Annotated in this window: 56 protein-coding genes and 5 tRNA genes (1 of these 61 running past the window's edge); 46 read left to right on the top strand and 15 right to left on the bottom strand. The window is 50.0% G+C overall.

Going from position 1 to position 57,671, the window contains the following annotated elements:
• The 5 genes from A3849_RS07420 to A3849_RS07400 form a co-directional block, all read left to right on the top strand.
• Positions 1-2,965: the 3' portion of a chitobiase/beta-hexosaminidase C-terminal domain-containing protein gene (locus A3849_RS07420; protein WP_074110832.1), read on the top strand. 2,903 nt of this gene lie to the left of the window's left edge; 2,965 of the gene's 5,868 nt are visible here — the last part of the coding sequence; its start codon lies beyond the left edge, outside the window; the stop codon is at positions 2,963-2,965.
• A gap of 215 nt (positions 2,966-3,180) precedes the next feature.
• Positions 3,181-3,867 (top strand): YjgB family protein, encoded by a 687-nt coding sequence (locus A3849_RS07415; protein ID WP_074110831.1) that lies wholly within the window; start codon positions 3,181-3,183, stop codon positions 3,865-3,867.
• Between the two features lie 45 nt (positions 3,868-3,912).
• Positions 3,913-5,067, top strand: coding sequence for a winged helix-turn-helix domain-containing protein (locus A3849_RS07410; protein WP_074110830.1), 1,155 nt, complete (start codon positions 3,913-3,915; stop codon positions 5,065-5,067).
• An 83-nt stretch (positions 5,068-5,150) separates the two neighbouring features.
• Positions 5,151-6,428 (top strand): MFS transporter, encoded by a 1,278-nt coding sequence (locus A3849_RS07405; protein WP_074110829.1) that lies wholly within the window; start codon positions 5,151-5,153, stop codon positions 6,426-6,428.
• 22 nt (positions 6,429-6,450) lie between these two features.
• On the top strand, positions 6,451-7,029 hold the full coding sequence (locus A3849_RS07400; RefSeq protein WP_074110828.1) for a histidine phosphatase family protein: 579 nt from the start codon (positions 6,451-6,453) through the stop codon (positions 7,027-7,029).
• Between the two features lie 49 nt (positions 7,030-7,078).
• Here the strand turns inward: A3849_RS07400 and A3849_RS07395 are convergent, their stop codons facing one another.
• From A3849_RS07395 to A3849_RS07385, 3 genes are all read right to left on the bottom strand, one after another.
• Complete coding sequence (locus A3849_RS07395; RefSeq protein WP_083613392.1) at positions 7,079-7,858, bottom strand: TatD family hydrolase; 780 nt, start codon at positions 7,856-7,858, stop codon at positions 7,079-7,081.
• A 4-nt stretch (positions 7,859-7,862) separates the two neighbouring features.
• Positions 7,863-8,996, bottom strand: a complete 1,134-nt coding sequence (locus A3849_RS07390) for a stalk domain-containing protein (RefSeq protein ID WP_074110826.1) — start codon at positions 8,994-8,996, stop codon at positions 7,863-7,865.
• Between the two features lie 130 nt (positions 8,997-9,126).
• Positions 9,127-10,023 (bottom strand): LysR family transcriptional regulator, encoded by an 897-nt coding sequence (locus tag A3849_RS07385; protein WP_074110825.1) that lies wholly within the window; start codon positions 10,021-10,023, stop codon positions 9,127-9,129.
• A 185-nt stretch (positions 10,024-10,208) separates the two neighbouring features.
• Between A3849_RS07385 and A3849_RS07380 the strand changes: the two genes are divergently transcribed.
• A complete protein-coding gene (locus tag A3849_RS07380; protein ID WP_074110824.1) occupies positions 10,209-10,880 on the top strand; it encodes an O-methyltransferase in 672 nt (223 codons plus the stop codon).
• A gap of 68 nt (positions 10,881-10,948) precedes the next feature.
• Here the strand turns inward: A3849_RS07380 and A3849_RS07375 are convergent, their stop codons facing one another.
• Positions 10,949-11,485, bottom strand: coding sequence for a DoxX family protein (locus A3849_RS07375; protein WP_074110823.1), 537 nt, complete (start codon positions 11,483-11,485; stop codon positions 10,949-10,951).
• Positions 11,486-11,948: 463 nt separating this feature from the next.
• Here A3849_RS07375 and A3849_RS07370 point away from each other — a divergent pair, with 463 nt between their 5' ends.
• The 4 genes from A3849_RS07370 to A3849_RS07355 all read left to right on the top strand — a co-directional run bounded on the left by A3849_RS07370 (position 11,949) and on the right by A3849_RS07355 (position 14,229).
• The gene (locus A3849_RS07370; RefSeq protein WP_074110822.1) at positions 11,949-12,365 is read left to right on the top strand and encodes a MarR family winged helix-turn-helix transcriptional regulator; all 417 of its coding nucleotides are present in this window, start codon (positions 11,949-11,951) and stop codon (positions 12,363-12,365) included.
• A 176-nt stretch (positions 12,366-12,541) separates the two neighbouring features.
• Entirely contained in the window at positions 12,542-13,126 is a 585-nt protein-coding gene (locus A3849_RS07365; protein WP_074110821.1) for a sigma-70 family RNA polymerase sigma factor, read from the top strand.
• Positions 13,116-13,874, top strand: a complete 759-nt coding sequence (locus A3849_RS07360) for a DUF3600 domain-containing protein (RefSeq protein WP_074110820.1) — start codon at positions 13,116-13,118, stop codon at positions 13,872-13,874. The genes A3849_RS07365 and A3849_RS07360 overlap by 11 nt, the downstream gene beginning before the upstream one ends.
• Positions 13,875-14,049: 175 nt before the next feature.
• On the top strand, positions 14,050-14,229 hold the full coding sequence (locus A3849_RS07355) for an aspartyl-phosphate phosphatase Spo0E family protein (RefSeq protein ID WP_074110819.1): 180 nt from the start codon (positions 14,050-14,052) through the stop codon (positions 14,227-14,229).
• Here the strand turns inward: A3849_RS07355 and A3849_RS07350 are convergent.
• Positions 14,203-14,778, bottom strand: coding sequence for a TetR/AcrR family transcriptional regulator (locus A3849_RS07350; protein WP_074110818.1), 576 nt, complete (start codon positions 14,776-14,778; stop codon positions 14,203-14,205). The two genes, A3849_RS07355 and A3849_RS07350, sit on opposite strands and share 27 nt — an antisense overlap.
• A gap of 238 nt (positions 14,779-15,016) precedes the next feature.
• On the opposite strand from A3849_RS07350, the gene A3849_RS07345 reads away from it, so the two are divergent.
• The 3 genes from A3849_RS07345 (at position 15,017) to A3849_RS07335 (ending at position 19,508) form a co-directional block, all read left to right on the top strand.
• The gene (locus tag A3849_RS07345) at positions 15,017-16,249 is read left to right on the top strand and encodes an MFS transporter (protein WP_256700687.1); all 1,233 of its coding nucleotides are present in this window, start codon (positions 15,017-15,019) and stop codon (positions 16,247-16,249) included.
• Between the two features lie 356 nt (positions 16,250-16,605).
• Positions 16,606-17,808 carry an ABC transporter substrate-binding protein gene (locus tag A3849_RS07340; protein ID WP_256700686.1) on the top strand — a complete coding sequence of 401 codons (1,203 nt, stop codon included), beginning with the start codon at positions 16,606-16,608 and terminating at the stop codon, positions 17,806-17,808.
• Positions 17,805-19,508, top strand: a complete 1,704-nt coding sequence (locus A3849_RS07335; protein ID WP_074110816.1) for a methyl-accepting chemotaxis protein — start codon at positions 17,805-17,807, stop codon at positions 19,506-19,508. Before A3849_RS07340 ends, A3849_RS07335 begins: the two co-directional genes overlap by 4 nt.
• A 175-nt stretch (positions 19,509-19,683) precedes the next feature.
• Here A3849_RS07335 and A3849_RS07330 read toward each other — a convergent pair whose 3' ends face one another.
• On the bottom strand, positions 19,684-21,744 hold the full coding sequence (locus A3849_RS07330; RefSeq protein WP_074110815.1) for a methyl-accepting chemotaxis protein: 2,061 nt from the start codon (positions 21,742-21,744) through the stop codon (positions 19,684-19,686).
• A gap of 312 nt (positions 21,745-22,056) precedes the next feature.
• Here A3849_RS07330 and A3849_RS07325 point away from each other — a divergent pair, with 312 nt between their 5' ends.
• From A3849_RS07325 to A3849_RS07270, 12 genes are all read left to right on the top strand, one after another.
• Positions 22,057-22,899, top strand: coding sequence for a methyl-accepting chemotaxis protein (locus A3849_RS07325; protein ID WP_074110814.1), 843 nt, complete (start codon positions 22,057-22,059; stop codon positions 22,897-22,899).
• A gap of 14 nt (positions 22,900-22,913) precedes the next feature.
• The gene (locus A3849_RS07320) at positions 22,914-24,122 is read left to right on the top strand and encodes a hypothetical protein (RefSeq protein WP_074110813.1); all 1,209 of its coding nucleotides are present in this window, start codon (positions 22,914-22,916) and stop codon (positions 24,120-24,122) included.
• A 165-nt stretch (positions 24,123-24,287) separates the two neighbouring features.
• A complete protein-coding gene (locus tag A3849_RS07315) occupies positions 24,288-25,373 on the top strand; it encodes a LolA family protein (RefSeq protein WP_074110812.1) in 1,086 nt (361 codons plus the stop codon).
• Positions 25,374-25,597: 224 nt separating this feature from the next.
• A complete protein-coding gene (gene alr, locus A3849_RS07310) occupies positions 25,598-26,779 on the top strand; it encodes an alanine racemase (RefSeq protein WP_074110907.1) in 1,182 nt (393 codons plus the stop codon).
• A gap of 212 nt (positions 26,780-26,991) precedes the next feature.
• Positions 26,992-27,273, top strand: coding sequence for a CopG family ribbon-helix-helix protein (locus A3849_RS07305; RefSeq protein ID WP_025708964.1), 282 nt, complete (start codon positions 26,992-26,994; stop codon positions 27,271-27,273).
• Between the two features lie 3 nt (positions 27,274-27,276).
• Positions 27,277-27,627: a type II toxin-antitoxin system PemK/MazF family toxin gene (locus A3849_RS07300; protein WP_036697332.1), complete on the top strand. Its 351-nt coding sequence runs from the start codon at positions 27,277-27,279 to the stop codon at positions 27,625-27,627.
• A gap of 166 nt (positions 27,628-27,793) precedes the next feature.
• Complete coding sequence (locus tag A3849_RS07295; protein WP_074110811.1) at positions 27,794-28,402, top strand: TetR/AcrR family transcriptional regulator; 609 nt, start codon at positions 27,794-27,796, stop codon at positions 28,400-28,402.
• Positions 28,403-28,637: 235 nt separating this feature from the next.
• Positions 28,638-29,846: an MFS transporter gene (locus A3849_RS07290; RefSeq protein ID WP_074110810.1), complete on the top strand. Its 1,209-nt coding sequence runs from the start codon at positions 28,638-28,640 to the stop codon at positions 29,844-29,846.
• A 147-nt stretch (positions 29,847-29,993) separates the two neighbouring features.
• A complete protein-coding gene (locus tag A3849_RS07285) occupies positions 29,994-32,177 on the top strand; it encodes a Tex family protein (protein ID WP_178382635.1) in 2,184 nt (727 codons plus the stop codon).
• A gap of 217 nt (positions 32,178-32,394) precedes the next feature.
• Complete coding sequence (locus tag A3849_RS07280; protein WP_256700685.1) at positions 32,395-33,306, top strand: GNAT family N-acetyltransferase; 912 nt, start codon at positions 32,395-32,397, stop codon at positions 33,304-33,306.
• Between the two features lie 208 nt (positions 33,307-33,514).
• Complete coding sequence (locus tag A3849_RS07275) at positions 33,515-34,810, top strand: GntP family permease (protein WP_074110808.1); 1,296 nt, start codon at positions 33,515-33,517, stop codon at positions 34,808-34,810.
• A gap of 35 nt (positions 34,811-34,845) precedes the next feature.
• Positions 34,846-36,024 (top strand): glycerate kinase, encoded by a 1,179-nt coding sequence (locus A3849_RS07270; protein ID WP_074110807.1) that lies wholly within the window; start codon positions 34,846-34,848, stop codon positions 36,022-36,024.
• 97 nt (positions 36,025-36,121) lie between these two features.
• Here A3849_RS07270 and A3849_RS07265 read toward each other — a convergent pair whose 3' ends face one another.
• Positions 36,122-37,147 carry a CdaR family transcriptional regulator gene (locus A3849_RS07265; protein ID WP_074110806.1) on the bottom strand — a complete coding sequence of 342 codons (1,026 nt, stop codon included), beginning with the start codon at positions 37,145-37,147 and terminating at the stop codon, positions 36,122-36,124.
• Between the two features lie 213 nt (positions 37,148-37,360).
• Between A3849_RS07265 and A3849_RS07260 the strand changes: the two genes are divergently transcribed.
• On the top strand, positions 37,361-38,125 hold the full coding sequence (locus tag A3849_RS07260; protein ID WP_074110805.1) for a hypothetical protein: 765 nt from the start codon (positions 37,361-37,363) through the stop codon (positions 38,123-38,125).
• A gap of 196 nt (positions 38,126-38,321) precedes the next feature.
• On the opposite strand, the gene A3849_RS07255 is transcribed toward A3849_RS07260, so the two are convergent.
• Positions 38,322-39,296 (bottom strand): S-layer homology domain-containing protein, encoded by a 975-nt coding sequence (locus tag A3849_RS07255; RefSeq protein WP_074110804.1) that lies wholly within the window; start codon positions 39,294-39,296, stop codon positions 38,322-38,324.
• Positions 39,297-39,555: 259 nt separating this feature from the next.
• Here A3849_RS07255 and A3849_RS07250 point away from each other — a divergent pair, with 259 nt between their 5' ends.
• The 4 genes from A3849_RS07250 to A3849_RS07235 all read left to right on the top strand — a co-directional run bounded on the left by A3849_RS07250 (position 39,556) and on the right by A3849_RS07235 (position 43,783).
• Positions 39,556-41,535, top strand: a complete 1,980-nt coding sequence (locus A3849_RS07250) for a GTP-binding protein (protein ID WP_074110803.1) — start codon at positions 39,556-39,558, stop codon at positions 41,533-41,535.
• Between the two features lie 151 nt (positions 41,536-41,686).
• Positions 41,687-41,953 carry a hypothetical protein gene (locus A3849_RS07245; protein ID WP_074110802.1) on the top strand — a complete coding sequence of 89 codons (267 nt, stop codon included), beginning with the start codon at positions 41,687-41,689 and terminating at the stop codon, positions 41,951-41,953.
• 36 nt (positions 41,954-41,989) lie between these two features.
• Positions 41,990-42,550 carry a histidine phosphatase family protein gene (locus tag A3849_RS07240; protein ID WP_074110801.1) on the top strand — a complete coding sequence of 187 codons (561 nt, stop codon included), beginning with the start codon at positions 41,990-41,992 and terminating at the stop codon, positions 42,548-42,550.
• Positions 42,551-42,658: 108 nt separating this feature from the next.
• A complete protein-coding gene (locus A3849_RS07235) occupies positions 42,659-43,783 on the top strand; it encodes a GGDEF domain-containing protein (RefSeq protein ID WP_256700684.1) in 1,125 nt (374 codons plus the stop codon).
• Between the two features lie 58 nt (positions 43,784-43,841).
• Here A3849_RS07235 and A3849_RS07230 read toward each other — a convergent pair whose 3' ends face one another.
• A complete protein-coding gene (locus A3849_RS07230) occupies positions 43,842-44,417 on the bottom strand; it encodes a CGNR zinc finger domain-containing protein (RefSeq protein ID WP_074110799.1) in 576 nt (191 codons plus the stop codon).
• 307 nt (positions 44,418-44,724) lie between these two features.
• On the opposite strand from A3849_RS07230, the gene A3849_RS07225 reads away from it, so the two are divergent.
• Both A3849_RS07225 and A3849_RS32785 read left to right on the top strand, forming a co-directional pair.
• Positions 44,725-45,219, top strand: a complete 495-nt coding sequence (locus A3849_RS07225; protein WP_074110798.1) for a DinB family protein — start codon at positions 44,725-44,727, stop codon at positions 45,217-45,219.
• A 141-nt stretch (positions 45,220-45,360) separates the two neighbouring features.
• Positions 45,361-45,528 carry a hypothetical protein gene (locus A3849_RS32785; RefSeq protein WP_178382630.1) on the top strand — a complete coding sequence of 56 codons (168 nt, stop codon included), beginning with the start codon at positions 45,361-45,363 and terminating at the stop codon, positions 45,526-45,528.
• 104 nt (positions 45,529-45,632) lie between these two features.
• Here the strand turns inward: A3849_RS32785 and cmpA are convergent, their stop codons facing one another.
• Complete coding sequence (gene cmpA / locus A3849_RS32325) at positions 45,633-45,770, bottom strand: cortex morphogenetic protein CmpA (protein ID WP_143191759.1); 138 nt, start codon at positions 45,768-45,770, stop codon at positions 45,633-45,635.
• Positions 45,771-45,857: 87 nt separating this feature from the next.
• On the bottom strand, positions 45,858-46,217 hold the full coding sequence (locus A3849_RS07220) for a hydrolase/acyltransferase (RefSeq protein ID WP_074110797.1): 360 nt from the start codon (positions 46,215-46,217) through the stop codon (positions 45,858-45,860).
• 121 nt (positions 46,218-46,338) lie between these two features.
• Between A3849_RS07220 and A3849_RS07215 the strand changes: the two genes are divergently transcribed.
• Complete coding sequence (locus A3849_RS07215; protein ID WP_074110796.1) at positions 46,339-46,824, top strand: SprT family protein; 486 nt, start codon at positions 46,339-46,341, stop codon at positions 46,822-46,824.
• 7 nt (positions 46,825-46,831) lie between these two features.
• Here A3849_RS07215 and A3849_RS07210 read toward each other — a convergent pair whose 3' ends face one another.
• Positions 46,832-47,485, bottom strand: a complete 654-nt coding sequence (locus A3849_RS07210; protein WP_074110795.1) for a pentapeptide repeat-containing protein — start codon at positions 47,483-47,485, stop codon at positions 46,832-46,834.
• Positions 47,486-47,516: 31 nt separating this feature from the next.
• Positions 47,517-47,945, bottom strand: coding sequence for an Lrp/AsnC family transcriptional regulator (locus A3849_RS07205; RefSeq protein WP_074110794.1), 429 nt, complete (start codon positions 47,943-47,945; stop codon positions 47,517-47,519).
• A 130-nt stretch (positions 47,946-48,075) separates the two neighbouring features.
• Between A3849_RS07205 and A3849_RS07200 the strand changes: the two genes are divergently transcribed.
• The 11 genes from A3849_RS07200 to A3849_RS07150 all read left to right on the top strand — a co-directional run bounded on the left by A3849_RS07200 (position 48,076) and on the right by A3849_RS07150 (position 55,783).
• Positions 48,076-48,828: an MBL fold metallo-hydrolase gene (locus A3849_RS07200; RefSeq protein ID WP_074110905.1), complete on the top strand. Its 753-nt coding sequence runs from the start codon at positions 48,076-48,078 to the stop codon at positions 48,826-48,828.
• Positions 48,829-48,917: 89 nt separating this feature from the next.
• Positions 48,918-48,993, top strand: a tRNA-Asn gene (locus A3849_RS07195).
• Positions 48,994-49,000: 7 nt separating this feature from the next.
• Positions 49,001-49,089 (top strand) — tRNA-Ser (locus tag A3849_RS07190).
• Positions 49,090-49,571: 482 nt separating this feature from the next.
• Positions 49,572-50,477: a branched-chain amino acid ABC transporter permease gene (locus A3849_RS07185; RefSeq protein ID WP_074110904.1), complete on the top strand. Its 906-nt coding sequence runs from the start codon at positions 49,572-49,574 to the stop codon at positions 50,475-50,477.
• 12 nt (positions 50,478-50,489) lie between these two features.
• Positions 50,490-51,458 (top strand): branched-chain amino acid ABC transporter permease, encoded by a 969-nt coding sequence (locus tag A3849_RS07180; RefSeq protein ID WP_074110793.1) that lies wholly within the window; start codon positions 50,490-50,492, stop codon positions 51,456-51,458.
• On the top strand, positions 51,427-52,209 hold the full coding sequence (locus tag A3849_RS07175; RefSeq protein ID WP_074110792.1) for an ABC transporter ATP-binding protein: 783 nt from the start codon (positions 51,427-51,429) through the stop codon (positions 52,207-52,209). The genes A3849_RS07180 and A3849_RS07175 overlap by 32 nt, the downstream gene beginning before the upstream one ends.
• Before the next feature lie 5 nt (positions 52,210-52,214).
• Positions 52,215-52,916 carry an ABC transporter ATP-binding protein gene (locus tag A3849_RS07170; RefSeq protein WP_074110791.1) on the top strand — a complete coding sequence of 234 codons (702 nt, stop codon included), beginning with the start codon at positions 52,215-52,217 and terminating at the stop codon, positions 52,914-52,916.
• A gap of 75 nt (positions 52,917-52,991) precedes the next feature.
• Positions 52,992-54,191: an ABC transporter substrate-binding protein gene (locus A3849_RS07165; protein ID WP_074110790.1), complete on the top strand. Its 1,200-nt coding sequence runs from the start codon at positions 52,992-52,994 to the stop codon at positions 54,189-54,191.
• Between the two features lie 126 nt (positions 54,192-54,317).
• Positions 54,318-55,454, top strand: coding sequence for an alanine dehydrogenase (gene ald / locus A3849_RS07160; protein ID WP_074110789.1), 1,137 nt, complete (start codon positions 54,318-54,320; stop codon positions 55,452-55,454).
• Between the two features lie 168 nt (positions 55,455-55,622).
• Positions 55,623-55,697 (top strand) — tRNA-Glu (locus A3849_RS07155).
• A gap of 3 nt (positions 55,698-55,700) precedes the next feature.
• A tRNA-Leu gene (locus tag A3849_RS07150) sits at positions 55,701-55,783 on the top strand.
• 95 nt (positions 55,784-55,878) lie between these two features.
• On the opposite strand, the gene A3849_RS07145 is transcribed toward A3849_RS07150, so the two are convergent.
• The gene (locus A3849_RS07145) at positions 55,879-56,076 is read right to left on the bottom strand and encodes a Rha family transcriptional regulator (RefSeq protein ID WP_074083250.1); all 198 of its coding nucleotides are present in this window, start codon (positions 56,074-56,076) and stop codon (positions 55,879-55,881) included.
• Between the two features lie 146 nt (positions 56,077-56,222).
• Between A3849_RS07145 and A3849_RS07140 the strand changes: the two genes are divergently transcribed.
• Positions 56,223-56,588: a helix-turn-helix domain-containing protein gene (locus tag A3849_RS07140; protein ID WP_074110788.1), complete on the top strand. Its 366-nt coding sequence runs from the start codon at positions 56,223-56,225 to the stop codon at positions 56,586-56,588.
• An 85-nt stretch (positions 56,589-56,673) separates the two neighbouring features.
• A tRNA-Leu gene (locus A3849_RS07135) sits at positions 56,674-56,756 on the top strand.
• A 151-nt stretch (positions 56,757-56,907) separates the two neighbouring features.
• On the opposite strand, the gene A3849_RS07130 is transcribed toward A3849_RS07135, so the two are convergent.
• The coding region (locus A3849_RS07130; protein WP_143191758.1) for a sensor histidine kinase at positions 56,908-57,671 on the bottom strand (764 nt) is incomplete at its 5' end.

The raw sequence follows: 57,671 nt of genomic DNA, 5'->3' as shown, positions 1-57,671 counted from the left end.
TAAGGCCATCGCCGTGAAAGCGGGGATGACAGACAGTACGGTCATGAGCGAAGCGTATACGATTATGGCACAAGCGGTTGCACCATCCGCCAATCCGGCGGGAGGGGCAGTAGCGTCAGGAACGACAGTGGCGCTGAGCACCACAACGAGTGGAGCGGCAATCCACTACACGCTGGACGGCAGCACGCCGACGAGCGGCAGCGCGGTATATAGCGGCACGATCCCGGTGACGGGCGCGGTGACGATTAAGGCCATCGCCGTGAAATCGGGGATGACGGACAGTGCGGTCATGAGCGAAGCGTATACGATCATGGGGCAAGCGGCTGCACCATCCGCCAGTCCGGCGGGAGGCGCAGTAGCGTCAGGAACGACAGTGGCGCTGAGCACAACTACAAGTGGAGCAGCGATCCACTACACGCTGGACGGCAGCACGCCGACGAGCGGCAGCGCGGTATATAGCGGCGCGATCCCGGTGACGGGTGCGGTGACGATTAAGGCCATCGCCGTGAAGGCGGGGATGACGGACAGTACGGTCATGAGCGAAGCGTACACGATTATGGCACAAGCGGCTGCACCATCCGCCAGTCCGGCGGGAGGCGCAGTAGCGTCAGGAACGACAGTGGCGCTGAGCACCACAACGAGTGGAGCGGCGATCCACTACACGCTGGACGGCAGCACGCCGACGAGCGGCAGCGCGGTATATAGCGGCGCAATCCCGGTGACGGGTGCGGTGACGATTAAGGCCATCGCCGTGAAAGCGGGGATGACAGACAGTACGGTCATGAGCGAAGCGTATACGATTTCGGCAGCACCGAATAGCATGATTAGTCCGGTCAGTGCCGCTTTTGACAAAAAACAGACCCAACAGGCCGATCTGGCCGTTGAACTGACTCTGAATGGCAATACGTTCACCGGAATCTCCAACGGGATAGCCAATCTTACTTTGGGAACGGATTACAGACTATCCGGCACTACGGTAACGATTGCCAAGGAATACCTTGCTGCTATGGCTACAGGAACAACGAACTTAACCTTCAGATTTAGCGCAGGCGCAGTTCAGAATTTAGAAATTACAGTAACCGATACAACGGTGCCTGTTCCCGGTGTACCTTTACTGCAATCCGCAGTTTTCGGCAATGCTCAGGTCCAATTGATCTGGACGCCGGTAGAGGGTGCAACAGGGTACAAGATTTTCCGGAGACTGGCTGATTCGGCATATGGCAGTGAGGTCGGTACCGTCAGCGGTTCAGTCTACAGCTATAATGCGGTGAATCTATTAAATGGAACGACCTATTATTTTGTGGTCAAAGCAACCAATGCGGAAGGAGACAGTGCAGCCTCCAACGAACGGAGCGCCACTCCAAAGACCGTTCCGGGAGCTCCGGACAAGGTAACAGCGGTTTCCGGTAATGGTCAAGCGGTCATTTCCTTCACGGCTCCTGAGACAAACGGAGGCAGCCCGATTACAGGGTATGAGATTACCTCCTCGCCGGGGAATATTGTAGCTAATGGAACTGCAAGTCCCATTACAGTCACAGGACTCACTAATGGAACGACTTATACTTTTACGGTAAAAGCGGTCAATAGCGCAGGCAGCAGCACGGCCTCAGCCTTATCGAATGCCGTAACGCCAATTGCTCCATCCAGCGGAGGGGGAGACCCTTCTCCTGCAGTACCAACACCAACACCAACACCAACAACGACACCAGCTCCCACCGGTTTTGACATTCTTGTAAATGGCAAGGTGGAGAGCGCCGGAGCAGTATCCACTGCCACGGTAAATGGACAGACGGCGGTGACCGTAGCCATTGATCAGGTCAAGCTGGAAGAGAAACTCGCGGTGGAAGGGCAGGGTGCTGTAATTACAATTCCGGTAAGCCAGAAATCGGATATTGTTATTGGCGAGTTGAATGGTCAAATGATTAAGAACATGGAGAATAAGCAGGCAGTATTAGAGTTGAAGAGTGGAGCGGCAACCTATACCCTGCCTGCACGGCAAATCAATATTGATTCGATCTCAAGTCAGCTCGGAACCACAGTTGCTCTTGACGATATTAAAATCAAAATTGAAATTGCTACTCCTGCAGCAGATACATTAAGAATAGTGGGGAATTCGGCTGTTCAAGGTGGATTCACGTTAGTTGCACCTCCGCTCAATTTTGTGGTGCGGGCAGAGTATGACGGGAAAACCATTGAAATCTCCAAATTTAACGCCTACGTAGAACGGGAGATGGCTCTTCCAGAGGGTGTGGATCCGAAGAAGATTACAACTGCCATCGTGGTTGAGCCGGATGGATCGGTGAGACACGTACCTACTAAGGTGACTACAATTGACCAAAAATATTTTGCCAAGGTGAACAGCTTAACTAACAGCACCTACTCCATTATTTGGAATCCGCTAGAATTCAAGGATATGGCCGGACACTGGGCTAAAGATATCGTCAATAACATGGGCTCACGGAAGATCATTGACGGTACAGGAGAGGGGATATTTACTCCCGATGCGGATATCACACGCGCTGAATTCGCTGCAATCATCGTACGTGGACTTGGACTGAAGCTGGAGAACAGCACAGTTCCATTTACGGATATAAAGGCAGGGGCTTGGTACAACAGCGCGGTTCAAACCGCCTATGCATACAATCTGATCACTGGCTTCGAAGACGGCAGCTTCCGTCCGGCAGACAAGATCAACCGGGAGCAGGCGATGACTATCATAGCTAAGGCGATGAAGATCACCGCATTGAAAGACAAGCTTCCGGCTCAAGCCGCAACTAAGCTGTTAAGCCCGTTCAAGGATGCCGGCATTGTCTCGCAGTGGGCAGTGAACAGTGCTGCGGATAGTATTCAGGCAGGTATCGTCTCCGGACGCAGTGCCACCCAGTTGTCTCCTCAGGCATATGTTACAAGAGCCGAGGTTGCTGCTATGATCCAAAGATTGCTGCAGAAGTCCAATTTGATCTAGATAAAGTCAACTTGCGCCTCCCGGGCTGCCTACAGCAGCCGGGGGGGCGCTTTTTTTTCGTGAATATATGTTTCTCGCTATAAATCAAGGACGGCGAAGCTATTTCCACTGGATTATCCGGCCATGTCCACTGCTGCAACCTTTACGGATTGTCACCCGTCTGAATGAACAGATTGATCTCAGAAAGAATAGACAACCCAAGGAGATGACACTGCATGAATACTTCATTCAGAGCAACAGCCGGAATCCTAATACTTGCTGGTATATTGGGGCTTTCCGCCTGCAGCTCTTCCAATAATGACGCAGCTAATGCTACCCCGGAAGCTGCACCTACAGCGGAAGCTACGGCAATTTCACAACCGGAGGCAAGCAGTTCGCCTGCGCCTTCCGTAGAACCGTCGGAAGTACCGTCCGCCGCTTCGCCAAACGCTGCAGGCGGAGGCAGCGAATCGGCCTCTTCACCAGAGGATAGCAGCAAGCTGCTTGAAGAGCTTTTACAGCTGGCACAGCAAGGTAAAGTACCAGGTGTGGAATATGCTGCACACACCGGCTTGATGGATGAGGTAGAAGCGGCCTGGGGTCAGCCGGACACCAAAGAGTCGGCGGGTAAAGGCATCTATGCAACGTACAGTAAGAAGCATGTAGTCTTCGGCTTCAATAAGGGCAGCAAGATCTTTGACGTCCGTTCCAGTGCTGCCAATCTGCAGAAGCTGACCCTGAAGCAGATTGAATCGGTGCTTGGCACACCGGACCGCACCACGGTCAATGGCAGTGATACAATCTATATTTACCAGGCAGGCAAGAGATACGATCTCAAGTTCATCATTCCGGACGCTTCCAGCACGGTGGATCATATTTCTGTATTTTCTGAACAGGATTCGATTAACAATATGGCCGGATAAGCTATAATACCTCCATGGACTTATCCTTGGAAAAGAGGTTCGGCTATGCAACTTGAATTAGACGGGAGCGAATACACCGTCACAGCAGGCGGGGTTACGGTCACGCTGCTGCCCAAGGAATTCGCTCTTCTGCAATTTTTATACCGCAACCGTGGGCGTACGTTCAGTCGGGAGCAGCTGCTGGATCATGTATGGCCATTGGAGTACCCGGTAGAACGGACCGTGGATGACCATATCTACCGGCTGCGCAAAAAGCTGGCCGTCCTGAGAGGCCTGGGCATCCGCACTGTCCGGGGCTTCGGGTACAGTCTGACCCTCCCGGGATCTCCAGCCGGCGTAATCATCAACCCTACAACGAATGATGTAGAGCTGCGCGAAACTATGCACGGTGTATTCTCCAAGTTTCATGTATACGGCCAAGGCAAATCTATGCTGACATTGGCGCGGCAGCAGGACATTCTTGGGTTTGAGCTGGACCCGGAATATTCGATGGTCATTCACTTTGTACAGGGAGATTTGGATTGGCTGCTGCACACGGAAGAGGTTCCGCTCAAGAACCGGCTGTTTTATTTGCTGCTGTACCACTTTTTCTCTGGTGAGCCTAAGGAGAGACTAGCGTATTGCGAGCAGATCATTGAACGGCAGCTGCTGTACCCTGAATATCAGCTGGAGCTGGAAATTCTCACGATTCTGGACTTGTTCACTCTTGCGGGACAACCGGAGCGGGCCGTGGAGCGTTTGGAACGTTCATATCAGGTCATTGCTGAGCTTGGTTATGAAAATTTCATTCCCGTGACCATGATTACAGAGCTGTTTGTGCATCTTGTGGCGGGAACCGGGGATGACGAGCTTAACCGGATGGACGAAGCGATTGGAGCTGTCCTTCAGGAGAAGCCTTTTCTACGGGAGATTGGTAGCTATAGAGTGGTAAAGGGACTTTGGAGCTTGCAGCTGGAACATTGGCAGGAGTCGGAGAATCTGCTGGATGAGGGCTTGCAGGTACTGGAGATGTCAGAATTCGTTCCGCTGAGGCTCTACGCGTTATACCGGATTGTCCATTTCTGCCGCATGTTCCCGCCCTCTAAAAAGCTGCAGCGTAAATATGAGGACTTGTTCGCGCTGGAGCTGGAGCAATCCGGGTTAAACCGGATGGAGAAGCCTTTGGAGCACCTGATGCAGCAATTGCTCAAATCCCTCTGATTATTCTCTGACAATTCCCCGTTACAGTTAGATCATGGATGATCCTGTTCCATGATTCTAAATGTAACCTGGAGGAATGACAGATGGAAACTTCCATGAAGCAGGGAAACAGCCTGCTGCACAACAAAGTATACATGCGCGTGTACAGTGCCTTTGCCACAGCAACCTTTGGTGACTGGTTCGATGCACTGGCGATTCAGGTCCTCGTCGGCTACCGGTGGCACGCAAGTCCCCTAATGCTGGCACTGATTCCGGTAGCCATGGCGCTGCCAAGCGTTCTGCTCGGCTCTGTGGCCGGGGTCGCTGCCGACCGCCTGAACAAGCTGAAGCTGATGCGCATCTGCGATCTGCTTACCGCGATCCTGACCGTACTGGTGTTGTTCGCACCCGGTATGGTGTGGCTGCTGCCGCTGCTGGTGCTGCGATCTTCGATTTCCACGCTGAATGTTCCGGCTCAGCAGTCCATGACCCGCAGTATTGTCAGAGAGGATCAGCTGCTTCAAGCCACCTCGCTGAACGGTATTGTGAACCAGGGCTCCAAAATTGCCGGTCCCCTGCTTGGCGGTGTTGCGCTTACGCTGCTCAGTCCGCATTGGTGTATTTTGCTGAATGCGATATTTCGGGTAGGCTCCTATTTGCTGCTGCTCTCGGTCAAAAACATCCATACAGAAGTTGAACTTCCGGCTGTACCGACGCAAGAGGGGGAAATCCCCATGAGGATGATGTGGAAAGAGGGCTGGAGCTTTATGCTGCGCAGCCGCCTGCTGCTGCATACGATGTTATTTGGACTTGCCGGAGCTCTGGCGATTCAGATCATTGATTTCCAGTTCACCAGCCTGTTCCGGGTGATCTCACCGGTGAATGAATCCCTGCTGGGCTGGATGGTGGCCGCCTCCGGCGTAGGTGCCGTAGCTGTCATTCTGCTTCTGGGTAAGTTGAAACCGGGAACCCGTTATGGCCTGAGACTGGGAATGGGTTATGTGCTGATCGGCGGATCGGTTGGGGGTCTCGGACTACTTCAGCCGGGCGCTTCTGCGCTTTGGGTGTTGTTGTTCGGCTTCGTACTGGGGATTGGAAATGGAACCTTTTTCGTGACCTTCAATTACTGTCTGCAAAAAGAAACCCCACCCCACATGACCGGCCGTATCTTCGGCATTCAGAGCACCATCCTCGGTGTGGTGATGATTGCGGCCCCTCTGCTGGGAGGGCTTCTGGTCCAAATGGCCGGGCCTGGCCGGATCTTCTTGAATTTTGGCCTCGTTCAAGTGCTGCTAGGACTCGCAGGTATCCTCTTTGGACGGTTACTTTGGCCTGAGGTCAAGCCGGAGCGGGGACAGATAGCAGTGGAGCATCGTTCTTAATCTTCATTTACAGGAGGGTCCAATGACAACTTACATTTATATGGTCCGGCATGGAGATTCGCTCAAAACCTCGGGCGATGAAAGATCGCGCGTATTATCCCCTCAGGGTGAGAAGGATGCGCGAAGAGTAACGGAACGGTTGCTGAACGAAGGCATACATACGCTATACAGCAGTCCTTATGTCAGAGCAGTGGATACGATTGCCGGACTGGCTAAGGTACTGGGCCAAGAAGTTCATAGGATTGAGGATTTAAAAGAAAAAGGCTGGACGGATGACGACCGTACGCTGCAGGACCCGGAACTATATCCATATCTGGAGCGGATGTTCGCGGAGCCGGAATTTGTATTGGAGGGCGGCGGAGAGTCCAATCGGGTCTGTAAAGACCGGGCCGTGAAGGCGCTGAAGGCGATTATACGGAATCACCCGGACGAGCGGATTGTTATCGGTACTCACGGAATGGTAATGACGCTGATGATGAATGAGTTTGCCGAAGAATATGGGTTGGATTTTTTGATGCAGACCACCAAGCCGGATATTTACCGTATGGAAATTATGGACGGACTGCTGACTCATGTGGAGAGACTGCCGCTTAACGACTGAAGTGCAGATCCCCTGAATTTGTGAAGCAGTTCAACGAATATTAGCAGCGCTACAGCTGATAAAAGCGTGCCGTATTGGCGGTCAGCATCGCCTTCGCCTGATCGGCGGAATATCCATGCAGCGTTGCCCAGGCTGCTGCAACGTCATGAACCATTGCCGGATGGGTAGGATGTCCGGCAAAAGGGCCTTCGAACGGCCAAGGACCATCCGTCTCAGCCATGACCAGCCCAGGCGGATAGCGCCGTGCGAGTGCTTGAATCTCCGGCTCATATACAATATCCGGTGTGAAGGAGATGTGGTAGCCGCGTTCAATCATACGGAGCACCGCTTCTTCCGGACCTTTGAACCAATGGAAATGAGCTCTGGTGATGTTATGCTTCTCCAGCAGATCGCAAGCGGTCACGGCATCCTCATAGACGGCATGCAGGATCACCGGCTTATCCAGCCGGGCAGCCAGAGCAAGCAGCTTATCCAGAAGCTGCACGTAGGGCCCCGTTTCGAAAGCTTCACCGCGCTCCAGCGCTTCGGCTCTTGAATAGTAGGGAAGCCCGATCTCGCCTATAGCCACCATATCTTTCGCATGCTGACTAATCCACTTTATTAACGCTTCTAGCTCTTCTTCTGCCGGAACAGGCTGCTCGGGATGGAAACCGTAGGCCGGTTTTACCCGGCCCGGATACCGTGCAGCGATTTCCTGTGTGCGGATGCAGGAGTCCAGATTCATTGAGACGGCAACCAGCGAGTGGAGGTCATGCTCCGGAAGCCCATGCAGCATGGATTCCAGTTCTGAATCTGTATATTGCTCAAGGTGAATATGGGCATCAATCATTGGCTCACTGCTCCTTTTCCACATACTGCTTAGTAGTATTGTAGGGTTCAAACCGGATCGAGTCCAGGTTCAATCCTCCACTGCCTGCTTTGTAGTCCAGTAACAATGTCCCCAGACTCTCCTCAATTCCAGCATTTACACTGGTTTCTGCCTTCAGCTTTCCATTTGCCACTTGATAATGAGTAACTGCCCCGATCCCAACCTGTGTGCCAAAATGGTTCAGACCGCCATCTCCGGCACGGCCGGGAAGCCTCAAGGTCACCTTCGATGGAGCAGAGCCGGCAAGCTCAAGCCGGACCACAACGTCGACATTGTCGAGCGAGATCTTGGAGGTGACAGCTGCCGAGGCCACCTTTTCTGCTGCCGGAACCGCAAGCTCCTTCCAATCTTCCGGCTTGACCACATGGACCTCCTCCAATGAAATGCCTGTGCCTGTACCAAGGCTGAATACCGCTGTAGCTTCCGGCTTCCCGTCGTTATCTACATCGGCATAGTAAAGCACCGGAGGGTAAGACCCAAGCCGGGGAGCTTCCCATTTGAAACTGTGCTTTCTGCCGTTCACTTCGAGGATGAACCCTTTATAGGTACTGCCGTCCTTCCGGGCCGCATACAGCTTGACCTTGCCGGAGGTGCCAGCTGCGACCGCCAATGGTTCAGCGGGAACCCGCACGGATGTACTGACATCTCCAGACGTAATGGATACTGCCCTACCAGAAGCTGTTAGCTTGGCTTCGGCCCCAGTTAATGAAGACACCGTACCGGCCGAAATATACACATGTCCCTCCTTCAGAAGGACAGGCCCTTCAAGGCTGTCTTCATAACCGCCGTCAGTCTGCGTATATTGAACCTGCATGGCTGAACGACCGGGTGAAAGAATCGTACGGGAGCTGTTATCGGTTAGAGTGAGCTTTTTACGTGTATTATCCCATTTCAATTCAACCGGATAATATTCCAGCAGCACTCTTGCGGGAACATACAGGATCTCCCCGGAATGAAAAGGATGAAGCTTGGGCAGAACAGGCTGGCCATCTACAGTCAGTGTGAGTGGTGCGGCGGCGGATATCGAATCTATAGTAGGAGCTGCCGCACATCCGGCAATTAGCAGGGCGAGGGCGGAAGCGGTCAGTATTTTTTTCACAGAATAACCTCCAGAGTCTAAAAGTTCCAATCTGTTCAATTATACTGTAAATGATCTGCCCGGGGGCCACGATCCGTTAACAATAAGAAGTCAGGACTGTTACGTTTGGGCAGAATGTAGGAAATCCCGGCTACCATTCGGGCGGAAAGCTGCGGCAGATTTCAATGAATTGCCCCAGAGCTGCGGGTACGGATTCGTTGCTTCGGGTACAGATGGCAATGTGATTGCTTAGCTGAATACCCTGCACCCGCACGCGGCACAGCTGCTTTCGTTCCACATATTCCCGGATAGCCAATGCGGAGATGAAGTTAGCCCCATATCCCGCCATAACCGAACGGATCACTTCACCCAGACCACTGAATTGCAGACTGACCTGAGGCGGTTTGAGGCCATAGGTTGTGCATAACGAAACCAGACGTTCCCTTGTCGAGCTGCCTTCCTCACGCATAATAAACGGCTCCATCATCATCTCCTGCAATGACACTGTATGGTCTGCATAAGGATGGGAAGGAGATACCACAAACCACAGCTCATCCTCAAAAAGCTCCAGCCAGTCGATATCCTGCGGTTTGTCCTGCGCTCCCCCTCCATAGAATGCCACATCGGCTTCATGGTGCTTCAATTGTTCAAAAGCCTGCTGGGAATTGGTTGTTGTAATCACCATTTCAATCTCAGGATGTCCGGCCTTGAACCTCGCGGCCCAGCCTGGGATGAGGAAGTTAGCCGGCAGATAAGTAGCCGCAATACGGAGCTTTCCTTTTCTGCCCTGGCGGAAATCCTCCACAAATTGATCAATTTTCTCCTCATAGGTGAAGAGGTTACCCGCCTGCTTCGCCAGCTCAACTCCAAAGGGAGTGAGGGAAATCCCGCGTCCGCTGGGATTGAACAAGGTCAGCCCCAGGTCCTTCTCGAACTTCTTGATCTGGCTGGTTACGGCAGGCTGGCTGATGTTGAGCCGGGTTGCCGCCTTTGTGACGCTTCCTGTCTCAGCAACATAATAAAACAGCCTAAGCGCGTGGATGTTCACAAGTTACGCCTCCTTATATAACTAAAATGTATACAATGTCTAAAAACATATATTAGTATTATGAATAATTTTAAACTATATTTGAGATAGATCCAATACAGAGCTTAGCGTATGCTTCTGATGCGAGTTTTGTAAGGAGCTGGATCAGGAAGCAGTGCTTACAAAAACTTTTAGGAGTGAATCATATGGGAGAATTGAACACATGGAGCAAGGTCGATGGGTATTTCAACAGTAAGCTGCTGGCAGCCGATCCGGTCCTGGAGGCTGTGCTGGATGCGAACGCAGGCGCAGGACTGCCGGGGATTGATGTTGCGCCGAATCAGGGGAAGCTTCTGTATCTGCTGGCTAAGATGAAAGGTGCGGTGAATATTCTGGAGATCGGTACGCTAGGCGGCTATAGCACCATTTGGCTGGCCCGGGCATTGCCGGAAGAGGGGAGACTGGTCTCACTGGAATATGAACATATACATGTCTTGGTGGCGGAGGACAATCTAAGAATGGCAGGGTTAGACGGTAAGGTCGAAGTAATAGAAGGTGCGGCTCTGGATACTCTGGCGACACTTGAAGCCCGGGGAGTTGCACCCTTTGACTTCATTTTTATTGATGCCGACAAGCCGAACAATCCGCATTACCTGAAGTGGGCACTGAAGCTGGCCCGTCCAGGAGCGGTGATTGTGGCCGACAATGTGGTCCGTGAGGGGGAAGTGGTTAAGGCGGACAGCAAGGATGAACGGGTGCAGGGCATTCGTCAATTTGTGGACCTGCTGGCTGCCGAGCCCCGAATCGAGGCAACTGCACTACAGACGGTGGGCAGCAAAGGATACGATGGATTCGTGCTTGGTATGGTTACAGCATAACAAAACCCCGCAAAGCAGGACGCATAGGCTGTCCATGTTTGCGGGGTTTTGTTGTGAAAGTTACTCATTTATACGGGGCGATTCATCGCCTGAGCAGATGCTGCAGGCTGAAGAGTGCTGCCGTTATCTTTCTTGTGGAACAGGCTGCGAATATAAGCCAATACCCAGCGATCCAGACCAATCTTACCGGCATTGGCTGCCGAGACAATGATAATAGCTTCCATAAGCAGCAGCTGCACGTTGGTGCTAACCGTACCCGAGAGTAGGTAGGACGCATTCATGACAAGTCCCATCAATGCGGCGAAGGTAGTGAATGTACCTAGGATCAGTCCGAGCCCAACCAGGAATTCCCCTGCAGGAATGAGAACATTGAAGAAACTTACGTTCGGAAGCGCAGCATGCTGGAGGAAACTTCCCCACCAAGCCTGTACGGAAGCATCTTCACCAACACTCTTCGCAATCGCCCCTTTAAGGAAGCCAGCAGCATCGAATCCTCCGGTCAGTTTGTGCCAGCCCGCCTCAATCCACTGGTACCCTACGTAAATACGTACTATTGTGAGCAGCACCATTGCTGCTTTGTTGTTTCGAAACCAGTTGTTGAACATAATCTCCACTCCTTAAAGTTTTGTTAGCATGCCTACTATGAACACTCTTCGTACAAAACTTACTTCGGAAGCATAAGCCAAGTTTTGTTAGCATGCCTACTATGAACACTCTTCGTACAAAACTCACTTCGGAAGCATAAGCCAAGTTTTGTTAGCATGCCTGCTATGAATACTCTTCGTATAAAACTCACTTCGGAAGCCTATCCGAAGTTTTCTTAGCGTCTCTGCCTATCCTTTGTTTCTTCTTTATCTGTGGTATCGGATGATCATCTTCGATGCCTTTATATTAAGTGATTATTTTCACATGAGGTGTGATAAATATCACAAAAATCGAATATATTTTTATATCAAACTAAATTTTGATGTATTATTCATAAAATTTTCACTTCTCGGATTGAAGTACTTGTTGTGCCGGATACAGGAGGGGCTTGACACTCTTTTTGCATAAATTTAACATGGAAGAATGAATGAGAATAATATCTTGGCGGCCATCGGCCGAATTCACCGGCGCGGGAATAAGTTCATTGAACGGGAGCTCAAAAAACATAATATTCATGGAATTGCCCCTTCACACGGGGACATTTTGTTTCAGCTGTTTGCCCGGGAAGACATCACGATGAACCAGTTATCCTGCTCAATCGACAAGGACAAGTCAACGATAACGGCATTGGTAGACAAATTAGTACGGTTTGATTATGTGAAACGGGAACAAGACCCGTTGGATGGACGGATACACCGACTGTCGCTTACACCTAAAGGCCGGGAGCTCCAGCCCATCTTTGAAGAAGTATCAGAAAGGCTTCTGGATGCAGTCTATGCGGAGTTTGTACCGGAGGAGAAACAGCAGCTGCTTGCTTTACTGGAGAAGATTAAGCTGTGAAACTTCCAGATTGAGCACCAATAAATAGGCATACACGAGAGCAGTCGGGCCTTCCATTTATGGAGGGCCCTGTTTGTTTCCAGATGTGGTCCCGTATAATGAATCCTAAAAATAAATCGAACGATCTGAGCGTTTCCTTCCAATACATAGTGTAAGCCTGAAGGAGGGGAAGACAGATGGAAGAGCAAACCGAATACTCGCAGCTCATAGCGCGCACGCTGGCCGGCAGCCGTGAAGCCTATGGGGAGTTGTATGAAGCGACTGTTCGCGATGTCTACCGGACCGTGCGTTTCCTCATTACCGAGCCTTCCGATGCGGACGATGTGGTGCAGGATATCTATCTCGAGCTGCACCGCTCGCTGGAGCATTATGATGGGACCCGGGCTTTGAGGCCTTGGCTGATGGGACTGGTGATGCGGCAGGTTCAAGCTTACCGGAGGAAAGGCTGGAGACAGCTCCGGATCACAAAGAAAGCGGAGCACACTGGCCCGTTCCTGGATGCGGATTTTGCCGGTGAAGTCATAGACAGGCTATCCAGCCGTACGCTCATGGATAAGGTGAATAGCCTGCCATTCAAGCTGAGGCAGGTCATTGTTCTGCACTATTTGCAGGAATATTCCCAGGAAGAGGCTGCCGCAATTCTCGGCATTCCGCTGGGAACGGTCAAATCCCGCATTCATGCTGCGCTGCAGAAGCTGCGCCGGAAACCAAAGGCTGACACCATTAGAATAGGGAAGGTGGAGGATCTGCATGAGTCTTGAAGAGAACCTGCGGCGGACGCTGCAAGCAGAAACTGAGGACTGGAGCGCCCCACCGGAACTGAAGGGGAGGATCCTGAATGGGATTTCACCCGGACAAGGGGGCAGACGCATGAAAAAATGGCTCGTAGCTACGATAATAGCGGCATCACTGATCCTCCCGACTGGAGTCTATGCCGGATACAATTATTTGGCTGATTCTATGTACGGCTCGCAGGATCATTTTATTCAAATGGGCGGCACCCTTGAGCAGTATGACCAGCTTGAAGCCAAGCTCCAGCAGGCGAAGCAGAACCTGAGTAAGGAGGATTTCAACAGTCTGACCGCGTTGCTGCATGAGATTGGCGGCTTCAATCTGCAGATTGCCGATACGGCAGGAGTACTTCATCCCGAGAAGCTGAGTGCTGCGGATCAGGAGCGGTATCACAAGCTGGCGGCAGAGCTTGAGCCCTATTTCAGCAAATTGGTGAATACCGGGGCACCGCAGCAACCGCTGAAGCAGATGGACTCCGATACGTTCTGGGAACAGCAGCTTGCCAAGGCGAAGCAGACCTTCAGCGGTAAAGAGCTGGCCAAGTTCCAGCAATTAATCAGTGAATTTAATCTCCTTAATGCCAAAGCAACGGACCCGGATGGCAGTACTCATCCGGAACGGTTTACCCAGGCTGACCTGAACAGTCAGTCCCGGTTGACCGAAGAGCTGAACCCTTATCTGAAGAAGCTGGGTATCATGATCAAGCCAATCCAGTAATAGGCTTAAGGCTGCTCTGGATAGAGGCGGCACCCTCGCCTCAAATCCATAACACAGCAAAAACCGCCGGAAGGTATAACCTTTCATTCCGGCGGTTTTTTATTAAATGCTGCATTTTACCTTACATCCTATTATTTCACATAACCCTCTAAAATACCTAAGGGAGGTTATGTATATGAAGAAGCTGGAAGCCATTCAGCGGCGCATCGAAACGGAGCGCAGGAAGCTGAATGCGATCGAAACAACCTATGGACTGCTGCATCCGAAAGTCATCAAGCAATCCATGAAGCTGGATGAATTAATTAATGAATATACAAAAGAAGAATCGCTACGCGCGAATTCCTTCGAAAGCTAACGCCAACAGCTTTTCTACAAAATCCCCATTCAGCGTGTCCCCTGTGATCAGCAGCCGGTAGAATATCGGTCCATACATAAGATCTATACTGCAATTCACATCCAGATCCTTTTTAAGTTCACCCCGGGCTACTCCGCGCTCCAGCAGCTCCCTGGCTTCCTGGCGGCGTGGTGCAAAGAATCTGGTTCGGTTAGCCTCAGCCAGGCCTGCATCGAATTGTCCCTCTCCAATCAGCTCGGTAATAACCTTTCCTTCACGGCTGCATAGAAAAACAGCCAGATTCGTCGCATGAATTCGGATATCCTCCTGTACAGAACCCGTGTCCGGCACGGGAAGCCTGGCAGATGCCGCAGACAGGTATCCATCAAGCACCACGGCCGCTTTATTAGGCCACCATTTATAGATCGTCGCTTTGCTGACTTTCGCCCGTTCCGCAATCTTCTCAACGGTTACCGCGCCAAAACCCGCCTCCAGCAGTAAATCATAAGATGCGGCAAGAATGGAAGCCTCAGCCTCGTTGTTGCGTGGCCGTCCTCTTTTTTTATCCATAATCCAATCCTCCTGATTCAAAATACCCTAAGTCCTATTCCGGTTCACTTGAGAAACTATACGTTCATTATACAAAAGTACACATGAAGTTAGCCAGCCCGACTAAGGATAAGTCGAATGAATAAGTTTGTCAGGCAGAACTTCAAATTGCCTATTTACAAAACTGTGCGTTCAGTATATCATAAAAACATAATTAATGAACTATACGTTTAGTATTTAAATGGAGGGTGGTATTCATATGAACCAGGTAAAGCAGGCAACTGAAGCGACAAACGTGAAACATGCACAAGAAAGACAGGGAAGTAATGCAGTCCCCGGTTGGATCACTTTTCTGCTGGCGGCATCCTGCGGCCTGATTGTGGCCAATCTGTATTATGCCCAAACGCTGGTCGGACCGATCAGCGAAGCTACTCATCTCTCAACAGGAGCTGCGGGTCTGATTGTGACACTAACCCAGATTGGTTATGTTATTGGTCTGCTGTTCGTAGTGCCTCTTAGTGATATTATTGAAAACCGCCGTCTTACCGTGATCTCCCTTACCGTAGTAGTGGTTGCTCTGGTTACGGCCGCCTTCGCTCCGAATGCATCATTGTTTCTGGGCGCCTCACTGTTTATTGGCCTCGGCTCGGTAGCTGCTCAAATTCTGGTACCGTATGCTTCCTATCTGGCAACTGAAGAACACCGCGGCCGGGTAGTGGGAAATGTGATGAGTGGTCTGCTGCTGGGCATTATGTTTGCCCGTCCGCTGGCCAGCTTCATCTCCGGCCTCTGGGGTTGGCATGCGATCTTTGCCATATCTGCTGTAGTGATTGCTCTATTGACGATTCTGTTATCCCGTGTTCTTCCAGAGCGCCAGCCTGTACCTTCAATGAACTACGGCGGACTGATCCGTTCCCTGGGTACGCTTCTGAAGAATACACCTGTGCTGCGGCGCCGGGCGATGTATCAAGCCAGTCTTTTCGGAACCTTCAGCCTCTTCTGGACAACCGTTTCCCTGCGGCTGGCTGATACCTATCACCTGACTCAGCAAGGGATCGCTTTGTTTGCTCTGGCGGGTGTGGCGGGTGCGGTTGCTGCTCCAATTGCAGGAAGATGGGCGGACCGGGGGTGGACAAAGCCGTTGACGGGTCTTGCGTTTGGACTTGCGGCTGCTGCTTTTCTGCTTGCTTATCTGTTTCAGGGTGATTCCAAAGTAACGCTGGGACTGCTGGTGGCCGGGGCTATTATATTGGATATGGGGGTATCGGGGAATCTAGTGCTTGGGCAGCGGGCCATTTATTCCCTTGGCAGCGAAGCGAGAGGACGCTTGAACGGATTGTTTATGGCGATTTTCTTCATAGGCGGAGCTATTGGCTCCTCGCTCGGGGGCTGGTCCTATGCCTATGGCGGCTGGGGATTAACTACACTGATCGGGCTGGCGCTGCCGGTTCTGGCCTTCTTATACTACTTGACGGAGAAAAAACAAGCATAAGGTAACAAGGACAATACATGTGTTGTTAAACAGGACTGCTCTCTAAGCTGGATCTAGCCAGTATCAGAGATCGGTCTCTTTTTTATGTAAAACTCAAGATTGTTCTTATAGCAGTGCCTCTTTCAGGGCTTATTCAAAAAATGAATGGCTTATCCGATATATAAAAATGGAAGAGATAAAAAACTACAAAATGTCTAAAAATTTATCAGGTTTCGACAAAAAAGGGCGGGGTTTTATTGAAAAAAGAGAGGTTTCGCACGGTTTTATGGGTATTAACTAGTCTATTAGTACTATCTGCACTAACAGGCTGCACGGGTTCTGCTACAGAAACTAAAGAGAAAACAGCAGATCAGAAAGTGACTTTGAAGTATATCTGGTGGGGGAAGCAGCAGCGGAAAGAGGATACCCTCAAGGTAGCGGAACTGTACATGAAGAGTCATCCCAACGTCAAGATCATTACCGAGGATTATTCGGGAGCCGATGATGTAGCTGCTCAATTGGCTGTAGAAACGGCTGACCAGGATACCGCAGATATCATTCAGGGAGATTATGAATTTATTTTCAACTATATTAACCGGGATTTGGTAGAGCCGCTTAATCCGTATATCAAGAATAAAATATTATCGACATCGGATATTTCAGCTGATGCCCTGGCTCCAGGGATGAAGAATAAGGAACTATATGCAGTCAATATTGCAATGAACTCAGAAGCGGTATTGTATGACCCCGAACTTTTTGAGAAAGCAGGGATCACAGTACCAACAGAGGACTACACGATTGATGACCTCCATGCAACGCTCGTGCAGTTGAAACAATCCATAACCACCCCGGATTTTTATCCTCTAGGCAACATGCTTAATGTCAACTATTATCTGAGAAGCCGGGGAGTCAAGATGTATAAAGCCGACGGAACAGGGCTTGGATATGATGACGATAAGATCCTGGCAGATTACTTTACCCTGTACAAAAAGTGGGTTGACGAAGGCTTGCTGAGCAAGGATTCATTGAAGGACTGGCCTATTGATGAGAATCATCCTTTAATAACCGGAAAGGCAGCCCTTTACTTTGGGTTCAGTAACCATACCACTGCACTAAGCAAAATCGCCGGCCATGCCATCCACCTGTTACCCTTTCCACAAATATCAAAAGAAGCAGAGGGCAGATTCATCAAACCTTCGATGTTCTTAATGGCCTCTTCCTATTCGAAACATCCGGAGGAAGCCGTCAAATTCATTGATTTCTTTGTAAATAATGTAGAAGCCAATAATATCCTCAAAGGAGAACGCGGAGTTCCGGTATCTAAAGTGATCTCTTCAGGACTATCCGCAAAGGTAGATGAAGCCGGAAAAGAGCAGTATAAGCTGCTTGAGTATCTGAAAACCCATTCCTCGCCGATCGATCCTCCTTCACCCGGAAATGCAGTGGTCTTGAAAAATGCGCTTCAATTAATACTGAGTCACGTTATTGACGGCACCACTACTCCTGAAAGCGGGGCTAAGGAATATCGGGTGCAGGCTGTTGACACTCTGCAGGGAACAAAGGAGGAGACAGCGAAATGAGCAGACTACTAGGCACGTTTACGATAAGAAAAAAGCTCTACAGCGGCTTTGGACTGGTTCTGATTCTCTTGCTGGTTGTATCTTTCAGCAGCTATGCCTATCTCTCGAAGGTGAATAGATCCTATACCCATCTGCTTACGAATAAATCTCAATCCGTTCAGTTGATCAAAGATATGAGAATCGCTGTGGAGGCGGAGAAATCCAGTCTTAACAGTTATCTCGTCAACGGGGACGAGAATAACATCACTATGTTCAACGATGCCCGTGCGAAGTTCGGTATCGTACTGGAAGAATTGAAGCTGTTAATTAATGATCGCGGTGACAAGCAGATTCTTGCCGGTCTTGATCTGCTGCAGGAACGTTACAGCATTACAGCAATGAAGGTCATAGACAGCAAAAAGCAAAATGATACGGAGACGTATTTGAAAATTCTGGAGTCACAGGGTCCTGTACTGAATAAATTCAGCAGCACTGCAGAACGATTGGTTAAACTGCAGGTGGATGATCTCACGGTAGAAGCCAATGATACGTTCGATGAAGTCTCCCGGATTAAGCTATTAGTGCTTACCCTGACTGGGGCTGCTCTGTTAATTGGAGCGATTGCCTCCATTCTGATCAGCAGAATGATATCGAACCCAATCCTCAGACTTCAGAAGATGGCGGTGCAGATTGCGGATGGTGATTTGAGAAATACGTCGGTTGATATTAAAAATAAAGATGAGATCGGTCAATTGTCGGTGGCCTTCAATAATATGGCTAATCATCTGCGGGTGCTGATTCAGGATGTGGGCTCGAATGCAGAACAGGTTGCGGCTTCATCCGAGGAGCTGACTGCCAGTGCTGAGCAGACCGGTCAGGCAACAGAGCATGTTGCCATGATTACAGAGCGGGTGGCTGAAGGTACACAGACACAGGTGAATAGCATTGAAGCCAGCGTTGTGCTCGTTCAGAAGATGGATGGAGAGGCTGCACAAATAGCAGAGCGTTCCGTCCACGTCAAAGAATCAGTGGATATGGCCTCCAGTTTGATTTCAGAAGGGATTCAGGCTGTTGAAACAGCGATCCGGCAAATGTCAGCGGTATCCGCGAATGTGGTTGATGTATCGAAGGTCGTAAGTTCCTTGGGCGAAAGCTCCAAAGAAATCGGAGATATTATTGCGATTATTACGGATATTGCCAACCAGACCAATCTACTGTCCCTGAACGCAGCAATCGAAGCGGCAAGAGCAGGGGAGCATGGCCGGGGCTTCGCAGTAGTGGCCAATGAAGTGCGCAAGCTCGCTGAGAAGACTGCTGAATCCGGTAAGCGGGTAACTGATGTTATTCGTTCCATACAACAGGAGACCAGCCAGACCATTGCGATGGTTGCACAGGGGGAAAAGGAAGCAGAGCTGGGGATTCATGCCGTCCGGACTGCCGGACAATCCTTCGCGGAAATTGAAGCTTCAATACAAGAAATCAACGATCAGATCAAGAATGTATCGGATTCTTCCCAAGGGATGTCACACGAAACCCACGAATTGGTCATAGCCTTTGAGCAGATTAACCAGATGACTGTATTATCTTCTGAGGGAGCGCATGACGTCTCAGCTTCTGCTCAGGAACAATTAGCCAGCGTAGAAGAAATTGCGGCGGCCTCCAGACTGCTCTCTGAGCTGGCCCAAGAACTGCAGGACAGTATATCAAAGTTCTCAGTATAGAGGGATCAAGACCTGCTAGGAGATGACTTCTGGATTGTCAGGAGTCATCTTTTTGTATTGCCGGGTGCCTGGACAATGGGACGAAAACCAACAAAATACCCACAAGAAGATCACCTTGTGAAAGGGTCCTTCTTGTGGGTCACTGATCTAGAACAACTCTGCTTACCCGCGTTTACTACACCCGGAATTTAGAGGCTGCTTCTGCCAGGTTCTTTGTGAGCTGATCAATCGTTCCCACCATCTCTGCCAGCTGTTCAACGGTATGGGATTGTTCCATCATAGTAGCTGTAACTTCTTCTACCGATGCCGACACTTCTTCTCCGGTAGCTGAGAGGCTTTGGGCTGAATCGAGAACATCATCCTTGTCCTTTTGCATTTGAGTCATTTCCTCAGCCATAGTTTTAATTTGAACCGTTATATCTGTGACTTTGTCCAGAATGGTCTGGAATGCTTTTTGGGTTTGCCCTACAAGCTCATCCTGTTCCGAGGAAATATTATTGATTTCAACCACGCTATGATTGTTTTCTGCTACGAAGGCAAGGTTTTGTTGGATGATCTCATAGATATCGTTCGATTGCTTCGAGCTCTGTTCAGCAAGCTTGCGGATCTCGGAAGCTACTACTGCAAAGCCTCTTCCGTGTTCTCCGGCCCTTGCGGCTTCAATCGATGCATTAAGCGCGAGCAGATTGGTTTGAGTGGCGATCTGGTTGATGGCTCCTGTAATATTGCTGATGCTGTTGGAGCTGTCCTGAAGCTTAACGGTGATGGCGGAGATTTTCTGGACCTCCTGCTCATTCTTGTCACTGATCCGGATCAGACCCTCAACAACCTGATTGCTGGTATGGAAGACTTCAACAATCTCTTCAGCTCTCTGTCTGACCGATTGCGCATTATCATTCATCGTAGCCACCTTCTTGCTGAATCCAGAGAACTTCTCAACGATATGTTCCGTGTCATTCGACTGAAGCTCCATGGCCTGAGCAATTCCCATTGAGGTTACAGAGGTTTCATTAATCGAACGTGCGGTCTGCTTGGAGGTCTCCTCCAGCTCATTGGTGCTTGTATTGAGTACTGCAATCGAATGGTTCATATCGGTGATGAGCTCTTTATTCTGCTGTACCATGACGTTGAAGCTGTCTGCCAAATCCTTGAACTCACTGTCATACCGGCCGTTAGCCGCCACGGTTAAATCGCCTGTAGCCAACTGTTTGAACAGCCTGGACAATGTGATAATGGGTTTGGTTATCCAGCGGGATAATACTAATCCGAAACCAATGGCAATGATCAGGGCCAAAACGGTTACGATCAACATTTTGAGGAACATATCACGTATAGGCTGTTGAATGTCGTTGAGGGGATCGGATACAGTAATCATCAGATCTGCCCCCGGTATTTTGCTCAATCGGATATAACTATCTTCCGTTTCGGTGGAAGTAGCCTTGATGTCTCCGACTGCCCGATCCTCCAGGAAGGCTTTGGTCCCGGGGTTATCGCCAATGCTTTGTCCGGTTTGGGAGGGGGTTTTTGAGTTGTAGAGGACAATTCCGCTCCGGCTTACAATCACTATAATCCCTTCGTCATTAATTCTGATTTTGCCTAATTTATCGGTGAAGAAGCTGCTGTCCACGGTCATGGCGAACACACCTAGCACCTTGCCGTCTAAGTCTTTGATGGGCTGGGCAAAAGCAATGATTAGTTTTTTAGTCTCTTTAGATGTAATTGCATCACTGATGAATGAGGCACCTTTTAGCGCTTGGGTAAAGTATTCCCGGTCTGATCTGGACTGGCTAATTGTGTCAGGTTTTGTTCCGGCAACAATCGTTCCCTTTGTATCCAGAACGAGCATCGCGTCAGTACTCTGTGTACCCTTCATACTATCCTGCAGTATTGTATTTGCTTTGTTAAAATAGGGGTTTTCCGATGAAAAGAACTTTTTGTCTGAGAGGGAGCCTTCTGCTCTAAGCTCCAATAATTCTTTAAAAGTATTATGAACAGAAATGACATAAGAAGTCTGCTCCTGCAACTGCATGGCCGTCCACAATCCCTCACCTATACGGTCGCCGTTTGCATTGATTTCATCCTTACTCTTCCGGAGCAGCAAATCCGATGAGAATAGATATACTGTTACCGAAGTCGCCAAGAGAACGATGGCCACCAGCAAGCTAATTAAGACGGGAAGCTTGACCTTCAAAGAAATGTTGCCTATTTTTTGATTTGCTTTTTTTATGGTTCCCATATGTTCATTCTCCTTTTTTTTAAAGTAACCTTTTAATGGCCACGTTACATTATCGGTTATAAAATTGTTTTAATTTAATGATAAAATTTGACATTCTCCCTTCTTGCGTTCTGGATAAATCACTGATTTCTGTAATCTAGTTATAACAAGCATTTGTGTAAAAAAAATGATAGAAATATAAGAATATTTGATTCTTCAGATTGAAGATAATATGAAACTGGCTCCGTGGTCTTCAGCGTAAGATATCTAATATTGCTATAGATTTTCATGTGCTATAATAATCAAAAATGCTATGTAGGAGCTGTTGCAGGCATGACAAACCAAAGTGAAACAGACATCGGACAATTGCTAGAATCTTTGAAAATATCATTACCGCTGGTGCAGCAACTATTTCCACTTGATGTAATGTTCGCCTTGGCGGATGTGGAGAAGTTTATCTTCTATCTTCCGGGGAAGGAACTGGATATCCGGATACAAGAAGGCACTCCGATTCCGCAAAGCGGGGGATTGCGGTTAGCGCTGGAGACAGGAGAAACGGCCAGTGCAAATATACCGAAGGAAGTCTATGGATGGCCCTTCAAATCCTCCTCCATCCCGATTAAGAACAAGAACGGGGCAGTCGTGGGTGTGTTCACGATAGGAATCAGCCTCACCAATCAGGAAACCTTGAGCTATGCGGCGAACTCACTGGCGGTAACCTCGGAACAGATCAGCTCCACTTCGGAAGAAATTGCAGGAACAGCCTCTGAACTGGCGAACACTGTAAGCGATTTAAAGGTGCTGGGCCAGAGGGTTGTAGAGGAGCTCCACAAGACAGATGAGATTCTGGATTTCATCCGTAAAGTGGCAGATAACTCCAACCTGCTGGGCCTTAATGCTGCAATTGAGGCTGCACATGCGGCTGAGCATGGGCGCGGATTCGGCATTGTCGCGCAGGAGATCCGGAAGATGTCCGTATCCAGCGCATCGTCTGCGAAGGATATCGCCGGCATCCTGCAGATGATCAAGAAGAACATTAACCAGATGGATGCAACACTAATGGATTGTATGGCTCAAAGCGAACGTCAGGCGGCAGCAACGGAGGAAATTACCGCATCCATGCAGCAAATGGCCGCATCCGCCGTGGAGATTGAGAAGATCGCGCGGCTGATCTGAGGAGAGTATTAGTTATGAAAAGGATTTCAAGTCTGCTAATTATGTTGATGTCTGTACTTCTATTGTTGAGTCCTATACCTGCTGCTGCAGAAACAGTGGATCCAAGTGCCGCTACGGAGCGGCACCTGGAGCAGCAAGACCCGATTAACTTCCCTGTTTCTACTTATGGATATAAGTACTTGGGAACGGCGAACGGACTCTTGTACTTCAAGGAGCCGCTTTTGAGCAAGAATCCTCGTAATGCGAAGGGGCAGATGCTTCAGGAATATGTCGTGACAATCAATCCCAAGACGAATAAGGTGGAGTGGGAGCTTCCGATTTATGGGGGATTCAAGTTTGGTGATCGTGCTTTTTTTGACAAGGCAGGTAATTTGTATAGTCTAGTTGGCGCGGGGCTGAAGCAATTCTCTAATGAAACGTTTCTCTATTCCATTAGTCCCAAGGGGACAATGAATTGGGAGGTTATCTTTCCCAGACCGCTTGAGATTGACAGTCTGATAAACAATAAATTGTATGTGCATGACAACTCCTCGGTCTACGCAGTGAATCTGAACGGTACAGTAGCCTGGAGTAAAAGTTTTGAAAGGGAAAAAATGCAGCCTTCCCATTATCTTAGCGGGGTTGCCTTGAATGAAGTGTTGACGCTCAAATATAACTCGCAGCATATCGAAGCATCTTTTGACGTCCTGGACTGGAATCTCAAGAAAAAAATAAGCTATCCGCTAAACGCGAACAGTACAGTAGAGCAAGCGCTCAAGCTTAACAATGATATATATATCCTCAAAATAAAGAAATCCGAGAGCACAATGCTGCTGGCCGCTATAGGAACAGACGGAAAAGTGAAATGGACAAAGGGAATTGATCCAACAACAAACAGACTCTATAACGTGGACGGCAAACTCTTATTCGCCAATAATAAAGGGTTTTATGTACTGAATGGCAACGGTGAACAACTGAATCATACCCCGCTTGCTCCCATACCTGTTAGAGCAATATCCTACAGATTACGGGTGGATGACAAGTACATCTCTATTACGGCCGATAGCAGAATTGAGACGAAAACTGCGCTGACCGTGCTGGACCGGAAAAGCTACAAAACGCTGTATTCGTTCGCTTACCCGCTCAAAGTTGGAGAACAGCCGGCGATCTATTTTGATGATATTTTGTTTACCCAGGGCAAATTTTTCACCGTCTATAACTATCAGCTCATACCTTTTCAATGATAATCAGTTCAGTCAGCCCGCGCCTAGCGCGGGCTTTTTGGCGCGGCCGGGCGGCCACCCGTGAATATCCTTTCTGCTTGTCATGCCCGTCTGCATATTGCAGGCAAGTCCCTCATAGACATGTACTAATCAATGCTATTCAAAACAGGTTAAGGGGATGATGTCATGCGCCGGATAACATGGGTACTCGCAATCATTATGAGCGTGACCCTGGTGCTTGCGGGGTGCGGGAAGAAGGATGCCGCTTCCGTGGTCAAGGATTTGAACAATGTGTCTGATAAATTGGAGAGCAAGCAGGGGGCTTACCAGGGTTCAGGCACGATGACGCTGTATACCGGCGAGCAGCCACAGGAGTATAAGGTGGAGGTCTGGTACAAGAATCCATCCTACTACCGGATCAGCCTGTCGAACGTCCAGAAGGATGTGACGCAAATCGTGCTGCGCAATGATGAGGGCGTATTCGTACTGACACCCAGCCTTGGCAAAAGCTTCCGCTTCCAGAGCGACTGGCCGGACAATCAGGGTCAGGTCTATCTGTATCAAACACTGGTCCGGGGAATTGTCTCCGATAACAACCGCCAGTTTGTAGAGGACGGAGACAACTACGTGTTCGAGGTAGCGGCCAATTATCAGAGCAGCGCACTGGTCCGCCAGAAGATCTGGCTAGCCAAGAAGACCTATGAGCCTAAGCAGGTGCAGGTCTCTGACTCCGAAGCCAAGGTTGTGGTGAATGTGAAGTTCGACAGCTTCAAGTTCGATCCGGAATTCACGAAGGATTCTTTTGATATGCAAAAGAATATGGCCACCGGCACAGCATCCGAAAGCACGCTGGCGGAAGTTGACGAGAACGGCAACCCGGTGACTGCACCGGAGAACAGTAAACCTTCAGAGCAGCCGGTAACCGCTGAGCTCGGTGATTTCGGAATCATTGAACCAGGCTATATTCCTGCCGGTGTGCAACTTAAGGACTCCAACAAAATTGAGGACAGCAAAGATCATTCTGTACTCATCCGTTATGACGGAACCTACCAGTATACGATTATGGAATCGCGTCCGCTGGATCGTGCCGTCTCGCTCGCTCCGGGTAGTGTGATTGATCTGGGCTTCACGGTAGGTCTCCTCAGTGGTGACGAACAGCAGACACTTACCTGGATGAGTGATGGTGTGGAGTACCGGATTACCAGCGCGAATCTCCCGGTTAACGAAATGATGCAAATCGCCGCTTCTATGGAGGAACAAACGGGTAAGTAAATATCAGTAGGCGGATACTGCGTATTGTGGGAGTCATTCCTCTACATGCAGTGTCCGTTTTTTTATCTTCTTGACGAGGACAGGCCCGGTGGCAGTTCTGCAAAAAGATAGTTCCTGCTTACATTGACAGCCGCCTTCCATTAGCATTACCATTGACAGTAAGACTTAAATCAATGAGATGCTGCAGGAGATGTTTTACTACAATGTTAGAAGGTGACCCTGAAGTGCAAGCAAGCTATCGACCTACAGTAGCCGAGATTAATCTCGATGATCTGCGTGCCAATTATGAGGCCTTCCGTAAGGTTCTTCCAGCGGAGACCAAATTCATGGGATGCGTCAAAGGTAATGCGTACGGCCATGGGGCTGTGGAAGTGGCCCGGGAGCTGGAACGGCTCGGAGCGGACTATGTAAGTGTAGCTTTTCTGGATGAGGCATTGGAGCTGCGTGAAGCGGGAATACTAATTCCTATTCTCGTACTCGGCTACACCTCACCGGAAGGGATAGCCGTTGCCTGGAAGAACCATGTAACCGTAACACTGTTCACACCGGAGGTGCTTGAGGCGGTAAGACAGCTTCCTGACATACCGGAGCACCGGCTGAAGGTGCATATCAAGATTGACAGCGGGATGGGAAGGCTGGGGCTTTTACCGGCTGACGCGCCTGATTTCATCACTGAAGTGCATTCTGTAGCGCAGGCGGAGCTGGAGGGAATGTTCACACATTTTGCCAAAGCAGACGAAGAAGACAAAAGCTATACACTGTTGCAGCACCGACGGTTCATGAGCGTGGCCGAAACGCTTCGGGACAGAAACATTCACATCCCGATCATACATACGGGCAATAGCGCTACGGCCATTGATACACCTCTTCTATCCCGAAACATGGTGCGTGTAGGCATAAGCTTGTACGGTCTCTATCCCTCCACAGAGGTGAACCACGAGCTTGTGGCTTTACACCCGGTAATGACGCTGAAAACGCAGGCGGTATATGTCAAAACGTTGCCGCCCGATTGGGGAATCAGCTACGGCACCCGGTATTTCACAGACAGCGAAGAGATCATTGCGACGCTTCCTGTGGGGTACGCTGACGGATATTCCCGCATGCTAACAGGCAAAGCGGAGGTGCTAATACGCGGACGCCGCGTTCCTGTCGTCGGAACGATCTGCATGGACCAGTGTATGGTAACGCTCAAATCTTTCGCTGAAGAAGCGGAACAAATCAAAGCTGGCGAAGAGGTTGTTCTCATCGGCCGCCAGGGCGCCGTGTCCATTACGGCGGATGAACTGGCACTCCATCTTGGAACGATTCACTACGAGGTAATCTGTATGCTGGCCCACCGGGTGCCGCGTGTATATGTACGCGAAGGCGCTGCTCCGAACCTGGTCAACCCCTTGCTGCAGACCTAATGTCATTGCCTTGTTACTCATGCAGGAACTGAATAGAAGGATTATGCCGTGTAGACTAGTATGACTTATGGTCTATACGAACCGCCAATTGTAGTTTATAATGGAATGCAGCATACTTGATATACTGGCGGCATATATTCCTTGTATAAAATTCCTTGTATATTGTAACACTGGAACACAAGGGCAGAAGGTTTGTGGGGGTGGAAGAGAAGGTGGCCAATTTACAGAACACCAAAAGAATCATGATCAGCTTGCCCGATCATCTCTTGCAGGAAGTGGATGGGATCGTCCAATTGGAGAACTCCAACCGGAGTGAATTGATCAGGCAGGCCATGAAGCTGTATCTAAGCGAACGGAGGAAACGGACCATACGCGATTCGATGCAGCGTGGCTATATGGAAATGGCTAAAATCAATTTGACCATGGCATGCGAGGCGTTTCTCGCGGAGGAAGATGCAGACAGTACTCTTGGCCGCTTAGTAAGCGGGGTGTAGATATTGATCGTTAAACGCGGCGACGTTTTTTTTGCCGATCTTTCGCCGGTGGTGGGTTCAGAACAAGGCGGAGTACGGCCCGTACTGATCATTCAGAACGATATTGGCAATCGTTTCAGCCCGACAGTCATTGTGGCAGCCATCACTGCCCAGATTCAGAAGGCTAAACTGCCGACGCATGTGGAAATTGATGCGGCTGCTCACGGCTTTGACCGGGATTCCGTCATATTGCTAGAGCAGGTTCGGACCATTGACAAACAACGCTTAACCGATAAGATCACCCACCTGGATGACGAAACGATGAAACTGGTGGACGATTCGCTGCAAATCAGCCTGGGACTGATTGATTTTTGAATCAGGCAGACTATAGATCGCACGGTAATGTATGGGAAGGCGCACCCGGGATAACCCGGGGCGTCTTTTTTGCTCTTATATGAACGTTATGCCGGGCAGGCGGTATCCATTTCACTTTGAGTAAACCCTGTGCTATAATTAGACCGTACGGTCGGTCTAGAAGGAGGTGGTCAGAATTAAAGGACGTTCTGACGGAGAAGAGACAAAGAAACGTATAGTGCAGAAGGCAGCACAGCTGTTTGTGCAAAAAGGCTACGGAGCGGTAACCATGAACGAGGTTTGTTCAGCGGCCAAGGTCAGCAAAGGAAGCCTGTATCATCATTTTCCCAGCAAGGATGAGCTGTTCCTGTACATTGTGGAAGATGATACAGAGCAATGGCTGCTCCAGTGGACACAGAAGAAGAGCAGCATCAGCGGTTTCGAAGAGCGGTTCTATGCCCTTGGCGAGCATTATGCGAATGATTACCAGAATCCGCTGATCCGGGCCCTTGAGGAATATGCCAGATCCCGGACCCTTCCTGACGAGGTTCAGGATCGTCTTGCACGGCTCTATGAGTCTGCCTCAGAAGCCTGCCGCAATCTTCTGCAAGAGGGGATGGACTCTGGATATCTGGTCAAAGGCGATCTGGACAATTATGTAATCATTGTGAGCGGACTACTAGAGGGTATCGGCCGAGTCAGCGAGATTATGACCGTTGTTCATGCGCCGAATGATATCATGAAGTATTACCGGGAAGCGATAGCACTGCTGCTACAGGGTATGCGTGTGCGGTAGGGGACGTGGCCTATTTCCTATATTACAAGATTAGAGGTAAATGTATCTTTGAAATCGCCGCGAACAGGCAATATGACGGATGAGTTACATCACCATGCGGTATTTACCTGTTGGGTGGTTTTCTTATAACGTGTAATTAGACCGGATGGTCGGTCTTGTACGAATGTTATTAATAACTAACGGGAACACCTTAAGATATGAATATTGTGTTCTGGGAATACGGAGGTTACTTCAAATGAAATTATTACTTAGAAACCGGGGCGCGATGCTGCTCCTGATGCTGAATATATTCCTGGCTTTTACAGGGATCGGACTGGTTGTTCCGATTATGCCCACGTACATGAATGAGCTGCACATTGGAGGCAGTGTAGTAGGATTGCTGGTGGCCGCCTTTTCACTGACCCAGCTAATTCTCTCCCCTTGGGCCGGCGGGCTGTCCGATAGAGTGGGGCGCAAAAAAATCATTGTCTGCGGATTGGTTGTCTTTGCGCTGTCGGAGCTATTGTTTGGTCTTGCCGAATCAAGCTGGCTGCTGTTTGTGTCGAGAATGCTGGGAGGTGCCGGAGCAGCCCTGATTATGCCTGCGGTCATGGCCTATGTAGCGGATACGACCTCTATGAAGGAACGGGCTAAAGGCATGGGACTGATTAATGCTGCGATTACTACCGGGTTTATCATCGGACCGGGTCTGGGGGGCTATCTGGCAGAGCTTGGTATTCGTGTACCTTTCTTCGCTGCTGCTGGTGCTGCGGCATTCGTTGGCGTGGTGACCTTCTTAGTACTGCCGGAGTCCCGTTCACGGGAGCAGCTTGCCACAGCCGGGTCGATGGAGGGGAGTAAAGACCGCCTTATCACCCAACTGGTGCGTTCCTACCGGGAACCCTACTTTTTCGGTTTGCTGATCGTATTCGTGCTTTCCTTCGGGCTTGCTAATTATGAGACGGTATTCGGATTGTTTGTGGATCACAAATTCGGGTTCACGCCCAAGGATATCGCCTTTGTCCTGACCTTTGGCTCCATTTCGGGAGCTGTGATTCAGGTTACGGCATTCAGCTGGATTCTGAACCGTTTTGGTGAGAATAAGGTCATTTCGGCCTCTCTGCTTGCAGCGGGCTTGTTCATCCTTTTGACCTTATTTGTAAAGGGCTATTGGGCGATCGTCGCTGTAACCTTCATTGTGTTTCTTGCCATGGATATTTTGCGTCCTGCTGTCGGCACACAGCTCTCCAAAATGGCTGTGGAATCACAGCAGGGCTTCGTAATGGGTATGAATTCTGCCTATACAAGTCTAGGGAATATTGCCGGACCTATTGTCGCAGGCGTCCTGTTTGACCTGGATATTAACTTTCCATACGCTGTGGCTGCGCTTGTACTCGTACTCTGTTTTGTGCTGTCGCTCGGTTCACGCAAACGGATGAGCCGCCCCGGCCTGCAGGTAAAGTAATGGCCGGCTGCTGCTCCCGGATTTTGGCGCGGGGCTAATCTGTGATACTATTTCAGGTAGAGATCATATGAACACAGATCGTGTACGGAAAGAGGGATTTCATTGACAGTGGATACAAATCAAGGGGGTTCGGCGGCTGAAGAAGCGCTGGCCCGCCAGGAGCAGGAAACGATCACACAGGCGATTGCCAAGGAGCTTAGCATCAGTGTGAAGCAGGTGCGGACGACGGTAGGGCTGCTGGATGAAGGGAATACGATTCCTTTTATCGCTCGCTACCGTAAGGAAATGACCGGCGAGCTGGACGAGAACGTGCTGCGTGATATTGAAGAAAGACTGGGTTATCTGCGTAATCTGGGGGACCGCAAGAAGGATGTACTCCGCAGCATCGAGGAGCAGGGTAAGCTGACACCGGAACTGCACCAGCAGATTATGAAGGCGGTCAAGCTACAGGAAGTGGAGGATTTGTATCGTCCGTTCAAGCAGAAGCGCAAGACAAGAGCAAGCGTGGCTAAGGAGAAAGGGCTGGAACCGCTGGCAGACTGGGTGATGGAGCAGCGCCGCCAGGGCGACCCGCTGGAGGAAGCCGCGAAATATATAGATGTGGACAAAGGTGTGGAAAGCGCCGAGCTGGCGCTTCAGGGGGCAATGGATATCATCGCTGAGAACATTGCTGATGATCCCGCGATCCGTTCCTGGGTCCGGCAGTATACAGCCAGTCAAGGTGTGCTGGTCTCGGAAGCAAAGGATGCAGAGCAGGAGAGTGTCTACGAGAACTACTATAATTACCGTGAACCGGTACATAAAATGCCGCCGCACCGTATTCTCGCCATCAACCGCGGTGAGCGGGAGAATGTGCTGAAAGTCGGCATAGAGGTGACTGCCGACAAGATTCATGCTTTTATCCAGCGGAAGCTGATTAAGGGGCCGTCCCCGGTCAAAGACCTGCTGGATGCCGTGACCGAGGATGCCTACAAGCGGCTGATCGCACCTTCCGTGGAGCGCGAGGTGCGCGGGGAGATGACGGAAAAGGGGGAAACGCAAGCGATTTCCATCTTCTCCGGAAATCTGCGCAGCCTGCTGCTGCAGCCGCCGGTGAAGGGTCGAAGCGTTCTTGGCGTCGACCCGGCCTACCGCACCGGCTGCAAGCTGGCCGTGGTGGACGACACTGGCAAGCTGCTGGAGGTGGCGGTCACCTATCCGACGCCGCCGAACAACAAGAAGAAAGAGGCGGCGGCGAAGTTCAAAGAGCTGATTGCCAAATATGGCATACAGCTCATTGTGATCGGCAACGGCACCGGCTCGCGGGAGACGGAGCAGTTCACCGCCGAGGTCATCGCAGAGATCGGCGATCCGGGGCTGGCGTACCTCATTGTCAATGAGGCCGGAGCCAGTGTGTATTCAGCCTCCAAGCTGGCGCAGGAGGAGTTCCCTGATCTGGATGTGGCGGAGCGCAGCGCCGCCTCCATCGCCCGCCGCGTGCAGGACCCGCTCGCGGAGCTGGTGAAGATCGATCCGAAGGCGATCGGTGTCGGGCAGTATCAGCATGACGTTTCCCAGAAGCATCTGGAGGAGAGTCTTAAGGGTGTTGTGGAATCGGCAGTTAACCACGTCGGTGTTGACGTGAACACGGCCTCCGCTTCCCTGCTGTCCTATGTCGCCGGAGTCAATGCGACCATTGCCAAGAATATTGTGAAGTTCCGCGAGGAGAACGGCAAGTTCACCACGCGCAAGCAGCTGCAGAAGGTGCCGCGCCTGGGTGCCAAATCCTACGAGCAGTGCATCGGTTTCCTGCGTATTCCCGGCGGCGACAACACGCTGGACCGGACGCCTATCCACCCGGAATCCTATCCGGTGGTGGACCGTCTGTTCCGCGAGCTGGGGCTGGATGTATCCTCACTCGGCAGCAAGGAAGTCGCCTCACAGCTGGAGGCACAGGATGCCGCTGAGCTGGCTGTGAAGCTTGATGTCGGCGTGCCTACACTGCGCGACATCCTGGAGAGCCTGCAGCGTCCGGGCCGCGATCCGCGTGAGGAGCTGCCGCTGCCGATCTTCCGCACGGATGTGCTGAAGATCGAGGATCTGGTTCCCGGCATGGAGATGCAGGGGACGGTACGCAACGTAATTGATTTCGGCGCCTTTGTCGATATCGGCATCAAGAACGACGGGCTGGTGCATATTTCCCAGCTAAGCGGAAGCTTTGTGAAGCATCCGATGGACGTGGTCTCCGTGGGAGACAACGTTACCGTATGGGTGATGGGCGTTGACCTGAAGAAGGGCCGTGTCAGCCTGACCATGCGCCCGCCACAGGGCAATGCCGGAGGCGCGAAGTAAAATATTAAGCCAGTCATCTGCTTCGGAAGTCGAAGCAGATGACTTTTTTTATATCCAAACGGAGGCGCTCCTTCGGGAACTACTACCGTGACGCATGCTGCACCAAGTAACTCTTATTGGCTTAAGGTACTAATTAGATATATTCATTTATTAGCTACCTGCACTATTTTCCGTCATGATATGATTTCCAATAATATAGGAAAAGGTGGAGACATTATTGAATGAACTCGTGATTCGGAATTTTAAGCAGGACGACATGCCGGCACTGGGCGAATTTTATCAGGCGGTGACCGCAGGTGATCCTGTGATTTTTTGGTGGATAGGCGAAGAAGAGAACTATCCGAATGTATTTTGCGCGTTTGAAGGCCAACAGATGGTCGCCAAAGGGCAGGTTGCCGTATTCAATATCATTGCACCCGAATGTGTGCCGGAGGGCAAGCACAAGATCTTCCTGAATCTGAAGGCTTCCCCGGGCAGGGAAGAGGATGTGGAACTGCTGGATTCTGTGTATGAACGCCTGCTGGCCCGGGCCTATGAGCTGAAAGCGACGCTGCCGGACAGTCATGGAACTATACTGTGTGTGGGGAACTACTTGGCGGAAGAGAGCTGCCACCGTTATTTTCAGCAGCAGCAGGGGTTTCAGTATTTACACAGCTTATATAGTCTGAAACGTGATTTGAATGAGCTTGTTGTAGAGCTGCCGCTCCCTGAAGGAGTGGACTTCATACAATGGCGTATGGAGACCCCTGAGGAGCAGAAACAGTATATGCAGCTGGAAGCTGAAGTGTGGCCGGATGCTCCAATTGGAGCAAAACGGCTTGCCGAGTATCGCAGCCATCCGCTGTGGACCGCCATCATTGCACGCGAAGCAGGAACGATTGTCGGCAGTGTAATGGTCTGGCAGGAAGACGAGGGTGGCGTTGTTGAGGATGTGTTTGTCAGAGAGGCCTGGAGAAGACGCGGTATTGCCCGGTTTTTACTAAGCGAAGCCTTGAAATATTTGCAGGGGCACGGGCTTGAAACCGCCTCGCTAGTAACCGGAACGGACAACCATTCCGCCCAGGCTCTTTATCATTCTGTTGGTTTTCACACGGAGAGTGAAGAAACCAGATATTACATCGAGCTATAAGGGTCACCGGCTGGCAGCAGCATTTAGCGCGTTATATTTCACTATGGATCACAACAACCTCCTGTAATCACAGCTATTGTCTGTGACTTGCAAGAGGTTTTCCTTTGGTCAACTGCACAATACATTTCGTCCGATCATCAATATTTTTTTATATAGGGCAGCCTTTATACTGAAAGCGTGTTCAACAAGAGTTATGGGAGGCTGTACAATGGAAGGGTTAACAATAGGCTGGTACGGAGCACTGGCTGGACTGGCAATCGCGATCATTCTGATCCTGAGAAAGCTGAATCCGGTCTACGCTTTATTCCTCGGAGCCATCGTGGGGGCGCTGATTGGCGGTGCCAATCTGGAACAGACGGTCAGCGTACTTGTAAGCGGTACACAAAGTGTGATGGGTACGGTACTTCGCGTGCTTGCTGCCGGTGTGCTGGCAGGGGTGATGATGGAATCCGGGGCGGCAGAGACAATAGCGCAGGCCATCGTGAAAAAATTTGGCGGCAGCAAGGCCATTCTGGCTCTAGCCCTGGCGACGATGATCATTACAGCGGTCGGTGTATTTATACCTGTAGCTGTACTGATAGTGGCACCGATTGCTTTATCGGTAGGGAACAAAATGGGGATTTCAAAAATGGCGCTGCTGCTGGCACTTTCCGGCGGCGGGAAGGCGGGGAACATCATCTCGCCCAATCCCAATACGATTGCTGCTGCACGGGGGTTCGACCTGGATCTGAGCCATGTGATGCTGGCCGGCTTCATTCCGGCGGTGTGCGGCCTGATTGTAACCGTTATTGTAGCGTCGCTTCTGAAAAATAAAGGTGTGAAGGTGCTGGATGAGGAAGCAGTGTACAACGAAGCTGACAATTCCAAATATCCGCCTCTTGGCAAGGCTATCGTAGCACCGCTTGTTGCGGTCATCTTGCTGATGATCAATCCTATCGGTTCGATTGCGGGTATTGACGTGCTATCCAGCATTAAAGTTGACGCGCTGTACATTCTGCCGATTGCCGGAATCATTGGTCTGCTGGCCATGGGCCAGGGGAACCGAATTCTGGCGTACACCTCCTCCGGTCTGAATAAAATGACAGCGACGGTACTGATCCTGATCGGTGCCGGGGGGATTGCCGGACTGATTGCCGCTTCCGACTTGTCCGTCCAGATCGTCAGCCTGATTCAGACGGCGGGAATTTCAGGAACCCTCCTGGCGCCGATCTCCGGTATTCTGATGGCGGCGGCTACAGGCTCTACCTCAACAGGTGTTATCCTGGCGACAGGTTCGTTCGGGCAAGCTATTCTGAATATGGGCACCGCGCCGCTTGCCGCAGCCGTAATGGTTCACACCGGGGCAACTGTTATCGACTCCCTGCCGCAGGGGAATTACTTCCATGTCACAGCGGACAGTATGAAAATGTCGATTAAGCAGCGGATGGGGCTAATCCCCTATGAAGCGGTTGTAGGCGGGACGATGGCCATTGTGGCAACGTTAATCTATGGTTTTTTCTTATAAGGCACAGATTTTAATATATGGCATGGGGTGAGGATATGGGAGAGAAAGAGAAAGAGAAAGAGAAAGAGAAAGAGAAAGAGAAAACATTTGTACTGGCACCGGACTCCTTCAAAGAGAGCATGAGCGCTAAGGAAGTATGTGTCGCAATGGAAAAGGGGCTCCGGAAGATCTATCCGGCTGCTCATTACATTCATGTGCCGATGGCTGACGGCGGGGAAGGTACCGTACAGTCACTGGTCGATGCTTCGGGCGGGGAAATCCATTATAAAGAGGTCACGGGACCCCTCGGGCAAAAGGTTACCGCCAAATTTGGCATTCTCGGCGGAGGACAGACTGCGGCGATTGAAATGGCCTCCGCGAGCGGTATCCATCTGGTGTCGCAGGAAACCCGGAATCCTATGATCACCACTACTTATGGTACCGGGGAGTTGATCCGGGAGTGCCTGGACCGGGGCATCCGCAAAATCATTATCGGCATCGGAGGCAGTGCGACGAATGACGGCGGTACAGGCATGGCCGAGGCGCTCGGGGCCAGATTCCTGGATGAGTCGGGAGCGGAGCTTCCCCGCGGGGGCGGCAGTCTGGGAAGACTGGCAAGTATAGATATTACAGCGCTGGACGAACGCCTGCAGCATGTACAATTGATTGTAGCGTGTGATGTGACGAATCCGCTCTGTGGGGAGCAGGGTGCTTCCCGGGTATTTGGCCCGCAAAAGGGAGCTGACCCGGAGATGGTACAGAAGCTGGACGCGAATCTTGCCCATTATGCTGAGCTTGTGAAGCAGCAGCTTCGCAAGGATGTACGTGATCTGCCGGGAGCGGGTGCTGCCGGAGGATTGGGCGCGGGGCTGATGATCTTTACCCAAGCGGTACTCCAGAAGGGGATCGAAATTGTGATAGAATACACTGGTTTGAAGGATAAGCTGGCGGGGGCCGATATTGTGTTCACCGGTGAAGGCGGCATTGACTTCCAGACGAAGTTCGGAAAGACACCCTACGGTGTAGCCCGCACTGCCAAAGCTAGAGGCATAAAAGTCATTGCTATTGCCGGTTACATTGGCGAAGGTATTGAGGCATTGTATGATGAGGGCTTTACCGCGATCTTCGGCATTGTTCCCGGGGCCAGCGGGCTGGAGAAGCTGCTGGCCGCGGGGCCGCAGAACGTAGAGCGGACCTGTGAGAATATTGCGAGAATTCTGAAAGTAAACGAATAGCATAATCAGAGGCTCTGGAGAATTTATTTTCTTCAGGGCCTTTTGGTGTATGGGGATCATAGTCATAAGTATGCCGGCCAGGGGAAAGAGGACGGTATTACTTATAGAGTGCCAGCAGGCCCTGCATAAGCTCGAATAGCTGGAGCAGATTGCGCGGATCTTTACCGGTCAGGGTCTGAATCCGTTTCAGGCGGTATTGCAGCGTGTTGCGGTGGATATTCAGGTCATCGGCCGTTTGGGAGACACTGCAATTATGGTTAATGAAGCTTCTCAGCGTCTCTATCATATCCACGGCATCCTCCAGCTTGGCGGCGGTATTATGCGTGCTAAGAGAGGCATGGCTCAGCTTCACCAGAAACTCGACGTCGGCAAAAGCAATAATCTGTGAATCCGGCCTCAGCGCCAGCAGAACATTCATGGCTGATTTGGCCTGGCGGTAGCTTTCGGCAATGTTTGCTTCCTGCTTGCCTGCTGCAATCAGCACCCGGGGCTGGTTCTGCAGAAGCTGCCGGATCAGCGGCCCGGGATCAGCTGAATGCTGTAAGATCAGCAGCTGTGTGTCTTCATCTATAGCAAAGCAGGGGTAGCGTAACAGCAGACTGCCCGGGGACACTTCCGTATTGTAATGCTTGAGGTACAGCACCACGCTTTTCAGGAGTAAGTCGATTTGGTACGGTGCCGCTTCTTTTCTCAGTTTTTGGGAGTAGGCCCCCTGATGATTCAGGAGCAGCTCCAGAAAGGCTTTTTTACGATTCGCTTCATGAGCCAGATTCTCCAGATTGTTGCGCTGTTCAATAAGCAGGGATACGGTAGTTCTTACAATATTGCAAAAGGGGCGGACCTCGTCTGGATTTCCGGAAATACCAATGACCCCTACAGAGGCGTGACCGATGACTATCGGCTCGTTGGTGCCTTTTTTCTCGAAGCGGCTGTCTTCCCAGACCTCGACCATTTTGCCGGTGGACAATGCCTGGACTGCACCTTGATGTACCGTACCGACCCGTTCCCTGCGTCCGCTGCCGATAATAATACCTTCGGCATTCATGATATTGATATTATAGGGGATATCCATCATCATTTTATCCACAATTTCCTGTGCCTGATTCTCCGAAAGCTGGAACAAATCAAGGTCCTCCTTCGCTAAATGGGTAATAGTTCTTAGACGTACCTGTACTGCTTAACCTCTCAGCGCAATTGTGCATCTGAACAAAAGTATAGCTGATTTTCTCTGCATTGTCAGGGGCGCTAGTCCATCCGGACAGACCTGTTATTTGCAACATTATCCATCTGCGTACGTCTTAATAAAAAGAAGGGGAACAACAATAGGAGGGATTTCATGAATACTGTGAAAATAGTTGGACGTTCAGCGCTGGCCGCTGTTCTGCTGGTTCTAGCAGGGTGCAATGCAGCGCCTGAAGCTAAGCCGGAAGCTACACTGGCACCGGAGCAGACTCAGGTGTCCCCATCGCCGACTGCATCACCGACCGCATCACCAACCGCATCGCCGACTGCATCACCAACCGCATCACCGCTCCCTTCGGAACCGGCAGAAAGTCAGCAGCCGCAGGCTTCGGCTGCTCCGGAGGAAGGAATGCCGCCAACCGCTGAGGAAGCAGCCACTACGGTACTAAAAGCATTAAAGGCAGGCAATATGGAGACCATTGCGTCCTGGGCACACCCGGACAAAGGTGTCCGTTTCTCACCTTACGCTTATGTCGATACAGCAACTGATCTGGTATTTACCCGGGATAAGCTGAAGGGTCTGATGAAGGACCCCAAGCCGTATGTATGGCGTGAATTCGCCGGGTCCGGGGAGATAATGAAGCTGACCTTTGCGGAATACTTCAAGCGGTTTGTATATGACGCTGACTTTCTGAATGATGCCAAAACCGCGCTCAACAAAGGGTTGGGGCAGGGAACGACACTGAATAATATTAACGAAGTTTATCCTAAGGATAAATACGACTTCGTCGAATATCACATTGCCGGCGTTGATCCGGCAAATAAAGGGATGGACTGGCGCAGCCTGCGTCTGGTATTCGAGAAGATCGGAGAGGATCATGCGCTGGTAGGCATTGTCCATGATCAATGGACACCCTGAAGGGAAGAAGGCAGAATACGTCTGTAACAGGATTGATAATTATACCAACATAACGGAAGTAAGCCCGCAGGAATAATTCCTGACGAGTGTAATTTAAAAGTCCGCATTTCCCTGATGAAGGGAATGCGGACTTTTAAAGTTTATTCAGCCTACTGCTGTTGTGCCGGTGAACCGGGCATATACTCTGAAGAATAGCTTACCTTGCGCTGGAGCCGGAGGAGGAAGGATTAGCGGTCAGCGACAGGGCTGTTGCGGTATAGCCTTCCGGCAGATAGGTTACTGCGGTGCCCTTCGAGATAACCATCGGGTACATTTTACCTGGTGCCGGCTTGGTGATGCTGAAATAGATGACCGCTGTTTTGTCCTTGCCAAATTCAATCCGGTTAATGGTCAGCCCATAACCAGGGTTCGGCAGATCACTTACGGTTATCGTGGCTTTGTTCACGCCATCACCGGCTTTTTCCAGGGATACCGAGCCTTCATACATCATCTGGGAAGGAGCCGCGGTGCCGTCATCCGGAGCAATTACCGTTCGTGCAAACTCAGCAGCGTCATAGATCCAGACAGCGGCTTCCGAACGGGTCACGGCATCATTGGGACGGAAAGTGTTGTTCTTCTCTAATGTCACCAGATGGGTATTCACCAGAATCTGCAGGCTGTTCATTTCTGCATTAGACAGCTTGCCGCCATCTGAGATATCAGCATACATCAGTGTGACGGGAAAATCCCCTTTGCTCTGCAAAGCCTGAGTCAGCAAATGGGCGAATTGGATGCGGGTCATCGCGGCGTTTGGATCAACCGTGGAGTCCAGGGTCAGTCCATTCTGCTTCGCAATCAGAAAAGCTGAGGCATACCAGGCCTTATCTTTTACTTTGTCGAAGTAAGTACTAGCCGTAACTGTACTGCCGCCGGTTTGCGGGGACAACTGCAGGCCATTTACGATAAACTGGATGCCTTGGGCAAAGGTAACCTTCGATTTTGGCGCAAATCTGTCCGTTGTCACTCCATTCACAACTCCTTTGTGATGCAGTGCGTTGATTTTGGACTCAGCGGGATCTCCTTTTAAATCGGAAAAAGCAAAAGCAGATGCTCCAAAAGACACGCTTGCCGCCAGAATGCCGCACGCAATAGTCATTTTTTTCGCGCTCATCTGGAAAGTTTGTTTGTTCATTATGCCTCACCTCTTATCCTCTTAGATGGCAGAAATGCGAGAAATGTTGCAGGTACACTCCAAATAAATGAAATTCATCCTCCGCATCTTCAATGATTGCTAGCATGCTTCAGTAACTAATACCCTATGCCTCCGGTATGAACCAGCCTGTTGCACCGAAAGTGGACCCGCCGGTTCAGGATTGAACAAAAGCGCCACTTCGCTGTACACTTAGGGATGATAGCGCTATATCAGAGGAACTTGAGAATGGAGAACATAGATGATTCAGCAGCAGGGGATCGAACGGATTAATGTGGGGATTTTTGCCCATGTCGATGCGGGGAAGACAACAACTACGGAGCATATGCTCTATGAGAGCGGCCGCATTAAGGCGGTGGGGAGTGTAGATAGCGGAACAGCTGTAACCGATTCCATGGAGGTAGAGCGCCAGCGGGGGATTTCCGTGCGTGCAGCCTTGGCGTCGTTCGAATGGCGGGGTGTGCAGGTGAATCTGGTCGATACACCGGGGCATGTCGATTTCCTGTCCGAGGTGGAGCGAAGCTTGCGGGTGATGGACTGTGCAGTACTTATTCTGTCTGCGGTAGAAGGCGTACAGGCCCAGAGCGAGATGATCTGGAATGCGCTGCGCAAGCTGGGGATTCCGACACTGATTTTCTTGAACAAAATGGACCGGGTCGGCGCAAATCCCGAAGCTGTGCTGGCCCAGGCGCGAACGTATCTATCCGGTGATATCCTTCCGGTTCAGCAGGCTCTCGGTCAAGAGCAGGATTATGCCGGAGCCGTGGACTTATGGGCAGAAGGGGCCGACCCTGCGGCACGGACGGAGCTGCTGGAAGCACTGGCTGAGCGGGACGAGGCGTTGCTGGAGGTATATATGTCGGGTGCTCCGCTTGCTGTGGCAGACTGGAAAAAACAGCTGGTCGCCAAAACGGCCTCAGGTACGATGTTCCCGCTCGTCTACGGTGTAGCTGCCAAAGGTCTTGGCATTACGCAGCTGCTGGACGCGATGACCGATTATTTTCCCCGTGCCGGAGGGAATCCGGAATTGCCGGTGTCCGGCATTGTGTACAACATTCAGCGTGACAAAAGCATGGGCCGGATGGCCTTCGTCCGTCTCTACCAAGGCACCATCCGCAACCGGGACACAGTGATGAATTACTCGCAGGAGCTTCAGGGCAAGGTAACGCAGATCCGTAAGGTGGAGGGCGGACGGACGGAGGATGTCGGTACGCTGGAGGCCGGGGATATCGCCGTAGTCTACGGGCTGACCGGGGTCAGAATCGGCGATGTGCTGGGTCTCCCGGATGCTATTCCGCAGGAAGCGAAGCTGGCGGTACCGCTGCTGACGGTGCGGGTGCATTGGGAAGCGGATATAGATGAGCATCAAGTCATCGGGGCATTTCAGGAGCTGGCTGATGAAGATCCGCTGCTCGATACCCAGTGGCTGCAGGATGAGCGGGAACTGCACATCAAGGTTATGGGACCGATTCAACTGGAAATTCTGGACAGTGTGCTGGATAGCCGTTACGGCCTGAAGGTCACCTTCGGCCAGCCGTCCGTCATCTACAAGGAAACTCCAAGCCAGGCGGGTGAAGGTTATGTCGCCTACCTGATGCCGAAGCCGTGCTGGGCTATCCTGCGGTTCAAGATTGAACCGGTGCCGCCGGGCAGCGGTCTTCAATATGAATCGCTTGTCCGCAGCTCCGATCTGCTGCCGCAGTATCAGAATGAAACAGCACGCCGTGTCCCGGAGGCGCTGATGCAGGGTCTCTACGGCTGGGAAGTTACCGACCTGAAGGTGACGCTGACCGAGGGGCAGCATCATGTGTGGCATACCCATCCGCTGGATTTTGCGGTGGCAACGCCCATGGCTATTATGGATGGGTTGAACCGGGTTGGCACCAAGCTGCTGGAGCCGATTCTCCAGGTTCGTATCGTCGTTCCCGAAGAGAACGGCGGCCGCGTCATGAACGATCTCGTGCAGATGCGCGGCACGTTTGAGCCTCCGGTTCTCCAGGGAGAGCGGATGATTATCGAAGGACGGCTGCCGCTGGCTACGTCGCTCGATTATCCCGTCAGCCTAAGCTCCTACACGAAGGGGCGCAGCACGTTCACTTCTTTTTTTGCCGGCTACGAGGAATGCCCCCCGGATGTCAGGGCCGAGCGTACCCGCCGGGGCGTGAACCCGCTCGACCAGGCCAGATATATTCTGAGCGTACGCAAAGCACTGCAGGGATAGAGGCGGATGTTGCCCCTGGTGCAAGGTAATCTGTACAAAGAATCTGTAATGACGGCTTAGTCTTACGGATTCTTTTTTTTGAAAAGCACGCTGGAATGATCTTCGGAATTCATCGATATAATGGGTTACCTGAACAAGCGGAGGGGTACAGATGATCATTTGGGCAACACTTTTTGCGATAGCAGCTGGTGTAGTTTTATCGGTGTTCCTTGGGTCTTACGGTTTTTTAGTGCTGCTCGCAGTAGCCTTTGGCATGGTGACAAGCACGTACGTCAGGACCAAAGAGATTCATTCGGATCTCCAAATCATCAAGGAAAAGCTTGGAATCACGGATGAAGGTGAAACGGGCCTGAGCAATGAAGAGATTGAGGCGGAGCTGGAGCGTGAATATTTGGATCAGGGGAAAACGGTAGATTAGAGGCTGAACGGAAATTAAGATTCTGGAGGTAACGAAGTGGCGACAACCATCTACTTAATCCGCCATGCGGAATCACTATATACAGAAGGTCAGGAACGGGAAAGAGGATTGTCCGAACAAGGAAAGGCCGATGCGGAGCATGTCAGATCTATTTTGCAAAAGGAGTCAATAGACCTGTTTGTCTCCAGCACGTATGCACGGGCTATTCAGACGATCCAGCCTTTGGCGGATGAGATGCAGATGGAGGTCACCCTGATCGAAGGGCTACGGGAACGGGCGATTGGAGATATAGCAGGTCTTAGCTTTTTGGAGGCCAAGCGGAGTGTCTATCAGGATTTTGCAGCGATATTTAAAGGCGGTGAATCCAGCGCTGAAGCACAGGCTAGAGCCATCCGAGAGCTGAAGTTTCTCATGAGAAAACATGAAGGAAGCACCCTTGTTGTCGGCACACATGGTGATATTATGACACTTATGCTAAATTATTTTGACTCCCGGTTCGGATATGGGTTCTGGCAATCCACGACGATGCCGGATATTTATCAGCTGGCGTTTGAAGGAGAGAAGCTTGTTCAGATAACACGGAAGTGGGAGGGCTAATTTCTCTGACGGCTCCGGACCAATCCAAGTATCAAAAATACCGCACATCATGGTAAAATACTATGACTAGTAAGCAACAGTCCAATCTGAATTTAGCAGGTGACCGTGTTGAGATTACGAGAATTCATGAACCCTTCCGATTCCTCGGCCTATCGGCAGGCGAAGTGGATCAAACGTTTTTTGCAGACCTATTGGCTTGTGATTTCCCTGCATTTTTTGGCCCAGCTAGGGGCATTTTGGTTTCTGCCGTATGAGAGAGGGGCGCATGAGTTTTATTTTGAGGTGCTGCTGTATCCGACTCTGTTGATGGCAGCGGTGGTGATCATAGCCCAATTGATTGATTACAGCGCCTCTAAGTATTCGTTCTACTCTCTTTTTATGGCTGGCACGATTATTGCCATGATCATCATCCATCTGAATATGGATATCCGTATTATTGGAGCACTTATGCTTTTGCCTATTTTCGCTTCGGCGATTTTTTACAGGCTGGACTTAACATTATTTACATCAGCACTTCAGGCCGTTGCCTTTTTTGTGCTCTATCGATGGGATTTTTGGTTTAAGTTTTTTCTAAGTTCGTTTGATCTGATTGCGATTCCAATTTTTCTCATGGTGGGTACCCTGGTAGCTATTATCATGATTATTAACGGACGTGAGCTGGCTAGCGACCTGGAGGCAACGTTGACGGCGAAGCAGGATCTGTTAATCGAGAATGCGATCATACGCAAGCTGTCGACAACGGATGCGTTAACAGATCTGTACAATCATATTTCTTTCCATGAGTTCTACGACAAGGCACTGGAGTACGGAGATCAAGGTGCACCCTTTCATCTGGCCCTGATTGATATCGATAATTTCAAAATGGTCAATGACAAATACGGACACCGTACAGGGGATATTATTCTGGCGAGAGTGGCCAAAGTCATCCGGGAGCTTATCTCGCCGGCGGATATTGCCTCCCGTTATGGCGGGGAGGAGTTTGCCATTCTTCTTTTTGAGAAGTCCTTTGAACAGGCAGCGGAGATCGCGGAGAAGATTCGCCTGCGGCTCTCTGATACTCCGCACGAAGAGATGGAGGGGGCGGTGGTCACCGTAAGTATCGGACTTGAGAGCTACATGCAAGGAACCACCAAGGAGAAGCTGTTTGAGGAAGTGGATACCCTGCTCTATGCGGCGAAACACTCGGGTAAAAACAAAGTGATGACCCCGGGTTCATCCGTGGTATATACATAGCGCCAATTCCCGGAGAAATGATCTGGGACAGCGCAGTTTTGAGAGTTCAGATCATGCGTCAATCGGTAGTGGTATTTCCTTCGGTGTCCGCCTTCTTGCGCGCCCGGAAACGCCGGACCTTCATCAGATTTCCGCACATTTTATCGTCGCAATAGCGCTTCGAGCGGTTACGGGTATCATCGTAATAGACCCATAGGCAATCCGGATTCTCGCATATGCGGAAGCGGGAGATGTCCTTCTCCACAAGCGCAGCGGCAAAAGAAGACGCAATCTCCGCCATCACCTGTGTCCAGTCGGCGCGTTGCGGCAAAAGGGAGATTTCCGCCTGGCCAGCGTCATTCCAGACGATCTGCCGAATAGCCGGCCCCTTGTCCATATATCTGTTTAGCTGTTCCAGTGTAGCCCGGTTTACGGTATGTATCTGGACTAGCCTCTGCACCTCTGCCCACATCAAGCTCCGGAGCTGCTGCAATTGATCCAGTTCTACGGGCTTAAGCGGCAATTCTGCTTGAAGTAAGTGACGCTCCAGCCAAGAGGCCAGCCATTCGGAATCCATCAGTTTGTCCTTATCACCGTCACGGTTGCTTGTCCGCCAATCCCGCCAATAACTGTTAATGAAATCGTCCCACAACACCTTAACATCCCCCCCTTCCAGGCCCACACCTTTTCAATGATTGTAACAGTTAAAATATAAATTTGCTAGTTACTTGAACCGTGGCGGAGAATATGCTACATTTTCTAAAAAGATAAGAATTTATATGTTTCACGTTACAAATTATCTTTCTCTTTCTCGCTGAAACGGATGCCGCCCTTATAAGGACCGCGTAGCCGTTTCCACTTGGTAACTATTATCTATGTCTTTAAGTCGTTACCGATTTTCGGATGATGCTCAGGAAAGCCGTGTTCTACAAAAACTATACGGATGCTCTAGGAGGTAAAACATGCAGAATAAGATCAGTGATGTTTTGCTGGAAAACTGGGATTATGTTATGGATATTGAGGATTGGGCCCCGCCGCTTAGCGCAGCACTGGAAGGTGTAACCAGCGAGCAGGCGACCTGGAAGCCGCAAGGAGTAGCAGGTAATTCCATCTGGGAGACGGTCAACCATTTAACTTACTACAAGGAACGTCTGCTGAACAAGCTCAAAGGATTGCCGAAGCTGCCTGACGTGGAGAGCAATGATGCTACTTTTAGTGTTACAGGCAGCGGAGACGAAGCTTGGGAGCAAGCGGTGGCCAAACTGAAGAACATCCATGCTTCGCTACGGGAAGTAATTGAGGCACTGGAGGAAGGCGCATATGACTGGGGCGGTTCCGGGCATGCTCCGGGTGAAGAAGTGATGAGCCTGATTCTGCATGATTCCTATCACACCGGTCAGATTGTACTGATCCGCAAGCTGCAGGGCTCCTGGCCCACAAACCGCAGTTTCAACTAAATCTGTCAGGTGCTTTTATGAGCCGCAACTCCGGCTCTCCGTAACTATGGAGAGAACCGGGGGTGCGGCTGTTTGTTTCAAGCAGGAAAGGGGCGGGGTAATGGAAGCTATCAACATGAGATTCGAAAGGAGAGATTGATGATGGAGCCGAATTCCAAGGACAGAAGTATTGAAGTGGAGCGTACTGAGGTGCACAAAAAATCGGATTCCAGCGTTGTCGCATCCACCTTTATCAAATACGCCGCTTATCTTATTATATTTTTCGGACTGTTGTTCTTCCTGGTTAAGTATGTCTTCCCGATGTTCTAGGTGATTTCAATGAGGCAGGCAAAATGCAACAACCCATCCCCGAGAAATCGGGGATGGGTTGTTTGAAATATAAGAACTCACATGGTTTACGCTATAAATGATCCTTATATTTCACGCTGAATGGAGTCGCGGGATTCAGCGGAATTGCGGTAAAAAAACCAGCATTCATTCAGCAGTTTAATCTGACGCCGGTCTTTTTTATAATAAGCCTTCATGAGCTGATGGCAGAGCCACTGCGGCAAGAGTACCCCTCCTCTGCATGCTAACGTAAGATAGCATATGGGAGAAGTCGCCCAAAGGTGCAGCCGCGGACCTGATTTCACCGGTTCCTAGTGTACGCCTTCTTCTTCCTCTTCGTACCACTGCTCAAGCTGGGCTTGAAGCGCACGGATTTCGGTCAACAGCGAGATCAGCGGATAGTTATTCTCCTGAATGGATGAAAAAGCGCTCTCCAGCCGGTTGATGTAGGCCAGCCCGGATTCCAGTGAGTGCTCCTCACGAAGCAGCTCTAGAGAATCACACTCCGCAATAGCAAGCGGCAGATCCGGGACATTAACCGCGGTCAGCTTGTCGATCTCTTTGTTGAGGCGAAGATTGAGGGCGCTCAACTGGTACGCATACTCCTCCGGCATCTCCACGAACTGCAATTCTTGCTGTTGCTGCAACATTACATACCGCATTTTCGGCATAAGTCATTCTCCCTCCGAACTTGTCTTCCTTCTTGACAGTGTAGCCTATGGGCAAGTTACAATTCAAGTAGAGATCGTAATTTTCCTGTGGAGAGGACTTGTGAGAGAAACGATGACTAGTATGACCAATGAAGAGTTGCAGCAGTGGATCGAGCAGGTGTCACAGGACAGCTTTGGTGTCCCTTTCCGGCACTCAGCCAGCTTTAACAGCCGGCTCAGCACAACGGGAGGCAGATATTTTACCAAGAGCCACAATATTGAGATCAACCCGATGCAGCTGGAAATGTTCGGGCGTGAAGAGACTGAGCGCATTATCAAGCATGAGCTGTGTCATTATCATCTTCACCTGGCCAAACGGGGATATATGCACCGGGACGCCGATTTCAAAAAACTGCTCGCCATGGTCGGGGGAAGCCGGTTTTGCCAGACCCTGCCTGGAGCGAAGGCACGTAAGGTGCTGCCTTACCGGTATAAGCTTGTCTGCACTGCCTGTTCAACCGAATATCCGCGCAAACGCAAGGCTGATCCGAAACGCTACCGTTGCGGCAATTGTGCCGGTAAGCTCAAGCTGATTGCACTGGAAGACAGCCAAGGGAGAACTAAATAGGCAAATTTTAGAGTTCGGGATCGGTCTTGATGATCAGGCCCATAAGCCCAACAAATGAAGCTGCCTGTTCTGCGGAAATAATACAGCCTGCAAGATCTTCAATATCGACATTCAGACCGGAGAAGCTGCAATCGCTCAGATCGATTTCTTTTAACTTGCAGCCGGCCAGGGTGACCTGATCGATTTCGCATTCCGAGAATTCTACATGATTCAGGGTTGCCTGGTAATAATCGCTGCTGACCAACCGGCAGTTCGCAAAAGCCGTCCCCTTAAATTTACCGAAGCGGAAGCTGGCGAAATCCCCGATACAATCCACCATCCGGACATTCTGAAACCGCCCCCTGCTGAAATCAGTTCCAGTCAGTTTACAATTCCGAAACTCTGTCCGGTGCACAAAAGCGTCACTGAAATTCACATTGGACAGATCACAATTTTCAAATATCACATCCGTCAGTTCAATGGCGTTCAGTGTGGACTCAGCGATCGTTACATTCCGGAAAATCACTTTATCGAACGAGACCCTGGCCGCTTCCTGATATTCGATCAGACAGTCGCTGATGAGGCATTGGCTGATTTCTTCCTTTGATGTGAGAGTATGTATTTGCTGTGACTGCAAGGAATCTCGGTCGTTAATTTGAGGTGGATCAATCTTGTTTTTCATCTTTGCCTCCATGTAATTATTATATGATGTGCTACTTAAGCTTGCCCATTCCCAGATTAACCCGGTAGTTGCCGAACTCCAGCAGCTGGTCCAGAAAAGTTGACAGTTCCTCATGATCTTTGGCGTATACTCGCATCCAGTAGCAGCCTTCACCGCTAACCCGGTGCAGCTCGGCCACATCTCCATGTTCCTGGGCGAATTTTTGAAAAGGCGGATGCGCTTTGTTGGAGCTGAGGAACACCGTTATAAAAGCGTGGATGTTCTGCCCAAGCTTCTGCGGATTCCACCGCACGGTATAGCCTTCAATAATCTCCAGCTCCCGCATTCTGCGGATTCGGGCGCCTACAGCCTGCCCGGTCATGTGGATTTTGTCCCCAATTTCCTTCTGGGTTAAACGAGAATCTTCTATTATATACTGCAGGATTCTGTAGTCTATATCATCTATTGTGTAGTTATCCATTTATATGAGAATCCTTTCCGGGTGAAAGCAGAACGGGTGAATCTCTTTCGCCGCACAATGTATTCTGATCGAAGCCGCGTCTATACTTAGATTGTAGCAGAAGTCAGGATGGATGAAAGAGGTGTTTATGATGAAAATTCAGCTTATCCGCAACGCAGCCTTATGGCTCGAATACGGCGGTGTTTCTTTTCTGGTTGATCCTATGCTTAGTGAAAAAGGGGCGAATCCGCCTATTCCGAATACGGCAAATGCACGCAATAATCCCTTGGTGCCTTTGCCGGGGCCGGTTCAGCAGTGGCTTGCTCCTGATGCTGTGCTGGTCACACATCTGCACCGGGATCATTGGGACGGAGCCGCAGTGTCTCTGTTGCCACACGAGCTTCCGGTTCTGTGCCAGGATGGGGATGGAGAGACTTTGGCCGGGCAGGGTTTTGAACAGGTATCCGTGATTGGGGACAATGAGGTGATGAACTTTCAGAATGTGACGCTGAAGCGGACCGGAGGCCGGCATGGTACAGGAGAAATTGGGGAGCTTATGGGTAAGGTATCAGGGTTTGTATTCCGGGCCGAAGGCGAGCCCGTCTTGTATGTAGCCGGTGACACGATTTGGTGCGATGAAGTAAAACAGGCTCTGGATGAACATAAACCGGAGGTGATTGTCGTTAATGGGGGAGGGGCGCAATTTCTGTCCGGAGGGTATATTACGATGAATGAGCAGGATATTGTGGAACTATGCAACTATTCGCCTGCAGCATCTGTGATTGCTGTGCATATGGAGGCCATCAACCATTGCCTGGTTACCCGTGAACAGCTAACAGCCCGGCTGGAGCAGGAGGGGCTGCTGGAGCGAGTCAAGATTCCGGGAGATGGGGAGTGGTGTTAATCCCGCTCCTGAAAACGATATCAAAATTGTGCGATAAGCTTGACTAGACTACAAAATCATGATAAATTATTTCTTGTTCATGTGAATGTTCCCTGATAGCTCAGTTGGTAGAGCACTCGACTGTTAATCGAGTTGTCACAGGTTCGAGTCCTGTTCGGGGAGCCATTTTCTTGGAGAGATACCCAAGTGGCTATAAGGGGACCCTCTGCTAAGGGGTTAGACTGCGTAAGCGGTGCGAGGGTTCGAATCCCTCTCTCTCCGTTCCGAATATATTTTATGTAAAAGAACTTCCCGGCGGAGGTTCTTTTTTTGTCTTTAGCCTTCTGACAGAATTCCTCACATTGCTCTCTCCTCCGATAAATAATCTGTTGATGCAATCTATTACCTCTTTAATTAATTGAAGAATTGATGCTGTAAAGAGACAAATGTTATATGATTTGCGGGAAAATAACTTATTGTATTAGAAAAGGAACTGGATTCAAAAATATGCGTGCTTCAAAAACCTCTGATTTTCTTCGTTTTCCTCCGAAATGTTCATTTACGTTAACTTAAATAACGCCACTATAACCAAATGCGTTATATTATCTTACATAAATTTCTGAATTTTGTATTACATTGCATTTTTGTTAGTGACGAGGGTATAACCCTGTGTTAATATAAATAACATCATAGAGGTTAAGTGAAAAAAGGCGTGTGAGGTATAGGAAGGGGACTTTAGATTATATGGGGAAAAGGGGATGGCGATGGAGTATTTCATTCAGCAATTAATTAACGGAATTTCAGTCGGCAGTATCTACGCTCTGATCGCCCTTGGTTACACTATGGTATATGGGATTATTAAGCTGATCAATTTTGCTCACGGGGATGTTTTTATGGTGGGATCGTTTATCGGGCTGTATAGTGCCAAATATCTGGCAGATGCAGGTTTTCCTCCGATGGTTGTCCTGATTCTGTCGCTTGTCATTTCCATGACGATCAGTGCGCTGCTGGGCATAACGATTGAACGGCTGGCCTATAAGCCGCTGCGAAAATCCACGCGGATTGCCGCACTGATTACTGCCATTGGCGTATCGTTTCTGCTCGAATATACCGGAGTGCTCATTCTGGGGCCCCAGGCACAAGGCTTCCCGGACATTATGGAGAAAAAACAGTACACACTGTTCGGATCGTCGATCCAAGTGGAATCGAATCAGGTAATGATTCTGCTAACAACGATTATTCTTATGATTATTCTGCAATACATTGTCCGTTATACCAAAACCGGCAAAGCCATGCGTGCGGTATCATTCGATGTGGAAGCAGCACGGTTAATGGGGATCAACGTAGACCGTACTATTTCGGCAACCTTTGCCATCGGATCTGCGCTTGCAGCTGCAGCCGGTGTGATTTTCGGTATGACTTATAATTCTGTCGATCCTCTGATGGGTGTTATGCCAGGGCTTAAGGCCTTTGTTGCTGCAGTACTTGGAGGAATCGGAAGCATTCCGGGAGCTCTTGTTGGCGGATTACTGCTGGGAACGGTGGAGACAGAAATTTCCTCACTCGGATTTTCCTCCTGGCGTGATGGTGTAGCCTTTGCCGTATTGATTCTGATCCTAATCTTTAAACCCTCCGGACTGTTTGGCAAGAATGTCCGGGAGAAAGTATAGGAGGGAATCAGCGTGAAGAAGCTAAATAAAAATTTCTGGGTGGGGATTATTGTTGCCCTGGCCTTCTACGGAGTCGTTCAAGTTCTTCTAACAACTGGAGTATTCAATGATGTAACGAGATCCATGCTGCTTCTGATCGGTGTTAACATCATGCTGGCGGTATCGCTTAATCTGATTACCGGGATTACCGGACAATTTTCCATTGGCCATGCCGGGTTTATGTCAGTAGGTGCCTATACCTCGGCGATCCTGACTCTTGACTATAACGTTCCATTTGTTCCGGCGATTATTGCCGGTGGCTTACTCGCTGCGGTGTTTGGAGTGCTGATTGGTATGCCTACGCTTCGCCTGAATGGTGACTATCTGGCTATTGCCACCCTTGGGTTTGGGGAAATTATCCGGATCATTATGCTGAATACAGAATATGTCGGCGGTGCGTCTGGACTCAGCGGCATTCCAGCCAAAACCACGTGGACCCTACTGTTCCTGTTCACTTTGGTCACCGTTGTTGTGATTAACAACTTCATCCGATCTACACACGGCCGGGCTTGCATCGCCATCCGTGAGAATGAAATTGCCGCTGAGGCAATGGGGATTAATACGACCCGATACAAGATTATCGCTTTTACCATCGGTGCTTTGTTTGCCGGTATGGCGGGCGGGTTGTCGGCTCATACGTTCTACGTGATTACTCCGGGCAGCTTCAACTTCCTGAAGTCGTTCGAAATCATTGTTATGGTAGTTCTCGGGGGACTTGGCAGCACAGCCGGTTCTATCGTCGGAGCGGTCTTTGTTACTCTGCTCTATACTTACTTGCGCGAATTCCCGGAATGGCGGATGATCATCTATTCTATTGTTTTGATCCTGATGATGATCTTCCGTCCAAGCGGCTTGCTGGGTAAAACCAAGTTCTCTCTAGGCAAGTTCGGCACAAAGGAGGGCAAGGCAAATGACGCAATCAGCGAAAGTAGTGCTCCTTGATGTGAAAGAGGCCAGCCGCTCTTTTGGCGGACTCAAAGCCCTTAGCGAAGTTTCTCTTCATATTGACAAAGGCGAGCTTATCGGACTGATCGGCCCGAATGGTGCAGGTAAAACAACGTTGTTCAACTTGCTGACCGGAGTATACCCTCCCTCTACTGGCAGCATCCTCCTTAACAACGAATCCATCGGCGGTATGAAGCCTTATAAGATTAACCACAAAGGGGCAGCACGCACCTTCCAGAACATCCGGTTATTCACATCAATGACAGTGCTGGAAAATGTCAAAATAGCCCTTCACCAGCATGCCAGACACTCCCTGTTCTCCTCGATGCTCCGGCTGCCGAAGCATTTCAGGGGAGAGGACGAGATCACACAGAAGGCTATGGATATTCTGAAAATATTCAACCTGGCCGAGCAAAGTGGTGAGGTTGCCAGCAATCTCAGCTACGGGAACCAGCGGCGTCTTGAAATCGCGCGTGCACTGGCCGCCGGGCCGAAGCTGCTGCTCCTGGACGAACCGGCGGCCGGTATGAACCCTAACGAAACCCGTGATCTGATGAATCTCATTGCGTGGATCCGCAAGGAATTTGATCTTACGATTCTCCTGATTGAACATGATATGTCTCTGGTAATGGGCGTTTGTGACCGGATTTATGTGCTTGACCGCGGCATACTGATTGCAAATGGCACACCTGCGGAGATTCGGAGCCATCCGAAGGTCATCGAAGCGTATTTGGGACAGGAGGCGTAAGGAATATGCTCAAAGTACAGGGAATCAACGTTTATTATGGAGCTATTCATGCTCTGAAAGACCTTAGCATTGAAGTGAAACAAGGGGAGATTGTAACCTTGATCGGTGCCAATGGCGCCGGCAAGTCGACACTGCTCAAGACACTTTCAGGCCTCCTTAAGCCAAAGACAGGGAGCATTGATTTTCTCGATAAATCCATTACGAACCAGAGCGTTCAGGCGATTGTGAAGCAAGGGCTGATTCATTGTCCCGAAGGGCGGCGTGTATTCGCTAATATGTCGGTAGAGGAGAATCTGGAGCTTGGCGCTTACCTGCAGAGTCCTGCAAGTCTGGCGGCAGACTTCGAGAGAGTCTACAATACCTTCCCGAGACTTCTTGAACGCAAGAAGCAGCAGGCCGGAACCTTATCCGGCGGCGAACAGCAGATGCTTGCCATGGGCCGCGCTCTAATGGGACACCCCAAGCTGCTGCTGCTGGATGAACCGTCCATGGGGCTTGCGCCGCTTCTGGTTCAGGATATTTTCAAAATTGTCAAAGAAGTAAACGATGCCGGCACAACGGTACTGCTTGTGGAGCAAAATGCACATCAGGCCCTTAAAGTTGCCCATCGCGCTTATGTACTGGAGACAGGCAGAGTGGTGCTGGAAGGAGACGCCAAGGAATTGGCTGATTCCGAAGAGATTAAGATGGCTTATCTCGGACACTAAGTCTGTCAGGCTAACTATGCGGCATCACAGAAACAACATATACAAATTTATATTATTGGGAGGCTGGGAGAAACTATGAAGAAAATTGGGGCCATTATTTTGTCGACGGTACTGACAGCTGTATTAGCATCAGGCTGCGGCAACAACAACACAGAGAACAGCGGCAACTCTGCAAGCGGCGGGAATACTGCCGGGGACACAATCAAAATCGGTGCTGACCTTGAGCTCACAGGCGGCCAGGCTTCTTTCGGCGACTCCGCATCAAAAGGCGCGAAGCTTGCTGTACAGCAGATTAACGACGCGGGTGGTATCCTGGGCAAGAAACTGGAATTGGTCGTAGCGGATAATGCTTCGAAGTCCGAGGAAGCCACGCAGGTTGCGCAAAAACTGATTTCAAACGATAAGGTTGTTACCATTATTGGTGCTTCCACATCGACCAACACACTGGGTATCGTTCCAGTAGTCACCGAGAAGAAAATTCCACTCGTTGCAGTGGGCGCTACCAACCCTAAGGTTACTGTGGACGAACGCACCACCAAAGTGAATGAATGGGTATTCCGCGCTGCTTTTATCGATCCTTTCCAAGGACAGGTTATGGCTAACTTTGCCCTTGATTCCCTGAAAGCCAAAACTGCAGTAATCTACACAGATACTTCGAGTGATTACTCCAAAGGTCTGCAGAAATTCTTTGAAGAAACCTTCAAAGCCAAAGGCGGCGAAGTGTTGAGCCAAGAGTCTTACCAACAAAAGGATTCGGACTTCAAAGCCGTGCTGACCCGTATCAAAGCTGCTAACCCGGATGTTATTTATCTGCCAGGCTACTATGAAGAAGTAGGTAAAATCCTGAAGCAGGCACGGGAGATGGGCATCACTGCCCCATTCCTGGGAGGAGACGGCTGGGATTCTCCACAGCTCGCAGAAATCGCCGGTGCGAAGGCATTGAATGACACTTACATGTCCAATCACTACTCGCCGGAAGATACGGCTAAGGAAGTCACCAGCTTCGTGGATGCTTACAAAGCAGCTAATGGCGGAGCAGTGCCTGACGGTATGGCAGCCCTGGGTTATGACGCACTCAAGCTGGTTGCTGATGCGATTACCCGTGCCGGAGAAGCAGATCCTGCCAAGATCAAAGATGCTTTAGCAGCAACCAAAGACCTGCAGCTGGCTACCGGTAAAATTACGCTGAACGAAACACATGATCCGGTAAAAGCCGCAGTTGTTCTGAAATTTGTTGACGGCAAGCAAACATTTGAAACGAAGGTTAATCCTTAAACTGACCTTGCGCATATGATAAAATAAACCTGACTGCTGATAAGAAAGGCTCATAAGTGGGCCTTTCTTTTCGCATCCTAATATACTGTAAGCTTATACTCTCATAACATCTAAGGAGGCGGTAAAATGATTGTCGGCGTACCCAAAGAACTTAAGAATAACGAGAATCGTGTAGCCATCACGCCAGCTGGAGTAGAGGCTCTCCGCAGAGCAGGCCATGAGGTGTTCGTTGAGCAATGTGCGGGATCGGGTAGTGGCTTTGAAGACAGTGAGTATCTGGATAAAGGCGCAAGAATTGTGGAATCTTCGGCTGAAGTGTGGAGCAAGGCAGATATGATTATAAAAGTGAAGGAACCGCTCCCCGAAGAGTACGGTTATTTCCGTAAGGGGTTGATCCTGTTCACTTATCTGCATCTGGCTCCGGAAGCCGGATTGACTGCTGCCCTTGTAGAGAGTGGCGTAACAGCGGTTGGGTACGAGACGATCCAGGTGGAGGATGGCTCTTTGCCGCTGCTCATTCCCATGAGCGAAGTGGCCGGACGGATGGCGGTTCAGATTGGAGCGGGGTTGCTGGAGAAACCGCATGGCGGCAAAGGTGTGCTGCTTGGCGGCGTTCCAGGTGTTCAGCCTGGTGAGGTGGTGATTGTGGGTGGAGGCATTGTGGGTACCAACGCAGCCAAGGTTGCGCTCGGGTTGGGAGCAAGAGTTACCGTGCTGGATGTGAATGCGACCCGGCTCCGGGTTCTCGATGATATTTTTGACGGGCGTCTGGTTACCCTCATGTCTGATTCTTATCATATTGAACAAACTGTCCGCAAAGCGGACCTGCTTATTGGGGCTGTGCTCATTCCGGGCGCCCGGGCACCCAAGCTGGTGAAAGAGTACATGGTGCAGCAAATGGCGGAGGGTTCTGTCATTGTGGATGTTGCAGTTGATCAGGGGGGTTCAATAGAAACGATTGACCGGATCACAACCCATGAGAATCCGACCTATGTGAAGCACGGGGTTGTCCATTATGCTGTGGCTAATATGCCGGGCGCTGTGGCACGGACCTCGACACTGGCGCTTACGAATGTGACCATCCCCTATGCCTTACAGATCGCTAATCTGGGCATTCATGTTGCTGCATTGAACAATGTTGCCTTGGCCCGCGGGATTAACGTGGCTGCTGGATATGTAACCAATCTGGCTGTAGCGCAAAGCCTGGGCTATGAAGCTGCGGATGGCATAGAAGTGTTGGCCGCTGCCGGAGGGCGAATCTAAGTGCGAAAGCTCAGGTCGATATCTTTTGGGGTAGGAATGAAAGGGCGGGGAGGACGGATTGCAGACAGATGCAGCTCCCCGCTATTTGATGAAAAAAACTTCTTGTCAAAATCCGCTATGTTTGATATACTCATTTTTGTTGTGACAAACACATAAGTTATCAATCAAGGCTCGTTGGTCAAGGGGTTAAGACACCTCCCTTTCACGGAGGTAACATGGGTTCGAATCCCATACGAGTCACCATATGCGGTAGTGGTGGAATGGCAGACACGCTATCTTGAGGGGGTAGTGGGTGTATACCCGTGGAGGTTCGAGTCCTCTCTACCGCATACAGTCACAATAGACCGCTCCTGAATCAGATATTTCGTCTGATAGGGAGTGGTCTTTTTTGTATAGAACAGGCTGGTTCCCGCCAGCAAAAAAGCTAAGATGGAGGTAAGCCCAAAAGCTCTGAAATCTGGCGCCGGTAGCGCTCGGCTCTACGAGTGCCATGGATCAGGTTGGACAGGCGATAGGGTGGGATATCATAAATCTCACAGAATTTTTTCTGGTCCAGGTGCAGCTCTGTCAACCGCTGTTTGATTGCCCAGCCGTAGGGGGTTATGGGGCGTTTGCTATTCAAAAGGGGCTCACCTCTTATCGACTATCCAGCCGTATGATATAATGGGATAAGACATAATAATAGTTAATTATATACTTTTTTGCGTCATTTTACAATATTAATTACGCAATTAAGTGTGTCTAAATATAGTGGAAGGCGGTTGGCATATGCAGTCCATATACGAACGAATTGAATACTTAATTAAGCAGAAGGGGATCACCAAGAAATCGTTCTGCGAACAGTTGAATATAAGTACCGGGAATATGGGAGACTGGAAGAGGGGTAAGTCAACGCCCGGGACGCATAAGCTGATCGAAATTGGGGCTTTTTTTCATGTGAGCCTGGATTGGTTAATCTTAGGCAGAAAAACACCTGAAATGGTGCGTGAAGGTTCGGAAGAATATTTTTTTGGACAAATTCGGCAATTGAATTGCCAAAGTAATGAACTGTTGCCTGAAGAGCAGAATTTCATTAAGGAATATATCGCCTTCACCCAATATCGCAAGCAAAAGGAAATGGAAGAAAATTCTTAATCATAGTAACTTTACTTTTCGTAAGAATCGATTTATAATATTGAATGTTGGCCTCAAACAATGCTTTAGTTAAAGTACACACCGCGCGGTAGTGGTGGAATGGCAGACACGCTATCTTGAGGGGGTAGTGGGTGTATACCCGTGGAGGTTCGAGTCCTCTCTACCGCATAATATTTACAGCAAAAAACCCTTGATGATTCAAGGGTTTTTTGCTGTAAATGTTTTTAACAAAACTGACTAAATAATAAAACTTATCTAAGTAAGATATTGATATTTGGGGTATCTGGCGAACATTCGAACATCTTCTATCCAGAGGTGTTCAATCACGGACGGGAAGAAAAATGAAAACTTCAAATTGATTATCTGTGTTTATTACTTTCATATGTCCTCCGTATTTTTCTGCCGCCAGTTGAACGTTGGACAGGCCTAATCCGTGGAAATTCCGATTTTTTAGAGGATAAGATCCGGATTGTTCTGATATATTTGGACATGAGTTCTCCACGTGGATAAATAACTTATTATTTTCGTTGGAAATCTGAAGTTTAATCCATCGGTCCATCGCGTTATGAACTAATTGCGTTGCTTCAATAGCATTTTCAAGAACATTCCCAAGTATGATGCATAAGTCGTAACAGTCCACTTGAATATCTTCCGAGAGAATATTTATTCTATGTTCCATTCTTATCTGATTATCGTCAGCAACATTTAATGCATGGCTCACCAGGGCGTCAATAGCAAGATTACCGGTCGATACTCTTTCACACGAAGAGTGAATTTTGTTCAGGGTTATGTTAATGTGTTCAGTTGCTGTTGCCAATTGATTCTCCCGAATACATGTTTCAATAAATAACAACTGTTTATTTGTATCATGAATAATCCGTTTGATGCTGTTAAATGAATGGGTTATGTCATGATAACTATTATCTTGAAACATCATTTGCATATGTAATTGAACATTTTCGTCCGCTAATTTAAACCTTTCCATCATCCTGTCGAACAGAATTATGATAATGATATTAATAAATAATATACCGATTATGGAGAGGGCGTGATGCAGGTTTTTTTGTGAATAGTAAAATAAGG

This window comes from Paenibacillus sp. P46E (assembly GCF_001909095.1).
Lineage (GTDB): Bacteria > Bacillota > Bacilli > Paenibacillales > Paenibacillaceae > Paenibacillus_AQ > Paenibacillus_AQ helianthi.
Note: the sequence above shows the minus strand (reverse complement) of the source record. Positions and strands in the feature narration are given on the sequence as shown.

Excerpts from the sequence above, each read along its gene's own strand:
- A3849_RS07415 (WP_074110831.1), top strand. The coding sequence starts at position 3,181 with ATGAATACTTCATTCAGAGCAACAGCCGGAATCCTAATACTTGCTGGT.
- A3849_RS07410 (WP_074110830.1), top strand. The coding sequence starts at position 3,913 with ATGCAACTTGAATTAGACGGGAGCGAATACACCGTCACAGCAGGCGGG.
- A3849_RS07405 (WP_074110829.1), top strand. The coding sequence starts at position 5,151 with ATGGAAACTTCCATGAAGCAGGGAAACAGCCTGCTGCACAACAAAGTA.
- A3849_RS07400 (WP_074110828.1), top strand. The coding sequence starts at position 6,451 with ATGACAACTTACATTTATATGGTCCGGCATGGAGATTCGCTCAAAACC.
- A3849_RS07395 (WP_083613392.1), bottom strand. The coding sequence starts at position 7,858 with ATGATTGATGCCCATATTCACCTTGAGCAATATACAGATTCAGAACTG.
- A3849_RS07380 (WP_074110824.1), top strand. The coding sequence starts at position 10,209 with ATGGGAGAATTGAACACATGGAGCAAGGTCGATGGGTATTTCAACAGT.
- A3849_RS07375 (WP_074110823.1), bottom strand. The coding sequence starts at position 11,485 with ATGTTCAACAACTGGTTTCGAAACAACAAAGCAGCAATGGTGCTGCTC.
- A3849_RS07370 (WP_074110822.1), top strand. The coding sequence starts at position 11,949 with ATGAATGAGAATAATATCTTGGCGGCCATCGGCCGAATTCACCGGCGC.
- A3849_RS07365 (WP_074110821.1), top strand. The coding sequence starts at position 12,542 with ATGGAAGAGCAAACCGAATACTCGCAGCTCATAGCGCGCACGCTGGCC.
- A3849_RS07360 (WP_074110820.1), top strand. The coding sequence starts at position 13,116 with ATGAGTCTTGAAGAGAACCTGCGGCGGACGCTGCAAGCAGAAACTGAG.
- A3849_RS07355 (WP_074110819.1), top strand. The coding sequence starts at position 14,050 with ATGAAGAAGCTGGAAGCCATTCAGCGGCGCATCGAAACGGAGCGCAGG.
- A3849_RS07350 (WP_074110818.1), bottom strand. The coding sequence starts at position 14,778 with ATGGATAAAAAAAGAGGACGGCCACGCAACAACGAGGCTGAGGCTTCC.
- A3849_RS07345 (WP_256700687.1), top strand. The coding sequence starts at position 15,017 with ATGAACCAGGTAAAGCAGGCAACTGAAGCGACAAACGTGAAACATGCA.
- A3849_RS07335 (WP_074110816.1), top strand. The coding sequence starts at position 17,805 with ATGAGCAGACTACTAGGCACGTTTACGATAAGAAAAAAGCTCTACAGC.
- A3849_RS07330 (WP_074110815.1), bottom strand. The coding sequence starts at position 21,744 with ATGGGAACCATAAAAAAAGCAAATCAAAAAATAGGCAACATTTCTTTG.
- A3849_RS07325 (WP_074110814.1), top strand. The coding sequence starts at position 22,057 with ATGACAAACCAAAGTGAAACAGACATCGGACAATTGCTAGAATCTTTG.
- A3849_RS07320 (WP_074110813.1), top strand. The coding sequence starts at position 22,914 with ATGAAAAGGATTTCAAGTCTGCTAATTATGTTGATGTCTGTACTTCTA.
- A3849_RS07315 (WP_074110812.1), top strand. The coding sequence starts at position 24,288 with ATGCGCCGGATAACATGGGTACTCGCAATCATTATGAGCGTGACCCTG.
- A3849_RS07290 (WP_074110810.1), top strand. The coding sequence starts at position 28,638 with ATGAAATTATTACTTAGAAACCGGGGCGCGATGCTGCTCCTGATGCTG.
- A3849_RS07275 (WP_074110808.1), top strand. The coding sequence starts at position 33,515 with ATGGAAGGGTTAACAATAGGCTGGTACGGAGCACTGGCTGGACTGGCA.
- A3849_RS07270 (WP_074110807.1), top strand. The coding sequence starts at position 34,846 with ATGGGAGAGAAAGAGAAAGAGAAAGAGAAAGAGAAAGAGAAAGAGAAA.
- A3849_RS07260 (WP_074110805.1), top strand. The coding sequence starts at position 37,361 with ATGAATACTGTGAAAATAGTTGGACGTTCAGCGCTGGCCGCTGTTCTG.
- A3849_RS07255 (WP_074110804.1), bottom strand. The coding sequence starts at position 39,296 with ATGAACAAACAAACTTTCCAGATGAGCGCGAAAAAAATGACTATTGCG.
- A3849_RS07250 (WP_074110803.1), top strand. The coding sequence starts at position 39,556 with ATGATTCAGCAGCAGGGGATCGAACGGATTAATGTGGGGATTTTTGCC.
- A3849_RS07245 (WP_074110802.1), top strand. The coding sequence starts at position 41,687 with ATGATCATTTGGGCAACACTTTTTGCGATAGCAGCTGGTGTAGTTTTA.
- A3849_RS07225 (WP_074110798.1), top strand. The coding sequence starts at position 44,725 with ATGCAGAATAAGATCAGTGATGTTTTGCTGGAAAACTGGGATTATGTT.
- A3849_RS32785 (WP_178382630.1), top strand. The coding sequence starts at position 45,361 with ATGGAGCCGAATTCCAAGGACAGAAGTATTGAAGTGGAGCGTACTGAG.
- A3849_RS07220 (WP_074110797.1), bottom strand. The coding sequence starts at position 46,217 with ATGCCGAAAATGCGGTATGTAATGTTGCAGCAACAGCAAGAATTGCAG.
- A3849_RS07215 (WP_074110796.1), top strand. The coding sequence starts at position 46,339 with ATGACCAATGAAGAGTTGCAGCAGTGGATCGAGCAGGTGTCACAGGAC.
- A3849_RS07210 (WP_074110795.1), bottom strand. The coding sequence starts at position 47,485 with ATGAAAAACAAGATTGATCCACCTCAAATTAACGACCGAGATTCCTTG.
- A3849_RS07205 (WP_074110794.1), bottom strand. The coding sequence starts at position 47,945 with ATGGATAACTACACAATAGATGATATAGACTACAGAATCCTGCAGTAT.
- A3849_RS07200 (WP_074110905.1), top strand. The coding sequence starts at position 48,076 with ATGAAAATTCAGCTTATCCGCAACGCAGCCTTATGGCTCGAATACGGC.
- A3849_RS07185 (WP_074110904.1), top strand. The coding sequence starts at position 49,572 with ATGGAGTATTTCATTCAGCAATTAATTAACGGAATTTCAGTCGGCAGT.
- A3849_RS07175 (WP_074110792.1), top strand. The coding sequence starts at position 51,427 with ATGACGCAATCAGCGAAAGTAGTGCTCCTTGATGTGAAAGAGGCCAGC.
- A3849_RS07170 (WP_074110791.1), top strand. The coding sequence starts at position 52,215 with ATGCTCAAAGTACAGGGAATCAACGTTTATTATGGAGCTATTCATGCT.
- A3849_RS07165 (WP_074110790.1), top strand. The coding sequence starts at position 52,992 with ATGAAGAAAATTGGGGCCATTATTTTGTCGACGGTACTGACAGCTGTA.
- ald (WP_074110789.1), top strand. The coding sequence starts at position 54,318 with ATGATTGTCGGCGTACCCAAAGAACTTAAGAATAACGAGAATCGTGTA.
- A3849_RS07140 (WP_074110788.1), top strand. The coding sequence starts at position 56,223 with ATGCAGTCCATATACGAACGAATTGAATACTTAATTAAGCAGAAGGGG.